The 55,929-nt window shown below is 63.7% G+C and carries 55 protein-coding genes, 1 tRNA gene and 3 pseudogenes (2 of these 59 running past the window's edge); 28 read left to right on the top strand and 31 right to left on the bottom strand.

Features of this window, described 5'->3' with window-relative positions:
• From AC0NIE_RS06130 to AC0NIE_RS06110, 5 genes are all read left to right on the top strand, one after another.
• Positions 1–440 carry the 3' portion of a DUF429 domain-containing protein gene (locus AC0NIE_RS06130; RefSeq protein WP_473486211.1) on the top strand. The gene continues 316 nt to the left of window position 1, outside the view, so 440 of the gene's 756 nt are visible here — the last part of the coding sequence; the start codon falls outside the window, past its left edge; it ends in the stop codon at positions 438–440.
• 222 nt (positions 441–662) lie between these two features.
• Positions 663–1,634 (top strand): IS110 family RNA-guided transposase, encoded by a 972-nt coding sequence (locus AC0NIE_RS06125; RefSeq protein ID WP_473490043.1) that lies wholly within the window; start codon positions 663–665, stop codon positions 1,632–1,634.
• A gap of 261 nt (positions 1,635–1,895) precedes the next feature.
• Positions 1,896–2,540 (top strand): carbonic anhydrase, encoded by a 645-nt coding sequence (locus AC0NIE_RS06120; RefSeq protein WP_473485831.1) that lies wholly within the window; start codon positions 1,896–1,898, stop codon positions 2,538–2,540.
• Positions 2,541–2,549: 9 nt separating this feature from the next.
• Positions 2,550–2,960: a nuclear transport factor 2 family protein gene (locus tag AC0NIE_RS06115; RefSeq protein ID WP_473485832.1), complete on the top strand. Its 411-nt coding sequence runs from the start codon at positions 2,550–2,552 to the stop codon at positions 2,958–2,960.
• Between the two features lie 124 nt (positions 2,961–3,084).
• The gene (locus AC0NIE_RS06110; RefSeq protein ID WP_473485833.1) at positions 3,085–5,139 is read left to right on the top strand and encodes a M3 family metallopeptidase; all 2,055 of its coding nucleotides are present in this window, start codon (positions 3,085–3,087) and stop codon (positions 5,137–5,139) included.
• Between the two features lie 310 nt (positions 5,140–5,449).
• Here AC0NIE_RS06110 and AC0NIE_RS06105 read toward each other — a convergent pair whose 3' ends face one another.
• Positions 5,450–5,764, bottom strand: a complete 315-nt coding sequence (locus AC0NIE_RS06105) for a DUF167 family protein (RefSeq protein ID WP_473485834.1) — start codon at positions 5,762–5,764, stop codon at positions 5,450–5,452.
• A gap of 10 nt (positions 5,765–5,774) precedes the next feature.
• Positions 5,775–6,062, bottom strand: coding sequence for a YggT family protein (locus AC0NIE_RS06100; protein WP_473485835.1), 288 nt, complete (start codon positions 6,060–6,062; stop codon positions 5,775–5,777).
• 159 nt (positions 6,063–6,221) lie between these two features.
• Between AC0NIE_RS06100 and AC0NIE_RS06095 the strand changes: the two genes are divergently transcribed.
• The 14 genes from AC0NIE_RS06095 (at position 6,222) to AC0NIE_RS06030 (ending at position 19,714) form a co-directional block, all read left to right on the top strand.
• A tRNA-Ala gene (locus tag AC0NIE_RS06095) sits at positions 6,222–6,297 on the top strand.
• Between the two features lie 131 nt (positions 6,298–6,428).
• Positions 6,429–6,809: a hypothetical protein gene (locus tag AC0NIE_RS06090; RefSeq protein ID WP_473485836.1), complete on the top strand. Its 381-nt coding sequence runs from the start codon at positions 6,429–6,431 to the stop codon at positions 6,807–6,809.
• Positions 6,810–6,830: 21 nt separating this feature from the next.
• Complete coding sequence (locus tag AC0NIE_RS06085; protein ID WP_473485837.1) at positions 6,831–7,613, top strand: SDR family oxidoreductase; 783 nt, start codon at positions 6,831–6,833, stop codon at positions 7,611–7,613.
• On the top strand, positions 7,610–7,792 hold the full coding sequence (locus AC0NIE_RS06080) for a hypothetical protein (RefSeq protein WP_473485838.1): 183 nt from the start codon (positions 7,610–7,612) through the stop codon (positions 7,790–7,792). Before AC0NIE_RS06085 ends, AC0NIE_RS06080 begins: the two co-directional genes overlap by 4 nt.
• A 166-nt stretch (positions 7,793–7,958) precedes the next feature.
• Positions 7,959–8,873, top strand: a complete 915-nt coding sequence (locus AC0NIE_RS06075) for a sugar phosphate isomerase/epimerase family protein (RefSeq protein WP_473485839.1) — start codon at positions 7,959–7,961, stop codon at positions 8,871–8,873.
• 45 nt (positions 8,874–8,918) lie between these two features.
• Complete coding sequence (locus AC0NIE_RS06070; RefSeq protein ID WP_473485840.1) at positions 8,919–9,953, top strand: ABC transporter substrate-binding protein; 1,035 nt, start codon at positions 8,919–8,921, stop codon at positions 9,951–9,953.
• 285 nt (positions 9,954–10,238) lie between these two features.
• Positions 10,239–11,777, top strand: a complete 1,539-nt coding sequence (locus AC0NIE_RS06065) for a sugar ABC transporter ATP-binding protein (RefSeq protein ID WP_473485841.1) — start codon at positions 10,239–10,241, stop codon at positions 11,775–11,777.
• The gene (locus AC0NIE_RS06060; protein WP_473485842.1) at positions 11,774–12,745 is read left to right on the top strand and encodes an ABC transporter permease; all 972 of its coding nucleotides are present in this window, start codon (positions 11,774–11,776) and stop codon (positions 12,743–12,745) included. Before AC0NIE_RS06065 ends, AC0NIE_RS06060 begins: the two co-directional genes overlap by 4 nt.
• 334 nt (positions 12,746–13,079) lie before the next feature.
• Positions 13,080–14,060, top strand: a complete 981-nt coding sequence (locus AC0NIE_RS06055; RefSeq protein ID WP_077380804.1) for an ABC transporter permease — start codon at positions 13,080–13,082, stop codon at positions 14,058–14,060.
• A gap of 153 nt (positions 14,061–14,213) precedes the next feature.
• Positions 14,214–14,468 (top strand): hypothetical protein, encoded by a 255-nt coding sequence (locus AC0NIE_RS06050; RefSeq protein ID WP_133254785.1) that lies wholly within the window; start codon positions 14,214–14,216, stop codon positions 14,466–14,468.
• A 177-nt stretch (positions 14,469–14,645) separates the two neighbouring features.
• Positions 14,646–15,251, top strand: a complete 606-nt coding sequence (locus tag AC0NIE_RS06045; RefSeq protein WP_473485843.1) for a helix-turn-helix transcriptional regulator — start codon at positions 14,646–14,648, stop codon at positions 15,249–15,251.
• Positions 15,252–15,279: 28 nt separating this feature from the next.
• Complete coding sequence (locus AC0NIE_RS06040) at positions 15,280–16,458, top strand: hypothetical protein (RefSeq protein ID WP_473485844.1); 1,179 nt, start codon at positions 15,280–15,282, stop codon at positions 16,456–16,458.
• A gap of 371 nt (positions 16,459–16,829) precedes the next feature.
• Entirely contained in the window at positions 16,830–18,851 is a 2,022-nt protein-coding gene (locus AC0NIE_RS06035; RefSeq protein ID WP_473485845.1) for a hypothetical protein, read from the top strand.
• A gap of 185 nt (positions 18,852–19,036) precedes the next feature.
• Positions 19,037–19,714 (top strand): methyltransferase family protein, encoded by a 678-nt coding sequence (locus AC0NIE_RS06030; RefSeq protein ID WP_244602857.1) that lies wholly within the window; start codon positions 19,037–19,039, stop codon positions 19,712–19,714.
• A gap of 43 nt (positions 19,715–19,757) precedes the next feature.
• Here the strand turns inward: AC0NIE_RS06030 and AC0NIE_RS06025 are convergent.
• The 18 genes and pseudogenes from AC0NIE_RS06025 to AC0NIE_RS05940 form a co-directional block, all read right to left on the bottom strand.
• Positions 19,758–20,192 (bottom strand): annotated as a pseudogene (locus AC0NIE_RS06025) (EamA family transporter).
• A gap of 411 nt (positions 20,193–20,603) precedes the next feature.
• Positions 20,604–20,889 (bottom strand): annotated as a pseudogene (locus tag AC0NIE_RS06020) (ATP-binding protein); the annotation flags it as partial.
• Positions 20,890–21,029: 140 nt separating this feature from the next.
• On the bottom strand, positions 21,030–22,160 hold the full coding sequence (gene ampH / locus AC0NIE_RS06015; RefSeq protein ID WP_473485846.1) for a D-alanyl-D-alanine-carboxypeptidase/endopeptidase AmpH: 1,131 nt from the start codon (positions 22,158–22,160) through the stop codon (positions 21,030–21,032).
• Between the two features lie 489 nt (positions 22,161–22,649).
• Positions 22,650–24,149, bottom strand: coding sequence for a helicase HerA domain-containing protein (locus AC0NIE_RS06010; protein WP_473485847.1), 1,500 nt, complete (start codon positions 24,147–24,149; stop codon positions 22,650–22,652).
• Positions 24,150–24,254: 105 nt separating this feature from the next.
• Positions 24,255–25,487, bottom strand: a complete 1,233-nt coding sequence (gene arsK, locus AC0NIE_RS06005) for an arsenite efflux MFS transporter ArsK (RefSeq protein ID WP_473485848.1) — start codon at positions 25,485–25,487, stop codon at positions 24,255–24,257.
• On the bottom strand, positions 25,484–26,917 hold the full coding sequence (locus AC0NIE_RS06000) for an NAD(P)-binding domain-containing protein (RefSeq protein ID WP_473485849.1): 1,434 nt from the start codon (positions 26,915–26,917) through the stop codon (positions 25,484–25,486). Before AC0NIE_RS06000 ends, arsK begins: the two co-directional genes overlap by 4 nt.
• Before the next feature lie 50 nt (positions 26,918–26,967).
• On the bottom strand, positions 26,968–27,288 hold the full coding sequence (locus AC0NIE_RS05995) for an ArsR/SmtB family transcription factor (RefSeq protein WP_123148885.1): 321 nt from the start codon (positions 27,286–27,288) through the stop codon (positions 26,968–26,970).
• Positions 27,289–27,363: 75 nt separating this feature from the next.
• A complete protein-coding gene (gene arsC / locus AC0NIE_RS05990; RefSeq protein WP_473485850.1) occupies positions 27,364–27,783 on the bottom strand; it encodes an arsenate reductase (glutaredoxin) in 420 nt (139 codons plus the stop codon).
• Positions 27,780–28,469 carry an aquaporin gene (locus AC0NIE_RS05985; RefSeq protein WP_473486004.1) on the bottom strand — a complete coding sequence of 230 codons (690 nt, stop codon included), beginning with the start codon at positions 28,467–28,469 and terminating at the stop codon, positions 27,780–27,782. The genes arsC and AC0NIE_RS05985 overlap by 4 nt, the downstream gene beginning before the upstream one ends.
• A gap of 4 nt (positions 28,470–28,473) precedes the next feature.
• Positions 28,474–28,980, bottom strand: coding sequence for an arsenate reductase ArsC (locus AC0NIE_RS05980; RefSeq protein WP_473485851.1), 507 nt, complete (start codon positions 28,978–28,980; stop codon positions 28,474–28,476).
• Between the two features lie 16 nt (positions 28,981–28,996).
• Positions 28,997–29,329: an ArsR/SmtB family transcription factor gene (locus tag AC0NIE_RS05975; protein WP_258121464.1), complete on the bottom strand. Its 333-nt coding sequence runs from the start codon at positions 29,327–29,329 to the stop codon at positions 28,997–28,999.
• Between the two features lie 156 nt (positions 29,330–29,485).
• Positions 29,486–30,475 (bottom strand): energy transducer TonB family protein, encoded by a 990-nt coding sequence (locus AC0NIE_RS05970; protein WP_473485852.1) that lies wholly within the window; start codon positions 30,473–30,475, stop codon positions 29,486–29,488.
• Positions 30,475–30,932, bottom strand: a pseudogene (gene exbD / locus AC0NIE_RS05965) (TonB system transport protein ExbD). The gene AC0NIE_RS05970 and the pseudogene exbD overlap by 1 nt, the downstream one beginning before the upstream one ends.
• Before the next feature lie 15 nt (positions 30,933–30,947).
• Positions 30,948–31,898 (bottom strand): tonB-system energizer ExbB, encoded by a 951-nt coding sequence (exbB, locus tag AC0NIE_RS05960; RefSeq protein ID WP_473485853.1) that lies wholly within the window; start codon positions 31,896–31,898, stop codon positions 30,948–30,950.
• 28 nt (positions 31,899–31,926) lie between these two features.
• Positions 31,927–32,661 (bottom strand): ATP-binding cassette domain-containing protein, encoded by a 735-nt coding sequence (locus tag AC0NIE_RS05955; protein ID WP_473485854.1) that lies wholly within the window; start codon positions 32,659–32,661, stop codon positions 31,927–31,929.
• A gap of 453 nt (positions 32,662–33,114) precedes the next feature.
• Positions 33,115–34,083, bottom strand: coding sequence for an LLM class flavin-dependent oxidoreductase (locus tag AC0NIE_RS05950; protein ID WP_473485855.1), 969 nt, complete (start codon positions 34,081–34,083; stop codon positions 33,115–33,117).
• Between the two features lie 136 nt (positions 34,084–34,219).
• On the bottom strand, positions 34,220–34,375 hold the full coding sequence (locus tag AC0NIE_RS05945; RefSeq protein ID WP_473485856.1) for a hypothetical protein: 156 nt from the start codon (positions 34,373–34,375) through the stop codon (positions 34,220–34,222).
• A gap of 203 nt (positions 34,376–34,578) precedes the next feature.
• A complete protein-coding gene (locus tag AC0NIE_RS05940) occupies positions 34,579–34,923 on the bottom strand; it encodes a hypothetical protein (RefSeq protein ID WP_473613645.1) in 345 nt (114 codons plus the stop codon).
• Between the two features lie 277 nt (positions 34,924–35,200).
• Between AC0NIE_RS05940 and AC0NIE_RS05935 the strand changes: the two genes are divergently transcribed.
• A complete protein-coding gene (locus tag AC0NIE_RS05935) occupies positions 35,201–37,330 on the top strand; it encodes a DUF294 nucleotidyltransferase-like domain-containing protein (protein WP_473485858.1) in 2,130 nt (709 codons plus the stop codon).
• 44 nt (positions 37,331–37,374) lie between these two features.
• On the opposite strand, the gene AC0NIE_RS05930 is transcribed toward AC0NIE_RS05935, so the two are convergent.
• On the bottom strand, positions 37,375–38,007 hold the full coding sequence (locus AC0NIE_RS05930; protein WP_473485859.1) for a hypothetical protein: 633 nt from the start codon (positions 38,005–38,007) through the stop codon (positions 37,375–37,377).
• A 302-nt stretch (positions 38,008–38,309) separates the two neighbouring features.
• On the opposite strand from AC0NIE_RS05930, the gene AC0NIE_RS05925 reads away from it, so the two are divergent.
• From AC0NIE_RS05925 to AC0NIE_RS05910, 4 genes are all read left to right on the top strand, one after another.
• Positions 38,310–38,564: a DUF4212 domain-containing protein gene (locus tag AC0NIE_RS05925; protein WP_192362171.1), complete on the top strand. Its 255-nt coding sequence runs from the start codon at positions 38,310–38,312 to the stop codon at positions 38,562–38,564.
• Between the two features lie 14 nt (positions 38,565–38,578).
• Positions 38,579–40,444 (top strand): sodium:solute symporter family protein, encoded by a 1,866-nt coding sequence (locus AC0NIE_RS05920; RefSeq protein ID WP_473485860.1) that lies wholly within the window; start codon positions 38,579–38,581, stop codon positions 40,442–40,444.
• A 107-nt stretch (positions 40,445–40,551) separates the two neighbouring features.
• Entirely contained in the window at positions 40,552–40,860 is a 309-nt protein-coding gene (locus AC0NIE_RS05915; RefSeq protein WP_473485861.1) for a YggT family protein, read from the top strand.
• 4 nt (positions 40,861–40,864) lie between these two features.
• Complete coding sequence (locus AC0NIE_RS05910) at positions 40,865–41,179, top strand: hypothetical protein (RefSeq protein ID WP_473485862.1); 315 nt, start codon at positions 40,865–40,867, stop codon at positions 41,177–41,179.
• 54 nt (positions 41,180–41,233) lie between these two features.
• Here the strand turns inward: AC0NIE_RS05910 and AC0NIE_RS05905 are convergent, their stop codons facing one another.
• Positions 41,234–42,211 (bottom strand): AraC family transcriptional regulator, encoded by a 978-nt coding sequence (locus AC0NIE_RS05905; protein WP_473485863.1) that lies wholly within the window; start codon positions 42,209–42,211, stop codon positions 41,234–41,236.
• A 242-nt stretch (positions 42,212–42,453) separates the two neighbouring features.
• Between AC0NIE_RS05905 and AC0NIE_RS05900 the strand changes: the two genes are divergently transcribed.
• The 4 genes from AC0NIE_RS05900 (at position 42,454) to AC0NIE_RS05885 (ending at position 46,516) form a co-directional block, all read left to right on the top strand.
• On the top strand, positions 42,454–42,906 hold the full coding sequence (locus AC0NIE_RS05900) for a (2Fe-2S)-binding protein (RefSeq protein ID WP_473485864.1): 453 nt from the start codon (positions 42,454–42,456) through the stop codon (positions 42,904–42,906).
• 3 nt (positions 42,907–42,909) lie between these two features.
• A complete protein-coding gene (locus tag AC0NIE_RS05895) occupies positions 42,910–45,129 on the top strand; it encodes a xanthine dehydrogenase family protein molybdopterin-binding subunit (protein WP_473485865.1) in 2,220 nt (739 codons plus the stop codon).
• A gap of 184 nt (positions 45,130–45,313) precedes the next feature.
• Positions 45,314–46,081, top strand: a complete 768-nt coding sequence (locus AC0NIE_RS05890; RefSeq protein WP_473485866.1) for an SDR family NAD(P)-dependent oxidoreductase — start codon at positions 45,314–45,316, stop codon at positions 46,079–46,081.
• Between the two features lie 141 nt (positions 46,082–46,222).
• Positions 46,223–46,516 carry a hypothetical protein gene (locus AC0NIE_RS05885; protein ID WP_473485867.1) on the top strand — a complete coding sequence of 98 codons (294 nt, stop codon included), beginning with the start codon at positions 46,223–46,225 and terminating at the stop codon, positions 46,514–46,516.
• 50 nt (positions 46,517–46,566) lie between these two features.
• Here AC0NIE_RS05885 and AC0NIE_RS05880 read toward each other — a convergent pair whose 3' ends face one another.
• From AC0NIE_RS05880 to AC0NIE_RS05840, 9 genes are all read right to left on the bottom strand, one after another.
• Positions 46,567–48,111, bottom strand: coding sequence for a winged helix-turn-helix domain-containing tetratricopeptide repeat protein (locus AC0NIE_RS05880; RefSeq protein WP_473485868.1), 1,545 nt, complete (start codon positions 48,109–48,111; stop codon positions 46,567–46,569).
• Positions 48,112–48,220: 109 nt separating this feature from the next.
• Positions 48,221–48,955 carry a class I SAM-dependent methyltransferase gene (locus tag AC0NIE_RS05875; RefSeq protein WP_473485869.1) on the bottom strand — a complete coding sequence of 245 codons (735 nt, stop codon included), beginning with the start codon at positions 48,953–48,955 and terminating at the stop codon, positions 48,221–48,223.
• Between the two features lie 50 nt (positions 48,956–49,005).
• Positions 49,006–49,335, bottom strand: coding sequence for a hypothetical protein (locus AC0NIE_RS05870; protein WP_473485870.1), 330 nt, complete (start codon positions 49,333–49,335; stop codon positions 49,006–49,008).
• A gap of 263 nt (positions 49,336–49,598) precedes the next feature.
• Positions 49,599–50,543 carry an ABC transporter permease gene (locus AC0NIE_RS05865; RefSeq protein ID WP_473485871.1) on the bottom strand — a complete coding sequence of 315 codons (945 nt, stop codon included), beginning with the start codon at positions 50,541–50,543 and terminating at the stop codon, positions 49,599–49,601.
• Positions 50,540–51,595: an ABC transporter permease gene (locus tag AC0NIE_RS05860; RefSeq protein WP_473485872.1), complete on the bottom strand. Its 1,056-nt coding sequence runs from the start codon at positions 51,593–51,595 to the stop codon at positions 50,540–50,542. Before AC0NIE_RS05860 ends, AC0NIE_RS05865 begins: the two co-directional genes overlap by 4 nt.
• A complete protein-coding gene (locus tag AC0NIE_RS05855) occupies positions 51,595–53,085 on the bottom strand; it encodes an ABC transporter ATP-binding protein (protein ID WP_473486005.1) in 1,491 nt (496 codons plus the stop codon). The genes AC0NIE_RS05860 and AC0NIE_RS05855 overlap by 1 nt, the downstream gene beginning before the upstream one ends.
• Positions 53,086–53,297: 212 nt before the next feature.
• The gene (locus tag AC0NIE_RS05850) at positions 53,298–54,329 is read right to left on the bottom strand and encodes a BMP family protein (RefSeq protein WP_473485873.1); all 1,032 of its coding nucleotides are present in this window, start codon (positions 54,327–54,329) and stop codon (positions 53,298–53,300) included.
• Between the two features lie 171 nt (positions 54,330–54,500).
• Positions 54,501–55,805 carry an NAD(P)/FAD-dependent oxidoreductase gene (locus AC0NIE_RS05845; RefSeq protein ID WP_473485874.1) on the bottom strand — a complete coding sequence of 435 codons (1,305 nt, stop codon included), beginning with the start codon at positions 55,803–55,805 and terminating at the stop codon, positions 54,501–54,503.
• Positions 55,805–55,929: the 3' portion of a glutamine synthetase family protein gene (locus tag AC0NIE_RS05840; RefSeq protein ID WP_473485875.1), read on the bottom strand. Its footprint extends 1,228 nt past the window's final position; only the last 125 of its 1,353 coding nucleotides appear in the window; its start codon lies off the right edge, out of view — the gene reads right to left on this strand; the stop codon is at positions 55,805–55,807. Before AC0NIE_RS05840 ends, AC0NIE_RS05845 begins: the two co-directional genes overlap by 1 nt.

Genomic DNA, 55,929 nt, shown 5'->3' with positions numbered 1-55,929 from the left:
GCCAGGCAAGCGAAGTGGCCAAGGCGACCTCCGATCCGCCGCGCGGCGTCTCGATCCAGGCTTTTGGCATCTTTGCCAAGATCCGCGAGGTCGATGCGGTGCTGATCGCGCGTCCCGAACTGCGCAGCCGCGTCTTCGAATCGCATCCGGAAGTCGCCTTCTGCCGCCTGAACGGCGATCAGGCAATGCGCCTGCCGAAGAAGATCAAGGGCGCCGTCAACCCGGCCGGCATGGCGGAACGCAAGGCGCTGCTTTGCCGGCACGGCTATATCAGTGGCTTTCTCGACCGGACGCCGCCGCGAGGCGCTGCTGCCGACGACTTTCTCGACGCCGCAGCGATGATGCTGATCGCCGGCCGCATCGCCAGCGGCGAGGCAAGGCCGTTTCCGGATCCGCCGCTCGCCGACCGATTTGGCATCTCTGTCGCGATCTGGGCATGAATTTCTTGGTCCCGTCTATCGGCGAGACAATCGCATTGGGCGAAGGCCCCTTGCATGTTCGGATTGCGGCTATTTGTGCAAGATAGCTGTACTCCCCGACGGATGGCCGTCCGCCGGGGAGTGGACGGATGGGACCGTACGCCCCTTGGTGTGAGCCGCGGATGAGCAAGGTCCATTCGTTCTCACATTGGTCCTGAACAGATGATGGGGAGCAAGTCCCGCATGCAAGGCAAGGTATTGTCCGAACCGAATGCGACGCCGCCAGTCTATGCCGGCATCGACGTGTGTAAAGAGTGGCTGGATGTCTACGTCCATCCGGCCGGCAAGAGCTTCCGCGTCGCCAATGACAGTGGCGGACTGCGGCGGCTGAAGCGCCTGCTCGGCGAGCTTGCGGTGAGGCGGGTGGTCCTGGAGGCGACGTCCAAATACCATCGGGCGGCGCAACGCTCGCTGCACGAGGCGGGATTGGCCGTGGCCGTCGTCAACCCGCTGCGCGCTCGGCTCTTTGCCGAAGCCTGCGGCCAGCTCGCCAAGACCGATAGGATCGACGCCAGGCTGCTGGCCTTGATGGGGGTCGCACTCGAACCGGCCGAGACGGTACCGGCTTCGCTTGCGATGGAAGCATTGCAGGAAATCGTCGGCGTGCGCGGTGCCGCCAGTGCCGAACGCACCGCGCTCATCAACCGCTTGGCGACACTCCAAAGCCCCTTTCTGCGCGCCGAACTCAAGCGCAGACTGCGGATGATCGAACGCCACCTCGTCCGTCTCGAAACCGAAACCGCTCGCCTGATCTCGGCCGACCCCGCCCTTGCCCGCCGCCACGCCATCTTGGTGTCGATCCCGGGCATTGGCCCGATCACGGCCACCGCGCTGCTGGTCGGTCTCGCCGAGATGGGCACGCTCAACGCCAAACAGGCGGCCATGCTGACCGGCCTCGCCCCCGTCGCCCACGACAGCGGGCCGCGTCAGGGCCGCCGTGCAATCAAAGGCGGACGCAAGGCTGTCAGAAACGTCCTCTACATGGCGGCGCTGTCGGCAAGCCGCTACAACAAGGACCTTGCCGCCTTCGCCGCACGCCTGCGCAACGCCGGAAAGGCCGCAAAGGTCATCCTCGTCGCCGTCATGCGAAAGCTCGTCGTCATGGCCAACGCACTCATCGCCCAAGACCGCTTCTGGAGCCCAATCGCCCCTTGACAACAAACACAGATGCTCATCCGACCCTTTCGGGCCACCTTCTCCCCGCTGGGGAGAAGAGGCTGGCACCGGCGCCTGCGACCTCTTCTTCCCTTGGGGAGAAGGTGGCCGTAGCGAAGCGGAGGCCGGATGAGGGGGCCTTCCAGCATGGCAATTGCAGCCATCTGCGATTCGGCATTGCTCGCGACCGGCTTTTGCCGTTAGAGCCTTCCTGACTTGAAAGAGCTGCCGTCTAACCCCGAAAGGCTCCAGACGCCGCCGATGCCTCACCTCCCTGACCATCTGCTCACCGGCTACCGCAATTTCATGAACGGCCGCTATCTCGCCGAAAGCGGACGCTATCGCTCGCTCGCTCGCGAGGGCCAGGCCCCCGAAACGATGATCATTGCTTGCTGCGACTCGCGCGCGGCTCCCGAGGCGATCTTTGACGCTCGCCCCGGCGAACTCTTCGTGCTGCGCAATGTCGGCAATCTGGTACCGCCCTATGCGCCCGACGACCAGTTCCACTCGACCTCGGCGGCGCTCGAGTTCGCCGTGCAGAGCCTCAAGGTGAAGAACATCGTGGTGATGGGCCATGGCCGCTGTGGCGGCATCCGCGCGGCACTCGACAGTACGGCAGCGCCCCTTTCACCCGGCGACTTCATCGGCAAATGGATGAGCCTGATTGCGCCGGCGGCCGAGACCGTGTCGTCAAGCACCTTCATGACGGCGACCGAGCGGCAGACCGCGCTCGAGCGCATTTCGATCCGCTATTCGATTGCCAATCTCAGGACCTTTCCCTGCGTCTCGATCCTGGAAGGCAAGGGACGGCTGTCGCTGCACGGCGCCTGGTTCGACATCTCGACCGGCGAGCTCTGGGTGATGAACAAGGACACCGGTGACTTCGAGCGGCCGGAGATGACGTAGGAGGCTTGCATGGTATGCCGTTCGATCGCCTTGGCCGCAGCGGCGCTGCTGATTTCACTCATGTCCGCCCACGCCGATGACGGCGCGCTCATCGACCGCTGGTACGCGGCGCTGCTGGTCGCCGATCGCACGGAATTGTCGGATCTGCTTGCCGACGACGTCCGGATAAAACTCGACGATCTCGGCGTCGTCCAGACCAAGCAGGAATTCATCGCCTCGATCGACGACTGGGAAGGCGCTGTCGCCGGGGCTGAAATCCGGCATCGGATCGAGAAGACCGAGGGTGGCGTCACCACGGTCATCGCCTGCTATGATTTCCCCAACAACGACATGCTGATGCAGGAAACCTTCGCGATCAGCGACAACCGCATCACCGCCAGTTCGCAGGCGGCGATCGCGGAAAACTGTGACGGCTACTGACCGGCCGCGATATTGCGTGCGGCAAGCCAGCGCCTTACATCGGTGGTGGTCCCGACCTGCCTCTACAGCCACTCAGCGAAAGCCCCTCACTTACGAAAGCCCCTCACTTAACGGAAGATTGTCCATGCCGTCCACGAATACCGTCGACCTCGCCGCCCATCCGCTGACCGCATGGCAAGGGCCGCTCGGCCTGCCCGATTTCACCCGCATCGGCGACGGCGATTTTTCTCCGGTGTTCGATGCGGCGTTAAAGGCGCATGAGGCCGAGATCGAGGCGATAGCGGGCAATGCCGAGACGCCGACCGTCGAGAATACGCTTGCAGCACTAGAGCTTGGCGGCGAGGCGCTCGACCATGTCTCGTCGATCTTCTGGTGCCGGGCCGGCGCCCACACCAACGAGGCGATCCAGGCGCTGGAGCGCGACATCTCGCCAAAGATGTCGCGGCATTTCTCGGCGATCTCGATGAACGAGAGGCTGTTTGCCCGCATCGACGATCTCTACCAGCGCCGCGAGGCCCTGAAGCTCGATGCAGAAACGCTGCGGGTGCTGGAAAAGACCTGGAAAAATTTCGTCCGCTCCGGCGCCAAGCTCGACGCCGAGGGCAAGAAGCGGCTGGCGACGATCAATGAGGAGCTGTCGTCGCTCGGCACGATTTTCGGCCAGAACCTGCTTGCCGACGAGCGCGACTGGGCGCTGTTTCTTGATCAGGCCGACCTTGCCGGCCTGCCGGAATTCCTGAAAAGCGCGATGGCGGAGGCCGCCGAGATGCGTGGCCAGAAGGGCCGCTATGCCGTCACCCTGTCGCGTTCGATCTACGAGCCGTTCTCGACCTTCTCCGAGCGCCGTAACCTGCGCGAGATTGCCTTCCGCGCCTTCACCATGCGCGGCCAGAACGGCGGCGCCACCGACAACACCGCCGTGGTGCGCGATATGCTGCGTCTCCGCGCCGAAAAGGCGAAGCTGCTCGGCTACGCTTCCTACGCCGCCCTGAAGCTCGACGACACCATGGCAAAGACGCCGGAGGCGGTGCATACGCTGCTCGACCCGGTCTGGGAAAAGGCGTTGGAAAAGGCCGCAAGCGACCAGATCGAATTGCAGCGGCTGGCGGCCGAGGCCGGCAGCAACGAAGAATTCGCCGCCTGGGACTGGCGCTTCTATCAGGAGAAGCTGCGCGCCGAGAAATTCGCCTTCGACGAGGCCGAGCTGAAGCCCTATCTGCAGCTCGACCGCATCATCGACGCCTGTTTCGAAGTGGCGACACGATTGTTCGGCATCACCTTCGAGGAGAAGAAAGGCATCGCCGCCTGGCATCCGGACGCACGCGTTTTCGTCGTCAGAAATGCCGACGGCAGCGAGCGCGGTCTATTCCTGGCCGACTATTTCGCGCGGCCCTCAAAGCGCTCCGGCGCCTGGATGAGCGCGCTGAAGTCCGGCTACAAGCTTGGCGATGGCTCGAAGCCGGTCATCTACAACATCATGAATTTCGCCAAGCCGCCGGAGGGCGAGGCAGCACTTTTGTCGGTCGATGAGGCCAAAACCCTGTTCCACGAATTCGGTCATGCGCTGCATGGCATGCTGACCGAAGTCACCTGGCCATCGGTCGCGGGCACCTCGGTCAGCCGCGATTTCGTCGAACTGCCCTCGCAGCTCTACGAGCACTGGCTAACGGTGCCGGCGGTGCTGGAAAAGCATGCGCTGCACGTGACGACCGGCAAGCCGATGCCGAAGGCGCTGGTCGACAAGATGCTGGCGGCGCGCACCTTCGGCGCCGGCTTCGCCACGGTCGAATTCACCGCCTCAGCACTGGTCGACATGGCCTACCACGCGCGGTCGGATGCGCCGGAGGAGCCGCTTCGTTTCGAAGCCGAAACGCTTGAGAAGCTCAACATGCCCGACACCATCGCCATGCGCCATCGCACCCCGCATTTCGGTCACATCTTTGCCGGCGACGGCTATTCGGCCGGCTACTATTCCTACATGTGGTCGGAGGTGCTCGACGCCGACGCCTTCGCCGCCTTCGAGGAGATGGGCGACCCGTTCAATCCGGCGCTGGCCGAGCGGCTCAGGAAGAACATCTACGCCGCCGGCGGCTCCAAGGACCCGGAAGAGCTCTACACCGCCTTCCGCGGCAAGATGCCGTCGCCCGAAGCGATGATGATCAAGCGCGGGCTGGTGTAAACGCCGAAGCTGCCAATCTCCCCCTTGCGGGCAGGGTAATCGCATTTGGATTCTTGCGAAGATGGACCCCCACCCTAACCCTCCCCACAAGGGGGAGGGAACGCTGCCGCGCGCCCTTACTTCCCCTTTGGCGCCGAAAGGCAGGCAATTTGCCGAGGTCAGCGCCAGCGGAAGTCTCCCTCCCCCTTGTGGGGAGGGGTTAGGGGTGGGGGTACATCGTAGAGCGAAAGCCTCGGCTTTCCACCTGCGATAGCCCTGCCCTTGTGGGGGAGATGCCAAGTATTGGCAAAGAGGGCAGGACTGAGACGGTTCAAGCGCTGCTAAGCGCCTCGATGGCTTTCGCCAGCGCAGCCGGATCGCCGAGGATGCGCAGCGTCTTCAGCCGGGCCGTGCCGCCGGCGACGACCGAGACGGCCGATCGCGACACTCCCAGCGCCTTGGCGACCAGCCGTACGAGCGCTTGGTTGGCGGCGCCGTTTTCCGGCACGGCGCGGACGCGCGCCTTCAGGTGGCTTCGCCCGTCTCCCGAGGTCTCGATGCCTTCGAGCCTGTCCATCGCCGCTTTCGGCGTCAGCCGGACGAACAGGTCGACACCGTCATTACGCAAGCGAAACGAGGTGCTCATAAACGCTTGGTCAGACCAGCGGTAACACCGTGGTGAGCAGGAACTGCCTGAGGAAGAACAGGATCAGAAGCAGGATGATCGGCGAAATATCGATGCCGCCGAGATCGGGCAGGAAGCGGCGGATCGGCCGCAGCGCCGGCTCGGTCAGCCGGAACAGCATGTTGCTGACGCTATCGACGAACTGGTTGCGCGAGTTGACGACGTTGAAGGCGTAGAGCCATGAGAAAATCGCCGAAGCGATGATGATCCACCAATAAATGTCAAGCGCCAGGACAATGGTCTGAATGAGGGCTATCATGCCGGTCTCCGATTGGTTGCCGACATGTAGCCATTACGGGCGAAAGCGGCAAGAGCTTCCGCGGCCACGCCAGGCCGGTGGCTGGCCGCGCGGCTTTTGGGCAAAACGCAGTCTTGACAGGAAACCGCCGCGCCCGATAAATGCGGCCATCCGCTGGACGGGGCTGTAGCTCAGCTGGGAGAGCGCGTCGTTCGCAATGACGAGGTCAGGAGTTCGATCCTCCTCAGCTCCACCAGCGGAAATTTACCCCAGTAAAATCAAGAAGATAGCTGTACCGGCGCACCCCGAAGGCGCTCTGGCGGAAGGCCGCTTTGAGCTTGGGGCTTAAACCTGCCCATCAAGCCATTCTCGCAGATCGCGGTCCTCGTGATCTTCAGCGATAGATGGTCTCGTCCTAACGTACCAGATCACGGCAAATCCACCGGCCGCCCACGCGCCAGCAAACACGTCTACGATGATGTCCGTCACTTCAAAACCCCTAAGCCCAACCCACATTTAGCTCGACCGAAATCGCTCCACAACAGCAAAATCAGGTCGTTGCCGGAGTGGGCTGGCGCCCCGCCTGGGGGAGTCATGCTGTTGTCAGATGCCCAATCAGCCGCATCTTTGCAGCGGCCCAACGCCAATCTGCATTTTCTCAATGGCATGGTCGGCGCCGCGCAGGCCTCGCTCGGCCGCATCGACAATGGCCTCGACATCGCTTCGAGCGCATGGTTGATCTGCTGGCTTCCATATCTGAAAAAATGAAACGTTGTTCCGGGAGGAGGAATGGAACTTCGGCTAGACAACAAGGTGGTGCTGGTCACCGGTGCGACGCAAGGCATTGGCCGGGCGATCGCCGAGACGCTCGCGCGTTCTGGTGCCGGCGGTCTGCTGGTCACCGGCCGCGAGCCCGTGCGCGGCAACGAAGTGGCGACGTCGCTCTCCCAGGCCGGCACGCCAACCGCGTTCGTCGCCGCCGATCTGGCGGATACCACGGCGCCGGCGCGGCTGGTGGACGAATGCGTCAGTCGTTTCGGCCGTATCGACGCGCTGGTCAACGCCGCCGGCCTGACCAACCGCGCCTCGTTTCTCGATGCCGACCTCGACGATTGGGCGGCGCTGTTCGCCGTCAATGCGCGGGCGCCGTTCTTCCTGATGCAGGCAGCCATCACGCAGATGCGCAAGCAAGGTCAAGGCGGCGCCATCGTCAACATCCTGTCGATCAACGCGCATTGCGGCTCGCCGGAACTCGCCGTCTATTCGGCCACCAAGGGCGCGTTAGCCACACTCACCCGCAATGCCGCCAATGCGCACCGATTCGACCGCATCCGCGTTAACGGCATCAATGTCGGCTGGACCGACACGCCGGCCGAACGCATCATGCAAGCCGAGACGCTGGGGCATGGCCCGGGCTGGATCGACGCCGCCAACGCGTCGCAGCCTTTCGGGCGCCTGCTGGCAGCCGACGAGGTGGCCAACCTCACTGTCTTCCTGCTCGCCGACGCCTCCGGGCCGATGACCGGCGCGCTGATCGACCAGGAGCAATGGGTCGTCGGGGCGAACCGGTGACGGCTTCCGCATCGCCCGAACCGCTGGGCCCGGCACTGCTTAGCCGGCTTCCTCCTTCCGTCCAAAAGCCGTCCTACGACCGGACAGCGCTGGCCCCGGGCATCGCCCATATCGGCGTCGGCGCCTTCCACCGCTGCTTTGCCGGGTGGCGCGGGAATGGCGGACTGGATCGCCGCTAACGATGATTTCCGCACGGCTGTCACGGCCAGTCACGACGGCTTGCTCTGCGACGATCCGATGGCGTTCGTCGGACAGGTTTGCGCATTGCCGGCGGCCACACGGTTGAAGCGGCCCGCACAATCGGCATAGTAGATCGGTCGTGGATCACGACCAGGGGAGGGCAATATGAAGCTCGGACTGCTCACCGCACCGTTTGCCGACACCTCGCTCGGCGAGGTCGCCGACTGGGCAAGTTCTGCCGGCTTCGAGGCGCTGGAGATCGCCTGCTGGCCGAAATCCTCAGGCGCTGCCCGGCGCTATGCCGGCACCAGCCATATCGACGCCGCCTCGACCTCGGCCACGCAGGCGAAGGAAATCGCCGCCGCACTGGCGGAAGAGAACCTGTCGATCTCCGGCCTCGGCTTTTATCCCAATCCGCTGCATCCCGATGCCGCCCGCCGCAAGGCCGTCATCGATCATTTGAAGAAGGTGATCGTGCTGGCGAGCCATATGGGCGTGCCGGTGGTCAACACCTTCTGCGGCGGCGACGCTTCAAAAACCATCGACGCCAACTGGCAAGAGGCACTCAAGGTCTGGCCCGCTATCATCGCCCATGCGCGCGACAACGGCGTCAAGCTGGCCTTTGAGAACTGCCCGATGATCTTCAGCTATGACGAATGGCCGGGCGGCCACAACATCGCCTATTCGCCCCATATCTGGCGCCGCATTCTCGAGGCGTGGGGCGGCGACGTCGGCATGAATTTCGACCCGTCGCATCTGGTCTGGCAGATGATCGACCAGGCCCGCTTCATCAGGGAATTCGGCCCGTACATGCTGCATGTTCATGCCAAGGACCTGATGATCGATCATGATGGACTTTACGAGCGCGGTATTCTCTCGGCCGGCATGGGCTGGCAGGTGCCGCGCATGCCGGGGCTTGGCGATGTCGACTGGAATGTGATCTTCTCCGGCCTCTACCGGGCCGGCTACGACGGGCCCATCATCATCGAGCACGAGGACCGGGGGTTTGAGGGGAGCGATGAAAAGGTCAAGCGCGGCTTTCTGCTGGCCCGCGACGTGCTGCGCCCCTTCGTGAAATGAGCCCCTTTTCGAACTGAACTGAGATCAATGTGGAGGAAGACTGAAATGAAAAAATATCTGGCAATGGTCCCGCTGCTTGCCGGCGCGGCATTTCTGGCTTCGGTGGGCGTCTCGTCCGCTGAAGCCAAATACACGATCGGCGTCTCCAACACGGTGCAGGGCAACGGCTGGCGCGAGGAGATGATCTGCGCCATCAAGGCGCAGGCGCTCGCCTCCGGCGAGGTGACCAAGCTCAACATTGCCCATCGCAACACCGACGCCGCCGGCCAGCTCGAGGACATCCGCAACCTGATCAGCGCCAAGGTCAACGCCATCGTCGTCAACCCGGCCGATCCCGCCGGCATCAAGTCAGCCCTCGAGGAAGCCACCAAGGCCGGCATCGTCGTCGTCGCCGTCGACCAGGCGGTCACCGAGCCCTCGGCCTACATCATCTCCAACAACCAGGAGCAGTACGCCTATCTCGGCGCCAAATGGCTGTTCCAGCAGATCGGCGGCAAGGGCGACGTCGTCTACATGCGCGGCGCGGCCGGCGCCTCGGCCGACAGCGACCGCGACAAGGGTTTCAAGAAGGCGCTTGCCGAATTCCCCGACGTGAAGGTCGTGCACGAGGTTTTCACCGGCTGGCAGCAGGACCAGGGCAAGCAGCAGATCCTCGATTTCATCGCCACCGGATCGCCGTTCAACGGCATCTGGACCTCGGGCATCGACAATGTGATCGTCGACGCGCTGGTCGAGTCGCAGACGCCGCTGGTGCCGGTGGTCGGCGCCGACAATGCCGGCTTCGTCGGCCAGCTGAACTCGGTCGAAGGCCTTGTCGGCGCGGCGGTGACCAATCCCGGTTCGATCGGCGGCGCCGGCGTGACGCTGGCTCTGCAGATCCTGAACGGCAAGAAGCCGGCGGAGCAGACCGTGCTGGTCGAACCGCAGCTCTGGGAGAACGCCACCGAAGAGGGCAAGGCCAAGCTGAAGGGCGCGGCCGATCCGTCGCTGAGCCCGGAATGGCCGGTCTCGATCTCCATCCCGGAGTGGACCACCTACACCAAGGACCAGATCATCGCCTGCAAGGGCCCGGGCGAGTAAAGATCGCTTCAGCCGTAGCGCGAGGGACGGCGAACTGCCGTCCTCGCGCTACAAAGAGTTGATAGACTGGCGCTCTACGGCGCCCGCCTCTGTCCTGCCGGACATCTCCCCCACAAGGGGGGAGATCAGCCGTCACCAAGGCTTTGGCCAATCTTCGGCGTTGCAAGAAGAGGGCCAGCGTCAAAGCTGCTAATCTCCCTCCTTGTGGGGGAGATGTCCGGCAGGACAGAGGGGGGCGCCGTAGAGCGCCAGCAATAGAGTTTCGGGAACGAGAGCAACGCGATTTTGACCACCAACCCCCTCCTGGACGCCACCGGCGTCGTGAAGACTTACGGCGCCGTGGTGGCGCTGCGCAACGCGTCGCTGTCGGTTGTGCCGGGCGAGGTTCACGCCCTGATGGGCGCCAATGGCGCCGGCAAATCGACGCTGGTAAAAATCCTGACCGGCGCCATCCGCGCCGATGCCGGGCATATCCTGATCCGCGGCGAAGCCCGCGACGTGCGCTCGCCCGCCGATGCGCGCCGCGCCGGCCTGCTTCCGGTTTACCAGGAACCATCGCTCATCCCCGATCTCGACGTCGCCTCCAATCTTCGCCTGACCGACACGCCGGTCGAGCCGTTCCGCGCCTGGGTGCGCGAACTCGGCATTCCCGACCTCGACATCCGCGACACCGCGCGCGACATCCCGCTTGCCGTGCTGCGCGTGCTCGATCTGGCGCGGGCGCTGGCGGTCGAGCCCGACGTTCTGCTGCTCGACGAAATGACCGCGGCACTGCCGGCAAACCTTGCCGAAAAGGTGCTCGAGGTCGTTCGCCGCCAGGGCGACAGCGGCCGTTCGGTGATCTTCATTTCCCACCGTTTTGTCGAGATATCGGCACTTTGCGACCGTGCCACCGTGCTTCGCGACGGCGAGACCGTCGGCGTCGTCGACATCGAACCAGGCGTCGAGGAGCGCATCGTCGAGATGATGCTCGGCGCCAAGGTCGAAAAGACGCAAGTGGCGGCGCGCCAGGCGGGCCAGGCCGCTTCGCCTAGGGATAGCCGTCCGCGCCTCGGCGTGGCGAACCTTCGTGTCGGCACCAAGCTCAACGACGTCTCGTTCGACCTGGCCAACGGCGAGGTTGCGGGCGTCGTCGCGCTTGAGGGACAAGGCCAGGACGAGCTCTTCGCCGCCCTCGCCGGCTCCATCCGCCCGTCCGGCGGCACGATCGAGGTGGACGGGAAGCCGATGAGATTCGTGCATCCGGCCGATGCGATCCGCGCCGGCATTGCCTATGTGCCCGGCGACCGCACCGAAGCTTTGACCATGCAGCGCTCCGTGCGCGAAAACATCGCGCTCCCGTTCAGCGCCGCGTTGCGCAACTGGGGGCCGATCAACATGGCGCAGGAACGCTCCAGCGTCGTCAGTGCGATCGAGCGTCTGCAGATCGACACGCGCGCCCAGCGCGAGGTGCAGCGCCTGTCCGGCGGCAACCAGCAGAAGGTGACGATCGCCCGCTGGATCGCCGCCGAAGCACAGACCATCCTCTGCTTCGACCCGACACGCGGCATCGATGTCGGCACCAAGCAGGAGATCTACAAGCTGCTGCGCGAACTCGCCGACCAGGGCAAGTCCGTGCTGTTCTATACATCCGAGCTCGAGGAGGTACAGCGTGTCTGCGATCGCGTCATCGTCATCTTTGGAGGGCGCGTCGTCGATGTCTTCCCCGTCGAACTCGCCGACGAGCCGGCGCTGATGCGCGCCGCCTATGGCTTGCCGCGCGGCGCCAAGGAGGATGTCGGCATTCTCGCCGATATCCACTCGAGCCCGGTGGCGAAACCTTGACCCGCCTCGTCCGCCGTCAGGGCTGGGTCGCAGGCCTGCTTGTCCTCTTCGTGGTCCTCTTCGTGATCACCAGGCTCATCCAGCCGGGCTATGGCAGCGGCGATTTCGGCTCGCTGGTGCGCGCCGTGCTGCCCTACGCCTTTGCCGTGGCCGCCCAGACGATTGTCGTCATCGCCGGCGGCATCGATCTTTCCGTCGGCGCCATGATGGCGCTGACCAGCGTCACCGCCGCCTCGATGATGGACGGCGCCAGCGAGGAATACGCGCTTTTCGTCGTGCCGTTCGTGCTGGCCATGGGACTGGTGCTGGGCGCCGTCAACGGCATGCTGATCGTCGTCACCCGCGTGCCCGACATCGTCGTCACGCTGGCCACCCTCTTCGTTCTGCAGGGCGCGGCGCTGCTGGTCCTCAGTGCGCCCGGCGGCGCGGTCGCCGAATGGCTGAGGGCGACCATCGTCGGGACGGTCGCGATCCCGGGGCTGCCCGGGATCTCCGCCTGGATACCGAAGGCGCTGGTGCTTTTGGTCGTCTGCCTCTGCATCATCTGGATACCGCTCAAGCGCTCAAAACTCGGCCTGTCGATCTACGCCATCGGCAGCAGCGAGCTCGCTGCGTTTCGCAGCGGCGTGCCTGTCGCGCGCACCAAGATCATCGCCTACGCCCTGTCGGGGCTTTTCGCTGCCATGGGCGGGCTGGCGCTGACCATGAGCACAGGCATCGGCGCCCCCATTCCCGGCCCCTATCTTCTTGCCAGCGTGGCGGCGGTCGTGCTCGGCGGCGTCGCACTTGGCGGCGGCAAGGGCGGGTTGCTCGGCCCGATCGTCGCGGTCTTCGTGCTGCGGCTGGTGCGCACCGACCTGACGCTGCTGGCCATCGATCCCAACGTCACCGCAATCATCGAGGGCGCGATCATGGTCGCCGTTGTCATGTTCGGCGCCTTCATCACCATGCGGAGCCGGCCATCATGAGAGGCGAGGTGATGCTGACGATCTCTCCCTTTAAGGCAAAGCAATCGCGTATGAGAGACCCCCTCATCCGGCCGCTTCGCGTCCACCTTCTCCCCGTTGGGGAGAAGAGGCTGGCGTCGACGCTGGCGACCTCCTCTCCCCTCGGGGAGAGGTCGGATTGCCCCGAATTGCCCTTCGCAATTCGGTTGGCAATCCGGGTGAGGGGGCACTTGCTCCTATGCGATCGCCCTGTCCCTCGTGGCGACCGGCAGGACAGAGGGGGGCGCCGTGGAACGCCATCCTCCCCCAACCGGAACAGCACCAACATCGGGCAAAACCAATCGCGAGCAACGTCATGAGCACAACCGCGATCCAACCGGTACCCTTCGGCCGCCGCCTCAAGCGCTTCATGGCCGACCGGCCGCTGATTCCCCTGATCATCCTGCTCGTCATCCTGGTGCTGGTGCTGCAGATCCTGCGCCCCGGCATCGTCAACGAGCGGTGGCTTGCCAACACCGTCAAATTCGCCATCCCGCTGGCAATTCTGGCCGGCTGCCAGACCATGACCATGCTGACCGGCGGCATCGATCTGTCGGTCGGAACCGTAGCGACGATGAGCGCCTTCATCATGGCGACGCAGGTCGTCAATCATGACCCGGCGGTGGCGATCCTCATCGCACTTGTGCCGGCGGTGCTCATTGGCCTGGTCAACGGCATCGGCGTCGGCGTGTTTCGCGTGCACCCGCTGATCATGACGCTCGGCACCAGCCTGATCGGCACCGGCTGCCTGCAGGTCTATCAGCGTACCGTCATCGCTTCGGGCGCCAAGATTCCGCCCTTCCTGGCCTGGCTCGGCACCGGCCTGACCTATGGCGTGCCCAATGCGCTGCTGTTGTTCGTGCCCATCGCCGTCCTCATTGTTTTCACCTTGAACCGCACCGGGTTCGGCCGCCTGCTTTACGCGGTCGGCGACAATGAAGGGGCAGCACGCCTGTCCGGCGTCCGCTACTGGCAGGTAATCACCGCGCTCTACGTCATCTCGAGCGTGCTCGCAGGGATTACCGGGCTGCTCTACATCGGCCTGATCAAGGCGCCGTCGCTGTCGCTGGCAGAGCCGCTGGTGCTGCCCTCGGTAGCAGCCGCCGTGATCGGCGGAACCTCGATCTTCGGCGGCCGCGGCGGCTACACCGGCACCATCATCGGGGCGCTGATCCTCACCGTGCTGACGACGCTGCTCACCATCCTGCAGATGCCAGAAGGCGCGCGGCGGATACTGTTCGGGCTGATCGTGCTGTTTGTGACGGCGGCTTATCTGCGGATTATTGAGGATCGGTAGGGGAGGATTGACGCGAGCAGCTGCTTTGACCCGAAGCAGACTCTCGCAAACGGAGCCGTGCATGACAGCTTTGCGCCCCGATGTCGTGCATCGAGATCAGAATTGCCGCTTCCTGAGAGCCGACATCCCAAGCGACCACGCTGAGGGTCGTGGTTGCCGGGAGCAGTCATTCGGTGGAAGCTGGATAAATGTCCGCTTTGCGCCGCCAATTACGGACTTCCGCTGACGCCGGCCCGCTGTCAGGACGACCTGCTCGTGGGCGGTGGCGTAGAAGGAACCAACACCTTCCGGTTTTCCGCCACGGCCGGAGAGGGCGATTTCCCTACGCTCGCAGATTTGGTGGCGCGCTTCGATGGCGTCGCGCTCGACACGAATAATGATTTTGGGTTCCGGGGCGACGCGGCATGACCGGGAGCGTGGAGATCACGCTGGCGGGATCGCGTTGCTCGGCGCCGATGACCTTTTCTTCATCACGTGACTGACGCCCTCGCCCATCTGTTGCACGTTGCGGCTGGCAGGCGCAAAATGGCGGCGACATGGCGAGCCAAGGGCGCGCAGCCGCTACTCGAGCTTCGGAGACAGACTATGGACTGGACCAAGGGACGCGGCCGGCAGATCCTGATTGCGGGTGCGGTGGGGGCCTTCGCCCTCCTGCTCGGCATGGAGGCGGTGAGGGAGGATGAGGTGGTGACCCTCACCGAGCTGTTGACGGAAGCGGCGGGCATTGCACTTCTCGTAGGCTGCTCGGCCTGCGTTGCGCTCCTGTCCTCGCGCCTGCGGGAGCAGGAAGCGGAAAGCTTCGACATGCGCGATGAGATTGCGCGAATCCGTGAGCGCGACACGCAGTGGCGGGCCGGCCTGGATGACCATTTCCAGGAACTCGGCGCCGCCATCCAGCGCCAGTTTGCGGCTTGGGGTTGCACCCAGACGGAGCAGGAGGTCGGGCTCCTGCTGCTCAAGGGCTTCAGCCACAAGGAGATCGCGCGAATCCGGGGAGCAAGCGAAGCGACCATTCGCCAGCAAGCGACTGCGCTCTACCACAAGGCTGAGCTCTCGGGCCGCGCGGCGCTCTCTGCCTATTTCCTCGAGGAGTTGCTTCTGCCGCCGGTGCCGTCGAACTCCTTGGAGGCTCGCAACGGCCTTGCTCGTCCCGAGATGTCGAGCCGGCCGGCCGCTTCGCGCCGGGCGTAGCGCGGAGCTAGCTCCAGGGTCACGGGCCGTGCGCTTTCTTGCCTCAGTTCTCACCGGCCTGGGGTTGCTTGTATTCTCAACTCCAGTACTGGCCGAAGATCCAGTAGCGGAGCTGGTCGAGGGCTGCGCGGCGCCCTGCGTCAGTTACGAACTATCTACGGAACTTCAAAACGACTGGATTTTTGCGGCCGATCCGTCATTCCTGACGTCCGACGTGCTTCAACCGACATTCACAGCCGATTTGCTTTTCGCGCCGACGGATTATCTGCAACTGGAGACTTCCATCATCACCGAGCCGGTGGTGGACTCGGCGCCCGGCGAGAATACGGTTCTTGAAGGAATTGGCACCTACGTAGCCGAACTGTATACCGTGATCGAGGCAGGTCCCGCTACCACGCGGGCCGGAAAATTCGATACGATCTTCAGTCTCGCCAGCGAAGTCGCGCCAGGGATCAATGCCACGGAACTGGTGTCGGATTTCGACGCGGACGAACGTCTAGGCGGGGAAATTGTTCTCCGCTTCGAAAACCTCGGGTTGAACCATGCTTTGGCAGCGACTGCATTCACAACCGATCGCACGATCCTCAGCGAGTCGCTCTTTACCAACCGGGGCCGGGCCAGCCTGTCGGATGGCGGCGCGGGCAACACAAAGGGCGTGTCGTCGTTCTCGGTAACTCTTGATGGCTGCGAAGGTTCGGAAACAGCCGATTGCTATTTGGACGGCGAATTTGGCTACAGGTTCGGCTTTCGGTATCAGAGGGCCGGGCATCCTACCGAGGAGGACATCGAAGACGACGTTAAGCTTGGTGACGAACTTGCCTACCTCGCCGCCGCGACCAAGAGTTTCGAACTGGACGAAATGACGCTCAGGCTGCTGGGCGAAACGTCGTATCTTCGGCATTTTGACGGCCGCCAGGACGATGCCCTGGTCGTCACGGGCTCCGCCGCGCTCGACGTAGACTCCTTAACCTATATCGCGACCTACACGGAGCAGACGAACCTGGTCGCCGGAGGTCCGGATACCCGCGATTACCTAGCTGATTTCGAGGTCATATATTCGTCCGACGACAATACGCCGTTCGTTGGATCAAAATGGCAACTCGCCGCCGCCTATACGTTCGCGCGGAATGCGGATCACGAAAACGCTCACATTCTCAGCGTGCGTGCGGTGTTCGATTTCAGCGGAGGTGTGGAGTTCGGCAGGTAGACTGCCGCACGTCGGCACGGAGATAAGGGCCCCAATTGCGTTCACGCATGATGGCCAAGGCGTCCCTTGAAGAAGCCCGTGAACGCCAAAATTGCCCTCCCTCGTTTTGGTCCGCCGCTGGCCAGCTTCAAGGCTTCACGCCCTCAGATACTCGACTGCAGTCCGTGACCGGGAAAGCTGTCATGCTAACTGCCGCCGGCAGGGCACTCACATCCGTAGGATGTGCCGTCTAGGGCTTTGAAAGGCTGAGTCTTTTTACCCGTCACGCCTGCCGGATTCCCGTGAGGCGGGAGCCAAGCCATGCTGGGGACTGCGGCGAGCGTCCGGCCGCGGACGCGCCCGCGACGCGATCCACCTCGGAGGACATTCCCATGGCCATTTTACCCGACTTCGCCGCCGCCACGTTCGGCAATTCCACGAATATCGACAACACGTTCTTTCCGCTGCCCGGCGGCACCATCAACAGCTACGGCGCCGCGCTCATCGATCCCGAGACCGGCGAGGAGGAGACGGAGCGCAACGATCACTTCGCCACGTTCGAAACGAAGATCATCGAGGGCGTCGAGACGATCGTCGTCCGCGATACGGCCTATGCTGACGGCGTTCTCGTCGAGGACACGCTCGACTGGTACGCGCAGGCCGATGACGGCAATGTCTGGTATCTGGGCGAGATCGCGACGAACTACAACTACAACGACGAGGGCGAGTTCATCGGGACCGACTTCGGCGGATCGTGGGAGGCAGGCGTCGACGGCGCCGCGCCGGGCTGGATCATGCGCGCAGCACCGATGCCGGGCGACAGCTATTTTCAGGAGTTCTACGCCGGAGTGGCGGAGGATGAAGGCAAGGTGATCGCGACAGGCCTCGACGTCGAGACCGACTTCGGCTCCTTTCACGGTGTCGTCAAGATCCTCGACACTTCGGGCCTGGAGCCCGGCGTGGGCGCCTACAAGTACTTCGCGCCCGGCATCGGCCTGGTGTTGGAGGAGGAGGTCGTGTTCCCGGAGGACGAGCCCGAGCTCGTCATCGAGATCACGAACAGGCGCGAGGTCGACGTTTCCGCCCCCGTCGATCCGACGGAGCTCGCCTTCGCGGGAGACGGCGCTGCCAAGACCATCACCTTCATCAGCGAGGACGCGAGCACCAACGGCGCGATCGGCGCCTACACTTTCGACACCGCGACGGGCGAAATTGGCGAGGCGCGCATCCTCTTCGCCGACACCGAGGACGTGAAGGCGGGCGCCCAGGCGACGATGGCAGTCGCGGCCGGGCAGTCGCTCGGCCTGTTCCTCATCCCGGATGTCGAGGAACTCGGCCTCGAGCTCGAGGACTACGCAGACGGCGGCCTCTTCTTCCGCAACTTCACCTCGGGCGATGTCGCCGACGTTTACGACGGCGACGACGCGACGACCTACACGCCTGGCCCGGCCACCATCTACGACCGGGTGGCGCCGGTCGTCACCGATGCCGACGGCAACCTGCTGCCGATCCGGGCGTTCCATTCGGTCGGCAACCGCGACGGCTTCAACTTCCTGAACCCGGTGGCCGGCGAGAACGCCCTTGCAAGCGATATCGACGACGGCCTCGCCGGGGTCGAGGTGGTGAGCTTCGAGGATGGCCTGGCCAGCACCGAGGACTTCGACGGCGATTTCGACGATGCTTTCGTTGCCGTTAGCGATGCGCCGCTCAGCGGCGAGACAGTCAATGCCCTGGTTGAAGCAACCGGCATCAGCCGGCGGGTCGGCACGGACGGCCCGGATCGGCTCGTCGGAACCGATGAGGACGATCAGCTCATCGCGCTCGACGGCAATGACGTGATCCGTGGTAGCGGCGGCGGCGACCAGATCGAGGCCGGCGACGGCAACGATCGTGCCTATGGCGGCGCCGGCGATGACGAGATCTCCGGCGAGGAGGGGCACGACCGGCTGTTCGGCGACGAGGGCGACGACGAGATCGATGGCGACGAGGGTCGCGACAGAATCCAGGGCGATGCGGGCGATGACGAACTCGCAGGTGGCGAGGGTAACGACCGGCTCTGCGGCGGCGATGGCTTCGACGAGCTCAAGGGCGGTGAAGGCGACGACCGGCTCCAGGCCGGCGGCGACGGTGCGCGGATGTCCGGCGGCGCGGACGACGATACCCTCTTTGGCGAGGCCGGCGCCGAGGATGTCTTTGTCTTCAACCTGATACCTTTCGGCAGTGACCTGATCCGGGGCTTCGAGAACGGCGCCGATCGCATCGAGATCGCGACCTATACGGGCGTCGAGAGCTTCGAGGACGTCGCCGTCACGCAGGACGGACATTCGACCGTGCTGAGCTTCGCGGAGGGAACCGTAGAGATCGCCAATTTCGACTCCGCGCTGATCAATGCCTCCGATTTCTTCTTCGTCTGACGCGCGGGCGGGGCGCGGTCTCCCTGGCCGCGCCCTTGCCCATCGGCTGGAAGGAGTCACCTGCAAGCGCTACAAGCGCAGCACGGCGCGTGAAGTTCTGATTAATAGTAAGGAATAGGGCCGCATGGGCCGGCGCCGCTTGCTCCGCGGTCATTGGCCCTAAACTTGCGGCGCCTCTCCCGAAAATGAACCGGATGCTTGGCGCGAGCGCCAAAAAGGCCTCTGTCAAAGGAACCATGATGTCCGCTTCAATTGCCCCGCAACCTTTCAATCAGCGAAAGAGACTTCTTGTCGTCCAGGGCTTGAGCATCGCGGCGATCGGATCGCTGTTGTTCTCTCGACCAGGCTGGGACGAAGCATCGACCCTTCATGAACTTATCGAGATGACAGGCTTTGTCCTGATCCTCGTCTGCATATTCGGAAGATTGTGGAGCATCCTATATGTCGGGGGCCGGAAGAACACCGAGTTGGCGGTAAACGGGCCATACTCGATCACTCGCAATCCCCTGTATCTGTTTTCGATGATTGGAGCATTCGGCATCGGCCTCATGTTCGGGTCGATCATCGTTGCCGTCGTTCTCGGAGTGTGCACCTACGCGGTTTTCGGGATGACCGCTAGAAAGGAAGAGGCGTTTCTTCTGGGAAAGTTTGGCCCGAAATACGAGGCGTATGCGGCCAGAACACCACGGTTCTGGCCCAAACTATGGCTTTATCACGACGAGCATCAGCACACGTTCTCCACGAAAGCGCTAAGAAGCACATTCTTCGATGCTCTCTATTTTCTCGCGGTCTTTCCAGCCATCGAAGGCATCGAATACCTCCAGGTGATTGGTTATCTGCCAACCTATTTCTGGCTATTCTAATCCCAAGGTCGAGGCAATCCGCCGTCGCCAACTTGCCTACCATTTAGCCTTTGTAACCCACTAGAACCGCGCCTGTTGCGATCAATATAACACCTACCCAATTCGACAACGACGAGTGCTCCTTGAGGAATGTCACTCCGAACATCGCCACGAGCACGACGCTCAGTTTGTCGATAGGGGCAACGCGTGCCGCATCTCCCAATTGAAGCGCACGGAAATAGCAAATCCACGACGCACCTGCAGCAAGCCCCGACAGGCCGAGGACAGGTAGGTCCTGCTCGAAATAGAGCTAAGCGGCTGGAACTGTTGGTGGCCGCAAAGATCGTCCCAAGGACTAACAGAATAACAATGGTACGGATGAAGGTGGCGAAGTCCGAGCTAACGTTCTCCACTCCGACCTTGGCGAAAATAGCGGTCAGAGCGGGGAAGCAGCCGAGAGCACCGCCCAGGACTGCCACGAGAGGAGAAGGTACTTCACACTTCTTACCCACAAATTGTACCGATCAGGAACGGCGGCGTCCAGCGCGACAAGCAAGTAAGCCGCTGTCGCGAGAGGTTGAAGACGCGCCCCATCATTACGGCTGTCACGTTCGCCCGCAAAGATGTTGCCGAGCGCAGCCCCGCTTTTTTTGGTGCAACTTGCTCGTTGGGTGGGACAGAAGGCAGCTTTCCACACTAAGCTGACCATCGTGCAGTCCGGCCGAGAGGTCCGGTTCGGTCAGGTTATGACGATGCTCACGCCGACATGAACGTCCGCTCTTGAAGATCCGCAGCCTGAAGCTGCCAGTCCGCTCGGCCCCAAACGCGACGTCTGAGTAGCACAATGACCGCTCTTGGCGCTTTTCTGATTTTTGAGCGACGTCAGCTTTCGCCCAAACTGCATCAGCCCTCACACAGCCAAGCTCCCCTGCGCCACCTCCTCCGCATTAGGATCCCCCGGCGCCGTCGCCCAGGCCAATTCCACCAGCGTCACTGTCCGCCTCCCGACCCCGTCAAGCTGGCATACGATCAGCCCCTGCTCCTAGATATAGGTCAGCAGGCGCCGGGCGCGGCGCAGCGAGTGCGAACCATAGGCGCGGGGCAATCGCCGCGTCGCTGGGGCAGGACCAGCCTTCCTTGGCCGCGCGGGCGATCATCATGAACACACCTTGCATATCCTCGGGCAGCAGCGAGGCGCAGGTCGTCCTCAGGAGGGATAGCTAAGCGGTCGGCCGGAAATAGCCGATGTCGCGCTTGCCTTGCCGCGAAACATGCCGTCCGTCAGGCCCCTCCACAGCATTAATCATCGCGCACGTTCCCCCGATCAGCGCGGAAATCAGCGTGGAGCGATCTCTGCGACGAGATCGTTCGTCGTCTTGACCCCAGCCATGAAGCCGGCGGCATTGAATTCGTTCATGACGAAGAAAGCGCCGACGCCGCGTGTCGGTGCAATCGCAACATAGAGAAACATCCCTTGCAGGCCGCCGCTCTTCTGGAGGATGAGCGGGCGATGCTCGTTGGGGAGCATGATGACCCATCCGAGACCCATGGCGTCCATCGGGCCGCCGTCATCCAGCCCCACCACCGACGCGAGCCCGTCCCGGTACAAAAAAGCCGCGTGGTTCACGAGGCGGAACTCGGCGTCGGCCGCGGAAGGCTTGTTGTCGACATGCCAGTTCATCCAGCGCAGCAGGTCGGCCGCGGTCGAGTACAATCCACCGGCGCATTCCATGGCTGTGCTCGTCGGCACGATTGGCATGGGGCTGCCGTCGAAGTTATGGCCCTGCATCAGGCGCGGCTCGTCGTCCGGCCTTGGGTTGAAAACCGTGTCTTTCATGCCGAGGGGATCGAGGACACGCTCCCGAAGGACCTCGGCATAAGGCTTTCCAGAGACATTCGCGAGCGCCGCTCCAAGGAGGTCGTATCCGAAGTTCGAATAGAGAACGGCGGTACCCGGCGTGAACAGCAGCGGATTGTCCTTGAGGGCGGCAATCTGCGCCTCTTTGGTGTTCGTAGAGAAGGGGTCGGAGGGGGGCGCCTCGGCCACTGGCACCTCCCGCGGAAGGCCGGAAGCTTGCGCGACGAGATCGATCAGGCGGAGGGCGTGGCCATCTTTCTCAGGGAGCGGGACGTCCCAGCCAAGGCGATCCTGCAGCCGGTCGGTGAGCTGTACCTTGCCGTCGATCGCCAGCGAGGAAAGCACACTGCCGCAGAACACTTTGCTCACGGACGCGATGCGGAACATTGTGTCGCCGTTGGGCACCTTTTCACTCCCGTCGGCAATCTTGCCGAAACCGGCCAAGGCCGTCTCGCCGTTGCGCACCGCGCCGAAGATCAGGCCAGGCACCTCGGTGGAGAGATACAGGATTGTACCGTTGAACTGCACCGCTTCCGTCAGCAGCTTGTCCTCGGCATGTCCATAAGAGGGAAGGGTGACGGCTGCGATTGCCGTCAAAGCGATGGCCATAAGTCGGCGCGATCGAGACAAACGCATTGCCAAATCCTTTGATGAAGCTGCAGAATAAATCTTCGGAAAACAGCCGCCGCGTAGTATCTTACCATCTCTCCAGAAGCAGGAGATGTCAACAGAACGAACCGAGGGGGTAATCGGCGGCGGTAGCCGTAGTTTCGGCGGCTATTTGCGCTACAGTCCTGCCGTATTTCTTATCCTTCGTCAGTTGATCGGGGCTGATCTCTTCATTGGCAAACCGACGCGCGGGTAATTTAGAAGATATGTAAAGCGCCGTCGGCAGGAGGGAGTGCTGTAGCGTCGAACAACTTACAATAGGCGGATCTGCGTCGCGCCAATCGTCGTCGTATGATGAAGACCGGGCAGAAGAGTTGTGGCGGGCCAGCGAGGCCCTATCTGCGCAAAAAAAGACTCGCCGCTGTACCTGCCGCTTAGCCATACCTCGACTTTATGCGTGGCATTCCCCTTGCGCGCTCGGCCGCCGCCTCACACAGCCAAACTGCCCTGCTCCGCCTCCTCGACGTTGGGGTCGCCGGGTGCCGTTGCCCAGGCCAATTCGACGAGCGTCACGACCCGCCGGCCGAGACCGTCAAGCTGACACACGATCAGGCCCTGCTCCTCGATATAGGTCAGCAGGCGCCGGGCGCGGCGCAGCGAGTGCGAGCCGTAGGCGCGGGCAATCGCCGCGTCGCTCGGGCAGGGCCAGCCTTCCTTGGCCGCGCGGGCGATCATCATGAACACGCCCTGCATATCCTCGGGCAGAAGGGAGGCGCGCACCGAGACATCCTGCCACGCGTCATCGCCTGCCATATCGGAGCCGAGGCCGGCGCGGGCGCGTGTCAGCATGCGGCGGAATTCGGGCAGATCCGGCACGACCGAGGCGAGGCCTTCTATGCGGCAGCGGACCACGAACTCCTGATAGAGCACGCCGATGACACGGAACCCCGCATCGGGCTGCGCCAGCACGGCGCGCAGCACGCGGTCGACGCGCTCACGCCGCTCCGCCAGATCCTCGGCACTGATCGGCGGCTCCACCGGTTCGGGGCGGATTTCCAGCGCCGCCGACTTCGCCGCCATCAGCTGATCGAGCAGGTCCGGCGACGACCGGCGCTGCGGCCGGACAGTTTCCGGCGGCGGGGCTGCCAGGATGATGGCGCGCGCGTCCTCCAGTGCCGCTTCCGGCAGCGGCATCAGCCGCGGCGTGCCATTGCGCGGACTTGTATCCGTCGGGCCGATGCGCAAGCCGAGCGGACGGCGCGACAGCGCCGGGCCCAGCGCCATGAATTGCCCACGCTCCAGGTCGCGAAAAGCCTCCGCCTGCCGCCGCTCCATGCCCAGAAGGTCGGCGGCGCGCGCCATGTCGATGTCGAGAAAAGTCCGGCCCATGAGGAAATTGGAGGCCTCGGCGGCAACGTTCTTGGCGAGCTTGGCCAGTCGCTGGGTGGCGATGATGCCGGCCAGGCCGCGTTTGCGGCCACGGCACATCAAATTGGTCATGGCGCCGAGCGAGAGCTTGCGCGCCTCGTCCGAGACCTCGCCCGCCACTGCCGGCGCGAACAGCTGCGCCTCGTCCACCACCACCAGCATCGGATACCAGTGGTCGCGGGCGACTTCGAAAAGCCCGCCGAGAAAGGCGGCGGCGCGCCGCATCTGGTTCTCGGCGTCGAGCCCCTCGAGATTGAGCACCGTGGAGACGCGATGGATGCGCGCCCGCTCGCCGGCGCTCTGCAGGCCGCGCTCGGTATGCTCCTCGGCATCGATCACCAGATGGCCGAAACAGTCGCCCAGCGACACGAAGTCGCCTTCGGGGTCGATGATGGTCTGCTGCACCCAGGGCGCACTCTGCTCCAGCAGCCGGCGCAGCAGATGGGATTTGCCGGAGCCCGAATTGCCCTGCACCAAAAGGCGGGTCGCCAGCAGCTCCTCAAGATCCAGTGCCGCCGGGGCGCCCGCGGTCGTGTGGCCCATCTCGATCGCAACGGTCATGTCTCGACTCTCCTTGAGGAGAGGGCTTATCAACCGCATTACAGCCCGTCGAGCGCCGATGGCCGGCGGCACGGGGTTGCGCACAGGTCGACGCTGCGCGCGGTGTCAGTTCGCTGACGTAAGCATCACGGGCGCAAGAGGCTGTCTTCTGATCAGGACGATTGCCGAGAAAGCCAGTATTCCGAGCATGCCGACCGCAGCAGTCAACCAGAGCGATGGCTGGACGCCGATGCCTGCCATCGCCATGGCTAGGGCAAACGGCGCAAGCGCTGAAGAAAACTGACGCGCGGCCGTCACCCAGCCGAGCCGGGCGCCGTAGCGCTCCCGTCCGAACAGTTCCAGGGGCAGCGTGCCGCCGACGATGCTGGCGAGGCCCGAGCCCAATCCAAACAGGATGACAAAGGCGATGGCGCCAGGCACCGATGGTGTGGTCCCCAGCAGGGCGACAAGGCCGAGCGGTAGCAATGTCGCGCCGATGACCGCGAGCCAGGTCTGTGCCAGCCGGCCGCCGAACAGCATGTTGATCAACCGGCTCGCCACCTGGGACGGGCCAAACAGCGTGGTTACGACAAGCCCGACGGAGCCAAGCCCGAGCGCCGTCGTCAGCGGGACCATGTGAACGAGGATCGAGGAGAGGACAAAACCCTCGACCGCGAAGCCGCCAAGCATGAGCAGAAACACTCTGCTGCGGTCGCGCGCGGTGAACGCAACCGGACCGCCTGCCGACCCGATGGCAGCAGCTGTCGCCGAAGCGTTTTTGTCCACCCGACGCGACAGCCGCGCCAGCCAGGCATGGATGGGCAGGCAGATGGCGACATTGATGCCGGCAAAGACCAAATAGACCTCGCGCCAGGTCAGGTATTCGTGCAGTGCCGCCGTCAGCGGCCAGAACAGGGTGGAGGCGAAGCCGGCGATCAGCGTCAGATGGGTGATGCTGCGCTGCGCCTTGGCGCCGCCGATCTGGACGATCGCGACGAAAGCGGCGCTGTAGAGCACGAAGGTGGACGCCAGCTCCATCACCATCAGCGCCGCCACGAAACTCACCCGGCCTGGTGCTATCGCGCAAGCGACAAGCGCTGCTGCGGCCGCAAGCGAGCCAAAGGTCATCACCCGGCCGGCGCCGAAACGATCGGCCCAGCGCCCGGCTGTCGGAGCAAACAGACCACCGACCAGCAGCGACGCCGACAAGGCGCCGAAAACCCATTGTTCCGGCCAGGCGAACTCTAGCGCGATCGACGGCACCAGGATGCTAAAACTGTAATAGAGCGTGCCGTAGCCGATGATCTGCGTCAGCCCCAACGCCCAGAGTGCGGCAGCCGGGATTTTCCGGTCGCTCATTGGGCGGCAATCTCGAGATCGCCGCTGCGCACTGCTGCGATCGCTTGCGTGCTGCCGCAGCCGCACCCAGACTTGCCGCTCGCCTTTGCCTTTGCATCGTCGGCACAACAGGCATCGACAGCAGCCGGCGCGGGTCCGCCGCAGCAACCCTGAGATGACGTGCCTGAAAGTGACGCCGGCACAGTGCAGACGCCGGTCTCGGGCAACACCAGTTGCACAGCATCGGCGGCAGCCATGTCGCCGGCGAGCGCCGCGGCGACCGAGCGGACCTGTTCATAGCCGGTCAGCAGCAGGAACGTTGGCGCCCGGCCATAGCTTTTGACGCCGACCGTATAGAAATCGGGCTCGGGGTGGCTGAGTTCGCGATGACCATGCGGTGGGACATCGCCGCAGGAGTGTTCATTTGGATCGATGAGCGGTCCGAGCGCCTTAACTCCTTCGAGCCACGGATCGAGGTCCAGCCGCAGCTCCCGGGTCAAGGCGAGATCGGGGCGCTGCCCCGTCGCGGCGATGATCCTGTCGACGGGGCCGAGCGTGCGCAACCCGTCCTTTGTCTGGCCTTCGACAATCAGCCGGCCGTCGACCTCGCGAATGGCAACCGTGGCAAAGCCGGTCACCAGCCGCACACGGCCGCTCTCGGCGAGCTGCCGGACATCGGAACCAAGCTCGCCCCGCGCCGGCAGGGCATCGGCATCGCCGCCGCCGTAGATGCGGACAAGATCGGTGCTGCGCGTCACCCATAGTGCCGAGGTGCCCGGTTCGGTTTGCGCGAGCCTGTCCAGTTCCAGCAAGGCGTTGGCGGCGGAATGGCCGGCGCCCACCACCAATGTCGTGCGGCCTGCATAGAGATGACGGTCGCGTCCCAGGACATCCGGGATGCCGTAGGCGATGCGGTCGCCAAATTCCCTCTCGCCTTCGGCCGGCAAGCCGCCCGCACCGAGCGGGTTCGGCGTCTGCCAAGTGCCGGACGCATCGATGACGGCACGAGCGCTGTCCCGGCGCGTGCCTTTCGCCGTTTCGACCAGAAGCATGAACGGCCGCGTCTGCCGCGCCTTGCTCAACACCTTGTCGGCCCCCCACCGGGAAATGGCGACAACACGGGCACTGGTCCCGATCGACGGCGCCAGTTCGGAAAGCTTTGCGAGCGGCGCGAGATACTGGTGGACGATCTCATTGGCGGTGGGGAATGCCTCCGGCTCCGGCATTTGCCAGCCGTGGCTCTCGAGAAGTTTTCGGGCGACCGCATCAACACAATAGCGCCACGGCGTGAAAACCCGCACATGGCCCCAGTCCAGAAGGTTCGACCCAACCGCGGAACCTGCCTCGTAAACTGTGACCGGAAGGCCGCGGCTGACAAGTTGGGCGGCGGCCGCCAGGCCGACAGGTCCGCCGCCGATGATGGCGACCGGGAGATCGTTTTCAGAAACCATGGCACACCTTCTATGTTTCTAGGATTATAGAAATATAGGCCAAAAAAGAGTTAAGCAGCCGCCTCGCCGACAGCCGGGCCGCATGCGGCATCGGCACAACATTCATCGGCAAGAAAGCCAAGGAGATCGTTCATCACAGGGTAATTGGCACGGCAAATCAGCGTCGTTGCCTGGCGTTCCTGGGTGACCAGGCCGGTCAGGATAAGCCGGTGGAGATGATGCGACAGGGTCGACGCAGCGATGCCGAGGGCTTCCTGCAGATAACCGACCGGTCGCCCGGCCTCACCTGCCCTCACCAGCGTACGATAAAGATTGAGCCGCGTCGGATTGCCGAGTGCCTCGAGCTGTTTTGCTGCTTGTTCGAGTTTCATGGAAATAAGCTAGCGCCCGCTGCCGGGTGTCGTCAAGCGCTATTTCCAAGGTTATCGAAGAACTACATTATACCTTCAGACGCGCCGCCCCGATGCGTCGATGACGACTTCGCCGTCTTCCTTGGTGAACGGCCCGATCTCCGGATTGGGCAGGATGTCGAGAACCGCTTCAGACGGCCGTGCAAGCATGGTGCCGAGCGGTGTGACGACAATCGGCCGGTTGATCAGGATCGGATGCGCCAGCATGAAATCGACGATCTCGTCGTCGGTCCATTTGGGGTCACCGAGATTGAGTTCGGCGTACGGCGTACCCTTCTCGCGCAGCAATTCGCGCGGTGTCATCCCCATCGCCTTGATCAGCTCGACCAGCCGTTCGCGCGACGGCGGGTTTTTCAGATACTCGATCACATCAGGCTCTTCGCCGGACTGCCTGATGATGGCGAGCGTGTTGCGCGAGGTGCCGCAGTCGGGATTGTGATAGATGGTGATGGTCATTTCGCGGCTCTCATCTGTCTGACTGGTTTGGGCTCGCTGAGCAGCCATCCTGCCAAGGCCATGGCAAGCAGCGCCCCCAGGAGCTCGGCGAGGATGAACGCCGGCAGGTCCATCGGCCGGATGCCCGCGAAGGTGTTGGAAAGAGCGCGGGCGACCGCGACCGCTGGATTGGCGAAGGACGTCGAAGCCGTGAACCAATAGGCCGCGGTGATGTAGAGGCCGACCAGCCATGGAATCGCATCCGAACGGAAGCGAAGGCCGGCGAGAATGGTGAAGACCAGGCCGAAGGCCGCCACCAACTCCGCAATCCATTGTCCGTTTCCGGTCCGCACGGTTTGCGAGATCTGGAGAATCGGCAGTTCGAACATGGCGTGCGCCATCAGCGTCCCGGCGACGCCGCCGACAATCTGGGCGATCACATAGGCCAGTGCAGCGTTCGCTTCGATTTCCCGCCTGAGGGCAAAAACCAGCGTCACCGCCGGATTGAAATGCGCCCCGGAAATCGGACCGAGTATGGTGATCAGCACCACCAAAATCGCTCCAGTCGGCAACGTGTTGCCGAGCAGGGAGAGACCCACGTCGTCCGTCAGACGATCTGCCATGATGCCGGACCCGACGACCGTCGCGACGAGCATTGCCGTGCCGAGCGCTTCGGCGACGATGCGACGGGGAATGTCTGCCGCCATGAGGTCAGCCGGCCTTCGGTAGATCGCGGCCGATTTCATCCAGCCGTTTCTGCAGGGCGAGCTTGTCGATCGTGTTCATCGGCAGGCTGACGAAGATCGAGATCCGATTGTTGAGCATGCGGTAGGCTTCGGCAAAGGCCAGGTGCTTTTCGGCGTTCGTGCCGTCCACGGCGGCCGGGTCGGGCACGCCCCAATGCGCCGTCATCGGCTGTCCCGGCCAGACCGGGCAGGATTCATTGGCCGCGTTGTCGCACACGGTGAAAACGAAATTCATCTCCGGGGCGCCGGCAGCCGCGAATTCCTGCCAGTCCTTCGAACGGGCGAAGGACGTGTCGTGGTTGAGGGTTTTCAAAAGCTGGAGTGCGTAGGGATGGACTTCTCCCTTCGGGTGCGATCCGGCCGAATAGGCCCTGAACTTGCCGGCACCGACACGGTTGAGGATCGCTTCGGCAAGGATCGACCGTGCCGAATTGCCGGTGCAGAGAAAAAGCACGTTGTATGGGTCATTCATGGGGTGGTCCTCCCTTCTAACAGTTGCAAGTCACGGCCTGAATGACCGGCTGGCAGAGTTCCGGCGCGCCGTTGCAGCAATCCTCCATGAGATAGGCAAGCAGATCGCGAAAACCGGTCATGTCGGCGACGTAGCGGATCGTCCGGCCGTCGCGCTCGGCGCGGACGAGACCGGCATGATCGAGAACCTTCAGATGCGCCGACATGGTGTTCTGCACCGTACCGAGGCGCGCGGCGATCTCGCCGGCAGGCACACCGTCTGCGCCCGCCCGCACCAGCAGGCGAAACACCTCGAGCCTGGTGTCCTGGCCAAGCGCTGCCAATGCGAGAAGAGCGGTGTTCTTATCCATGCATCCTAGAATCCGGAATTATGGATGTATATGGCCGGCATATGACAGACAGATGACGACGGATAGTCGAGATTATCGCTGGATGCTGGCTGCAATGGTCCGCGCCCTGCAAAGGCGACTACGAAATCGGAAGGACCTGGTCCTCGGTCGCGTCGCCTAATTACGCAGGGCGAACGTGAACGGCGCGGTGCGGGTTATGCGGGAGCCGAGTTCCGGCGGCGGCTTGGGCACTGAGGCACCCTGCAATGTGCTAAGCGCCGCGCTATCGAGGTCTGGATCGCCGGAGGAACGAGCCAGCCGGGCGGATAGGACCCGGCCGGACGCGTCGACGGTGAAGGTCACGCTCGGACTACCTTCCACGCGCCGGGCCTTCGCGGCCCTCGGATAGTCGGTGTGCCGCCTTATCCACGCACGCAATTGAGAGTCCCATCTGGGCGAGTTGCCGCGTTTTGCAGCCGCCGCTTTGGCCGATTTCGGCGCGGCCGCCCTGGCTGCGGGATTCGCAGCGACACTGGCGGTGACTGTCTTCTTCGGCGGAGGTGCGGCTTTCTCCTTTTTCGGACGCTTTTTGGCCTCTTCGACCGGCTCCTTGGCTTTGACCTCAGCCGGCTCCTTCACCTTGGCCTTTGCCTGCTTCTTTGGCTTGGCCTCGACGGGTATCTCGACCGGTTTCGGCTGCGGCAGCAGGATGACCACTTCCGGCGTGACGGCCTCGGCAACATCGGGCACGACCTCCTCGAGCGGCGGCTGGTCGACCCGTTCCGCCACGGTCGGCGGGGTGGGCTCGACTGTGTCGGCCGGAGCGGCTTCCGACGGCTCGGTGACCGGCTCTGCCCGCTCGACGGACGGTTCGGGCGGAGGCTCCGTTTCGACTGTCTCGGGCTCCTCGACCGGATCCGGCTGATCGGGCGCTATCTCCTCCGTCAGCGGGGCCGGCATGGCCGGCGTGAACGCCATTGGCGCCAACTCGATCACCTGCGCCTGCGGCGGCCCGCCATCGGGCTCGGCCGGGCGCCAGCTCTGCATCGCATAGCCGATCGCGGCATGCGCCACGAGAACCAGTGCAGCCGGGCCCGCCCACCAGGCAATCTCGCGCACGCCGAAACGCCGCTGATCGGCCATCGGCAGGGCGGCCGACGGCGACATTATTGGCCCGTTCCGACTTGCGGTGCCGCGGCATCGCCGGGCGCGGTCTCGAGGCCGACCAGCGCGATCTTCAGATAGCCGGCGCCCCGCAAAAGGTTCATCACCTCCATCAGCTCGCCATAGCCGACCGCCTTGTCGGCGCGCAGGAAGATGCGCGTCTGCCTGTCGCCTTTTGTCCTGCCGACCAGCGCGGCGGCGAAGGCTTCGCGCGGCACGGTGTCGTTGCCGATTGCCAGGCCGAGATCATCTTTCAGCGTCAGGAACACGGCGTCTCCGGCCGGGGAGCCGGCGTTGCGGTCGAGCCCGGCAGGTCGACATTGACGTCCACCGTCGCCAGCGGCGCCGCGACCATGAAGATGATCAGCAGGACCAAGATCACATCAATGAACGGCGCGACGTTGATCTCGTGGTTTTCCTCGAGATCGCCGTCGATGTTCTCTCGAATTCTAGCCGCCATGGCGTCGCTCCGTGTTCATTCCGCGGCCATCTGCTTTGCCGGCGCGACCGTGCGGAAATCCAGATCCCGGCTGACCAGCCGTTCGACCCCTGCCGACGCGTCGGCGAGGATCTGCCTGTAGCCGGCTATCGATCGCGCGAAGACATTGTAGATGACCACCGCCGGGATCGCCGCGACAAGGCCCATCGCGGTGGCCAGCAAGGCTTCCGCAATGCCCGGGGCAACGACGGCGAGATTGGTGGTCTGCGCCTGCGAGATGCCGATGAAGGCGTTCATGATGCCCCAGACGGTGCCGAAAAGGCCGACGAAGGGCGCGGTCGAACCGATCGTCGCCAAGACGCCAGTGCCGCGCGACATGCGCCGCGCCGCCGCCGCCTCGATGCGCGACAGGCGCGAGGTGACCCGTTCCTTCAGCCCGTCGCCGGACACATGGTCGAGCGAGCCGGCCGAAAGCGCTGTCTCTTCTTCGGCTGCGCGCACCAGCAGGGCGCCAGGACCGTTATTATGGCCAAGCGCGCGGCCGGCCTGGTTCAACGTCGCGGCATTGCCGATCGCTTGTGCCGCGCGGCGGGCACGCAGCTTGCCGCCAAGGATCTCCAGCGATTTGGCCAGCCATATCGTCCAGGTGACGAAGGACGCAAAGGCCAGCCCGATCATCACCGCTTTCACGACGATGTCGGCCGCCATGAACATGCCCCATGGCGACAGGTCGCGCGGCAGGGTCAGGGAGGTTGCCGTCGAAGGCCCCGTTTCGACAGGCGTGGTCACGGTAGGCGTGGCCTCTGGGGGCGCGGGCACGCCGGGCTGGGTCGCCGGTGGCACGGCGGCGTCTGGCGCAGCCTGCCCAGGCGCCGGAGCCGGCGCCTCGATCGCCGGGGCCGCGGCCGATTGCTCCTGGGCGGCAGTGCCGCCGGCCGACAGGATGACGGATGCGAGCAACGCCGCGAACAAACCATGTCTGGACAAGGGCTTCTTCCTTATTCTCACAGTGGCCTCATTGCACATAGCCGATGGGCTGGCCGGTGACGGGGTGCGCAAACACGCCCATCTCGACACCGAAAATTCCTCTAAGCACCTCGCCCTGCATGATCTGGTCCGGCGTGCCGCGCGTCAGCAGCCTGCCGTCCTTCAGTGCGATCAATTCGTCGCAGTAGCGCGCCGCCATGTTGGGATCGTGCAGCACGACGACGACGCACAGGTCGCGTTTGCGGCTAAGATCCCTCACCAGTCCCAGCACCTCGACCTGATGGGCGATGTCGAGCGCCGAGATCGGCTCGTCGAGCAGCATGACGCCGGCATTCTGCGCCACCAGCATGGCCAGCCATGCGCGCTGGCGCTCGCCGCCGGACAATTCGTCGACCAGCCGGTCGGTGAAGTCAGCCATATCGGTCAGGACAAGCGCCTCGTCGACATGGCGCCTGTCCTCGTGCCCGAAACGGCCGAGCGCGCGGGCGAGTTCGCGTGCGCCCCACTGCGCCTGCGGCCGCCGCGCGAAGGTGATGCCTCCCGAGCTTGCCGGCTGCTCGCGCGCCAGGAGCTTGATCAGCGTCGACTTGCCCGAGCCGTTGTGCACGATCAGCCCGTAGATGCGCGAGCGTTGCAGCTCGAGCGTAACAGGACCGAGCAGGTTCCGCTCGCCGACGGCGAACCGCACCGCTTCGACCTGGAAGGCAGTCTGGGCATGAGTTCCTGCCACGGTCTCGGCCTCTTTCCAGCTTCGCGCGCGCATTTCGAAATCCGGATTTCGGCAATACGATTTGCGGCTCCGACGCCCGGTTGACTATGAAACATGAGTTTACGAGTCAACAATGAAGATGGCTGTTTGAGTCAACAAAATGTCGTGACGCCGGATTTACCTCGAAATTCGAAAGGGGAGCGCGCCGAGATGGTGACTGGTTTTGGTCGCGGAAGAATTCGAGACGAAACGACTGCGCGCCGAAACCTGCTGATCGCGGCACTGTCGCTGCCGGTGCTGCTTGGCGGCCACGCGTCGTGCAGGAGGCGACCACCACTCTCGACCCGACCAACATTCAGGAACGGGTCGAAAGCGTCCTTTGGGACGGTCGACGGCGATGTCGCCACCCAGGGCTCTACCGCCCGACCGAGGAGACCCTCCGCGAGATCGAGCTCGGCGCCGGAAGTTTCGACCGCTATGAAGGAAAGTTCGACTTCAGCGGGGCTGTCAACGCTGACAAGTCGCTGCCGTTCCGCCGGCGCGTGCTTCCCGGATCGCGCGGGACGCAAACGCCCCGGGCTGGGGGACATCGGCCTCGCGGCGCGTCAGCGAATTGCGCAGCAGCGCGATCGTTTCGCGGCCCGCCGCCGCGATCTCGCGCGGCCTGTCGACACCGACGATCATGAATTCCTCGATTCCCAGCGCCGCATAAGGGAGCAGCGACAACGCGACCTGTGCCGGCGGTCCGGCAATTTCGACCGCCTTCTGGCAGGGGTCGTTGTGCTCCGAACGGATCCGGACGGGAAGCGCAAAACGCAGCTTGCCGGCCCGGCCGTGCTCGGCGGCGGCACTGCGCACCCGCCCTATCAGCTGCCGGATCTCGTCGGGCGAACCCGGCGCCAGTTCGAAGACATCGGCATGCCGCCCGGCGACCCTGAGGGCCGTTCCGGACTGTCCGCCCATGCGGATGGTCATGTCGGCGCCATGCGGGCCCTTGCGCGGCACGTAGCCGCCCTTGACGCTGTAGAAGGCACCTTCATGATCGAACGGCCTATCGTTCGACCACAGCCGCTTCAGCAGCACCAGATATTCGTCGATCCGCTGCCAGACGATCGTATGGCCGACCGGCCGTGCCTCGGCATCGTCGTCGTTCAGCGGCTCGCTGAGCATCCTGAGCGACAGCCGCCCGCCGCTTTCTGCGTCGAGCGCCGCCAATTGCCGTGCCGCCACCGTCGGCTCGATCACACCGGCCCAATGCGTGAGAACGACCTCGAGTGAGGACGTGCGGTCCAGCGCCCGGGCGGCAATATCCATATTGGTCAGCAGCCCGGCCGGATCGTCGACGACGATCTTCTGAAAACCGATGTCCTCGATCAGCAACAGCTTTGTCGCGGTTTCCGCGAAATCGTAGAAAAACGGCACGGTTGAATCGGCAGGGTGAGTTTTGCCGGGAACATGCGTGAACTCGATCGGCATTGCCATCTCCTCCATCACGTTGGGTCAGGGGCACGCGCGAAAGCGCACCGGCACTGGGTTCATTCAACTCCGATATTGCGCAACGGCAGATCGCTATCCCTGTAAGTCAGGACCCGATGACTCGGGCGCTCCATGATCAGGGGATAAGGCCCAGGACGACTGCCCCGGTGAACACGAACGCAAGGGCAAAGACGAGATAGGCAAAGGCGCCCTCATAGGCCGGCCGCCAAGTCTGGTCAGAACCGAGTCTTTGGTCTTTGCGGGCGGTCCGGGCGTTCTGGAAATAGGACATATCGATCTCCGTCTCGGCAGTTACTCTATAAAATCAGTAGACTTTGTCGAGTGCTATTTTCCAGCGATCCTTGGAATGTTTTTCTCAAATCAGAAGGCAATTTGGTTTGTTTGCTGCTTAGCGCGGCGCTCCCGAGCCCGATCGGCCCGATGGCAAAAACGCCGGGCCCATGCAGGCGCAGGGACACGGGCCGGGGCGGCGTGCTATTTGCTGGGCGGCCTGTAAGCTTCCAGACCGAACAGCATCAGCACCAGCGACACCAGGAAGAATCCAACCGCTACGCCGAGCGCGATCCGGGCGTAGAGTTTGTAAACATCGCAGATGATGGTGCCAAACACCCGTCGCGCCGGGCCATCGGCTGGGCGCGATTTCTCATCGAGGTAGAGCCAGACTTCGGTGTGTTTGGGATTCTTGCTGCCTACGGTCGTGGCTTTCCACATCAGTGCCAAAACCATAGTCAGCGTGAGGAACGCGCCGGAACGGAATGCTGACACCGGGTTGAAGGAGAAGCCGACCATGACACAGCCGATGGCAAGCGATCCGAACATTACGGCGCGCCCGATGCATCCCACAGCAACCCGTCTGATCTCATCCATCGGCCGCCTCGGCAACAAACTCGCCGACAATGTGCGAGCGCTTCGACCGTATCAAATCACTTTAAGGCGAATGTGCCGCCTGGACGGGTGTGCCATCGCCTGAATTCGGCCATCGACGCGGCCCGGCGGCGCGCTCTATGCTGCAGGGCAAGCAGGATCGAACCTTTCCGGCATCGACAGAGCGCTGTTTCGGCAAGCCGGGACATCCGGCAGAGGAAGCCTATCAGCTATGTCAAAAGGGACGAAATTGAAGCCGGCGACCGGCGCGACACCGCTGATAGCGATTGCGGCTGCCGCCGTCGACACCGAAACAACCGGGCCAGACGCCACAAGGGCACGCGTGGTCCAGATTGGTGCGATCGGCATCGCGCATGGCAAGGTCGTCCGGAAACCTCAGCTCGATCTCCTCATCGATCCTGGCGAAGCAATCTCGTCCGAGGCCTCGCTTGTCCACGGCATCACCGATACCGATGTTGACGGAGCCGGGAGCTTCCCTGATGCATGGGGGCAATTCCAGGAGTTCGTCGGCGACCGCATCCTCGTCGGACACTCGATCGGCTTCGACCTGGCGGTCTTGGAGCGCGAATGCCGACGCGCCCGCTTGCCCTGGAAAAAGCCTCGGGCGCTGTGCGTCCGGCTTCTTGCAACCATAGCAAATCCCAATCTGGCAGATCATTCGCTGGAAACGATCGCCGCCTGGCTTCGCCTGGAGATAGCTGGCCGCCATTCGGCCCTGGGCGATGCGATCGCGGCGGGAGACATCTTTGCCGCGTTGATTCCGGAATTGCGCAAGCGCAACATCCGAACACTCGGAGAGGCCGAGGTCGCCTGCCTTGCTCTTTCGGACGCTCTCGAAGCCGGCCATCGCGCCGGCTGGGCCGAGCCGGTGTCGCGACCCCAGGCTCCCGCGTTTCAGCCGGTTGATCCCTATGCCTATCGCCATCGCGTCGGCAGCCTCATGAGCGGCCCGCCAGTCGTGGTCAAGTCGACCAAACCGACCAGGCAGGTCATCGACCTCATGGTGAAGCGCAAGATCAGCTCGGTCCTGGTGTCCGACCGTGGAACGCCGGATCAACCGATCGAGGAGTATGGCATCGTTACCGAGCGTGACCTGATGCGCCGCATATCGTCCGACGCCGAGCGGGCTTTTGACATGCCGGTCGGAAGCATCGCAACGCGACCGCTGATAAGCATCCGCGCCGCCGCCTTCGCCTATCGGGCGATCGGCCGCATGGATCGACTGAAAGTCCGCCACCTCGCCGTTCGCGATGACGGGGGCATGCTGGTCGGCGTGCTTTCGGCGCGTGACCTGCTGAGGCTTCGCGCCGCCGCGGCCATCGATCTCGACGACACGATCGAACATGCCAAGGACGCCGCCGAACTGGCGGCCACCTGGTCGATGCTGCCGGGCGTAGTGCGTTCGCTCATCGGCGAGGAAATCGACCCGCGTGTGGTGGCGGAAATCATCAGTGACGAACTTTGCTCGCTTACCCGCCGCGCCGCCGTGCTTGCGGAACAACAGATGCAGATCGAAGGTCACGGCCCGCCGCCCTGCGCCTATGCCGTGCTCGTACTCGGCTCGGGCGGCCGTGGCGAAAGCCTGATGGCCCCGGACCAGGACAATGCAATCGTCTTCGCAGACGGCGAGCCGGATAGGCCCGAGGACAGCTGGTTCAAAATTCTCGGCGCCAAGCTCGCCGACATGCTCGACATCTCCGGCGTACCATATTGCAAAGGCGGGGTGATGGCCGCGAACGCCGCATTCCGCGGAAGCCTCGATACCTGGAAGGGGCGCGTCGAAGATTGGGTTCGCCGCCACCGGCCGGAGGATCTGCTCAACGTCGATATCGTCTACGATCTGAGGCCGGTTCACGGCGACACGACGCTGGCCGCGCAGTTTATCGAATATGCCTACGACCGTGGCCATGCCGAGCCGGTGTTCGCGAAGGTTCTCGGCGAGCAGATGACAACCGGCAATCCCTTCACCGTTTTTGGCGGCTTTCAGCTTGAAAATGGCCGGCTGGACATCAAGATGCATGGCCTTTTTCCGATCGTCGCGACCGCACGCACGCTTGCAATTCGCCACGGCATCCGCGAGCGGAGCACACGGGCCCGGCTTGAGAAACTGATCGCGCTGGATATTGGCGGCGAGCCCGACATGAAGGCGATGCTGGCCGGCCACGCCATGCTGGTCGGCCTGCTGCTCGCTCAGCAGACGCACGACATCTACGCCGGTATACCGGTATCCAACCGCATCGAGATCAATGCCCTGACGCGCGGGCAGCAGGCAGAGCTCAAGAGCCTCATCAAGCGCCTCCAGTCGGCACCCGACCTGGTGCGGGACCTGATGTTCGCATAGCCGGCGACGCTCGGACGGTGCAAGGCCGACGCGCCGAAACAAACTCAGTTGCGCGCGGCACCAAGCAGTTCGTCGACGAGGGCGCTGCGGTCAGCCTGCGCAAGGAAATCCTCATGCGCGCGCAACAGATTCATTCTCAAAAAATTGAAGATGTAGTCGTAGTCGTTGGTCAGGAGATTGGGGTGGATCGGGACCATCTCGAAAACCGTTCGCGCCAGCGGCTCGGGGATTTCGCGCACCGGCCGCGGCGGACCGATCTGCGTGGCGGCGAGGCGCTGACGGGTGAGCTCGGCGGCGTCCTCCCAGAAAGTGGGGGGCGAGCCCTCCGGAACGGCATATTTGGAGAAGCTTGCCAGGGCCACTTTTTCCAGCGCCGCTGGCAGGCCTCGCTGGCGCAAGCCGGCGGGTTCGCGCAGCGCACCCTCCACCATTTCCGCCACGATGGCGTAGCACGCAGGGTAGGCGCGCCAGCGTGAATGGTTCAGCGCCGCCTGGAATTCCTTCTCGCTGAACAGCTTCTGCCAGTAGACCCCTGCCCTGACCCGGCAGAACTCGACGATGCTCTTCTGTGCCAGGAAGGCGGCGCGCGAATCCATGAAGTCACCCAGGTCGTCGACGCTGACGATCGGCTGCGGCTTGCGCAGGAACTCGGGCAACAGGTCGTTCAGCAGGCCCATGGCGCTCTCCCTTCGGTTTTGTTTCCAACCGATGTTGACCGTGTAGCCCCCGCGACGCCGCACCGCCAGCCCTCTTGCCGATTCAAGTCCTCTCACTGATTCTCCAGTCCTGTCACCGATTCTAAAGTCGTATGAACAGCAGCGACAAGAAGTGATACTCATACAAAGTTGCGGTCGGATGATTCTATACCTGGCCGCGACATATGCCGGAGGGCTTCCGCGTTAGCGGAAGAGGCAAGCTTTAAATGGCGCCTTGCGGTCGAGACGGTTCGCAAGCTGCCAACCAAGGGAGGGTTCAAGCTATGGCGACGCCAGACCGCGTAAGTTACTGGAACAAGACCAAGGGCCTCATGTTCACCATGCTGGGCCTGTGGGTATTCTTCGGTTACGTCATCCACATGTTCGTGGAGCAACTCAACACCATCGTCATTTTTGGCTTTCCGCTCGGCTTCTACATGGCCGCTCAGGGTTCGCTCATCGCCTTCGTCGTCATGCTGTTCTGGTTCGCACGGCGCCAGAACGCGATCGACGAAGAGCATGGCGTCCATGAAGATTGATCGGGGGAACGTCAATGGCTAACACGACATCTACCACCGCAGGCGGAGGCGACTTCACCTCCAATCTCGGCCGCATCTACGGCATCTACACCGGCGGCTTCATAGCCTTCATCATCTTGATGGCTATCTTGAGCGCCATGGGCGTCGAAAATGTTGTAATCGGCTACCTGTTCATGGGCTTTACCATCGTCATCTACGCGGTGATCGGCGTCCTGAGCCGTACCATGCACGTCGGCGAATATTACGTCGCCGGGCGTCGCGTACCGGCGCTCTACAACGGCATGGCGACCGGCGCCGACTGGATGTCAGCGGCCTCCTTCATCGGCATGGCCGGCTCGCTCTATCTGCTCGGCTATGATGGTCTCGGATTCGTGCTCGGCTGGACCGGCGGCTACGTGCTCGTGGCCATCCTCGTTGCGCCTTATCTGCGCAAGTTCGGCGCCTACACCGTTCCCGACTTCCTGTCGGCGCGCTACGGCGGCAATCTTGCCCGCTTCATCGGCGTGATCGTTCTGTTCTCCTGCTCGTTTACCTATGTGGTCGCGCAGATTTTCGGCACTGGCCTGATCTCGGCTCGCTTCCTTGGTATCGACTTCAACGTAGCAGTCTATGTCGGCCTCGCCGGCATTCTCGTCTGCTCGATGCTCGGCGGCATGCGCGCCGTCACCTGGACGCAGGTCGCCCAGTACATCGTGCTGATCATCGCCTATCTCATCCCTGTCATCTGGATGTCGACGGTGAAAACCGGCGTGCCGATCCCACAATTGATGCAAGGCCAGGCGCTGGCGAACATCACCGCGCTTGAGACGGCGCAGGGCATCACGTTGCATCACATCACCCCATTCGCGCATGGCGGCTATGATGCCAAGAACTACTTCCTGCTCATCCTCTGCCTGATGGTCGGAACGGCGTCATTGCCGCACGTCCTGATGCGATACTTCACCACCCCGTCGGTGCGTGAAGCGCGCGTCTCGGTCGCCTGGTCGCTGCTGTTCATCTTCATCCTCTACTTCACCGCGCCCGCCTATGCGGCATTCGCCAAGTGGACGATGCTCGACCTGGTGGCGTCGGGCCTGACGCCCGAAAACATCGCCGAGAAAGCCGGATGGATGATGCGCTGGGCCGCAGCCGACAATACGCTCGTGCAGATCTGCGGCAAGGCGGCGACAGATACCGCGGCGATCGTCGCGGCCTGCGCCGAAAAGGGCGTGACGGCACTTTCGTTTGCCGACATCAACCTCAACGCCGACATGATCGTGCTGGCGACGCCGGAAATGGCCGGCATGCCTTACGTCATCTCGGGCCTCGTCGCCGCCGGCGGTCTTGCCGCCGCACTATCGACGGCGGACGGTCTGCTGCTGGCCATCGCCAACGCGCTCAGCCACGACATCTACTACAAGATGATCGACCAGAATGCGCCGACGTCGCGGCGCCTGATCGTGTCCCGCATCTTGCTGGTTATGGTCGCGGTGCTGGCCGCCTACGTCGCATCGACCAAGCCGTCGGACATCCTGTCGATGGTGTCATGGGCCTTCTCTCTTGCCGCCGGCGGGCTCTTCCCGGCGCTGGTGCTTGGCGTTTGGTGGAAGCGGGCCAACTCGGCGGGCGCTGTCGCCGGCATGATCGCGGGCTTCGGCATCACCATCTTCTACCTTGTCATGACGCAGTATGGCGCCGACTTCGACAAGGCGACGCCCAATATGGAACTGTGGTGGGGCGTGAAGAACATCTCGTCGGCGGCCTTCGGACTACCGGTGGGCTTCGCCGTGATGATCATCGTCAGCCTTCTCACCAGGGCGCCGTCCCAGGCTATGCAGGATTTCATCGAGGAAATCCGTGTGCCGCGCGGCAAGCAGATGATGGAAGAAAAGATTGCCTGATCGCGCAAAGTGATCGGCGCATGAGGCGGGGTCCGGCGACGGACCCCGCTTTCATTTGCGGGGCGTCGCTGGCATAACGCGGCGCGCCGCTCCTTGGAAAATCCCACATGAACGATTTCTGGGCCTACTGGTATTTCCACATACCGAATTTCATCCTTGCCGCAGTGATGTACACGCTGATGGGGCGTCTCCTGCTCGGCCTCTTCGTGCCCGAAAGCTGGGACAACTACATCTGGCGATTCTTCAAGACCGTCACGGACCCGTTCCTGCGGATCGTGCGGACCATCACGCCGTCGATCCTGACCCAGCCGGTGGTGATCGTCTTCAGCGTGCTCTGGCTCATGGCCCTGCGCATCGGCTATCTCGTCTTGCTGATCAATTTCGGTATTGCGCCGATGGCTTCACAGGGGGGTTGAGGCGATGGACAGAAACGCTCTTGTGCCGGTCATGGCGATCGCCATCGTCAACGGTATCTTTTCGCCGTGGGTGCTGATGGTGTTCCTGCTCTATCCGATCTGGTATCCGGGCTGGGCGCCTCCCTTGAGCCAGATCGTTTACATGGCAAGTGCGCTGATCCTGTCGACGGTGACCATCATGCTCGCCGGCGTGCCGGCCGCGCTTTATGAGCGCTGGTCGGCGCAGCCCAGGAGCATCGTCGTCTCGTCCATCTGGCTTGCCGGCACGGTTTTGTTGACGCTGCCGGCGCTGCCGAATGTGATGCGGGTGCTCAGCTGAGAATTCCCTTCGGCTCGGGCTGGATCGACTTCGCAGCGCCGCCACTCGCGCATATCAACCTGCGATGGATTCGAACCGACTGGGGCGGACGGCTTCCCCCTCGCTATTTGAAGGGGAAGCGGGATTCCGGCCACGGCCATATTGCCGTGGTGTACAGTCCATCACCCTCTTGAAGGCCGTGCTGAAGGCGCTTTCGGATTCGTAGCCGAGCGACAGGGCGATAATGGAAATTGGATCGCTGGAATTCGCCAGCCTGTCCCCGGCCAGCAGCATTCGCCAGTTCGTCAGGTACTCCATCGGTGACGTCCCAACCATCTCCTTGAATTTCAGGGCAAAGGTCGATCGCGACATGCCGGCACGCTCCGCCAGCTCCTGTAATGTCCAGCGATGCGCCGGATCGTCATGCATGGCGTTGATCGCAGCAGCCATCTGTCTATCTGCCAGGGCGAAGAACCATCCAACGCCACGTCCCAGCCCTTCCGCCAGATGCAGGCGCAGGGCCTGAACCAACATCATGTGGGCGAGGTGTTGCGCGACCAGAAAACCGCCAGGCTGCGGCTCGTGCAGTTCCTGCATCATCCGCTCCACCGACCAGCGCAGCGCCGCCTGATCCGTTTCTTTCCGGATATGGACGATGGGCGGCAGCATGCCCAACAGGATGCCGGCATGATTGCCGCTGACGGCAAAGCGGCTGCCGACAAGAAAGAAATCACCGCCGCCATTATACATCACGACGCCGCCAGCGCGCGCGGGGGGAAAAATCGTGCCGGCTTCGACAGGCGTCAAAGTCATGTCGCTTGCGAGGCGGAAAGGCCGCCCACTCGGCAGCACGAAGCAGTCCCCCTTCTCCAGGCGCACCGCGTCGGCAACGCCTTCTACGGAGAGCCAGCACCCGCCGGAAACCACAGCGTAGCATTTGATGCGTTCGTGCTGGTCGGAGAACTGGATCGACCAGTTTCCACCGGCATCGAAGCCAGCGGACACATGACTGCGTGGCTTCAGCAGCGACAGCACATCTGAGAGCGGATCCATGGGTGTTCCGGACGATTGCGAAGATAATGCGGACTTTACAGCATAGACCGCATTTCCTCAATTGATTATTTATCAACAACGGCTTCACCAATGTGGCAACCGGCGAAGTAATAATCAGAATTCTTGAAACATTTAGATGCTCTCGCGTGGATAACGGAGAAAAGTTCTATCGATAAAGCGATTAAGTCGCCATCATCACTGGACGATACCAGATGATTGCGCGAGATAAAGGAACAAGATTCATGACAGCGTTCACGATCAATGGACGGGCGGTGGATCTCGCCGCCGCGCCAGATACGCCGCTTCTATGGGTGATACGGGAGCATCTGAAACTCACCGGCACCAAATTCGGCTGCGGCATCGCGCAGTGTGGCGCCTGCACCGTTCACGTCGACGGCGAGCCGACGCGCTCCTGCATAACCCTGCTTCAGGACGTGGCCGGAATGGAGGTGACAACGATCGAAGGCCTGTCGCCGGACGCCGGCCATCCGCTGCAGCAGGCCTGGATCGCCGAGCAGGTGCCGCAATGCGGCTATTGCCAGTCCGGGCAGATCATGCAGGCGGCGGCGCTCCTCAAGAGCAACCCCATCCCGACCCGCGATCAGATCGTCGAATACATGGACGGCAACATCTGCCGCTGCGGGACCTATGTGCGAATCATCAGCGCCATTCAGCGCGCCGCACGGGAGGCCTGAGCCATGACCGAGACATTGCAGCTTCACACCAGAGCGCTCTCGCGGCGCAGCTTCCTCATCACCGTCGGCGCCACCGGCATCGCGGTTGCGTTCGGCGGTTTGCTCCAGGACGCCTCGGGCGCCAGCGTGGCGCCGGCGGTCGAGGGCGGTTACCGGCCGAACGCCTGGCTGACCATCGCGGCCGACGGCACCGTGACGATCATGTCACCCGCCTCCGAGATGGGTCAGGGCATCATGACGACGCTGCCGCTGCTCATCGCCGAGGACATGGACGCCGATTGGGACAAGGTCCGCGTCGTCCAGGCTCCGTCCGACGCGGAAAAGTACGGCAACCCCGGCTTTTACGGCGTACAGCTCACCGGCGGCAGCGAATCCACGCGGGGCTATTACAATATGCTGCGTCTGGTCGGCGCCCAGACCCGCAAGATCATCCTGGCGAGTGCTGCCGCCATGCTCAACGTTCCGGTGAGCGAACTCACCACCGAGCCCAACCGGGTCGTGCACGCGCGGTCGGGCCGCTCACTCGACTACGGCGAGGTCGCCGCGGTCGGCACGCTTCCGGATCCGCTGCCGCAGGCGACCGATGCCGATCTGAGGCCGAGCGATCAGTGGCGCTATATCGGGAATCTGACGGTACAGCGTGTCGATATACCCTCGAAGGTCGACGGCACCGCGGTCTTCGGCATCGACGTGCAGCTTCCGGACATGCTGTACGGAGCGGTGCTGCGGGCGCCGGTACAGGGCGAGCAGCCGGAAACCATCGACGATGCCGAAGCCAGCGCCGTGGCCGGCATCACCCACATTGTGCCGCTTCCCTACGGCGTCGGCATCATCGGCGAAACGGTCGAGGCGACGAGGCGGGCCAAGGATCTGCTCAAAATTGTGTGGACCACGTCGTCGCGGATCCGCAGCTACACCAGCGATCGGCTGTTGGAAGAGTATCGGCGCATTGGCCGCGACCTCGCCCAAACCGGCGTCAGCGCTGCCACGCAAGGCGACGCACAGGCCGTGATCTCGACGGCCGCAACGGTCATCGAGGTCGATTACATGAGCGACCATGTACACCATGCGACCATGGAGCCGATGAACGCCACGGCGCTCGTGACGGGCGATACGGTTGAAGTCTGGGCGCCGACGCAAGGCCCAACGGGCACCCAGGGCTTTGCCGCGGAGGTGGCCGGCACCACCCCTGACAAGGTCAAGGTGAACACCACCCTGCTCGGTGGCGGCTTTGGCCGCAAAGCCGAGGCCGACTTCATCATCGATGCCGTGTCGCTCGCCAAGACGGTGCAAGGCCGCCCGGTCAAGGTCATCTGGAGCCGAGAAGACGACGTCCAGCATGGCAAGTACCGACCGCTCGAGGCGCAGCATGTGCAGGTCGGGCTCGATGCCGACGGCAACATCGTCGGGTGGCGGCACCGCATCGTGGCGGATTCGATTTTTGCCCGCACGATGCCGCAGCTGTTCGAGAGCGAAGGCGGCCACGACAGTGTGGTGACCGAGGGTGCGCATTTCAACTATGCCGTCCCTGCGCATCAGATCGAATATATCCGCCAGGATAACGGCCTGGACATAGGCTTCTGGTTCGGTGTCGGGGTCGGCTATACCAGGTTCGGCATCGAATGTGTCATCGACGAAATCGCCACCGCCAAGGGCGTCGATCCTGTGGCGCTTCGGCTGGGGCTCCTGAAGGACCAGCCGCGGGCGCGCAAGGTCATCGAGACCGTCGCCGAAATGGCGGAATGGGATCGCCAACGCGACGGGCGGGCGCTGGGCATCGCCTATTCCGATGCCTTTGGCTCCCATTGCGCTGAGATCGCCGAGGTCTCGCTTGACCGGCAAACCGGCGAGATCCGGGTGCACACCGTGTGGTGCGCTGTCGATCCGGGGATAGCGGTACAGCCGCGCAACATCGAAGCGCTGATGATTACCGGGATCACAAACGGTGCCAGCCACGCGCTGTTCGAGCAGATCAACATCGTCAATGGTGAGGTACAGGAATCGAACTTCGACACCTATCGGGTGATACGCATGTCCGAGGCGCCTGATATCCAGGTCGCCGTGATTCCAACGCCCGAGAACCCGATCGGGGGCGTCGGCCAGGTCGGCCTGCCGCCGATCGGTCCGGCGATCGCCAACGCGGTGGCGCGGCTCACCGGCGGCGTGCGGCTGCGGCATTATCCGTTCCTGCCGGAGCGGGTGCTGGCGGCGCTCAACGCCTGAATTGGAGGTGCTGCTCCTCCTCGGTCTCGTCCCGGTGACTCAGCGACCGCCATCGGCCGGGAACGCGAGATGTGCTTGCGGCCAGCGTCGGCAAGGCACGGCTTGGCCAGCCGATCCATAAGGAATAGCATTGCTGCTCGAGCGGAGGCCGCGACCTCACAACAAGTAGCGCAGGGAGCAACCCATGGGCACAAGGCTGGCTGGCAAGATCGCCATCGTCTCAGGCGGCGCAACGGGAATGGGCGGTGCGGCCTCGGAGCTTTTTGCGGCGGAGGGCGCCAAGGTGGCGATCATCGACCGCAACGGCGAGGCGGCCGCCGCCACCGCAGCCGCGATCCGAGCGCGCGGCCATGTCGCCGAGCACTGGGTGGCCGACGTATCGGACGAGGCGCAGGTCGAGGCTGCGGTGAAGGGCGTGACGGAAAAATTCGGCCCGGTCACCACGCTGTTCAATCATGCCGGCACCATTGTCATCAAACCCTTCCTGGAGACCACGCTGCAGGAGTGGGACTGGCTGCATGCCGTCAACGTGCGCTCGATGTTCCTGATGACGCGCGCCGTGCTGCCCGGCATGATCGCCGCTGGCGGTGGTTCCATCGTCTGCACCTCGTCGATCTCGGCAGTGGCGGCGACGCCGATGGAGGTGCTTTACGACACCACCAAGGGCGCCTGCCACATGTTCGCGCGCGCCATCGCCGTCGAGTTCCGCGACCGCAACATCCGCTGCAATGCGGTCTGCCCCGGCTTCATCAGGACACCGCATGGCCTGCGCGAGGTCGCCGATCTCGACAAGCTCGGTGTCGACGTCTCCGACGCGGCACTGGCGGCACAGCAGGGGCGGATCGGCGAGCCGGAAGAGGTGGCCAAGGCAGCACTTTACCTCGCCAGCGACGAGGCCAGCTTCGTCAACGGGGCGCATCTGTTCGTCGACAACGGCTTTACCGCGGTGTGAGGCCTTCCGACGAGTGATCTTGCGGGCAAGTTTCGCCGCAATTTCCCACAACTTTCGCAGCGGTTTCACGACGTCCGACACGTGCCTGGCTATCCTCGTCCTTGCTGTCACCGACGACAGTTTCAGACGGAGACAAACGCCATGACGACGATCGATCATTTCATCAGCGCCGAAACCGGCTACGGATCGCACGCTTCCTTCTCCCCGCTTTTCCGGCTGTATACGGCGGCGAAATGGATGCTGCTGTGGCTGCCACGCTTCTGGAAAGCACGCAGCGAGCTCGCATGTCTGGCAGCCATGAGCGAATGCGAGCGCCGCGATATCGGCCTCACAGGCTGCGATATCGAGAACGCTTTTACCTGGCCAATCGACCGCGACCCGACGGAGGTTCTGGCACGAGTGGTGGAAGACCGCCGCTTTCGCCGCGAACTCTGATTGGCGTGGCATGCGATAACGGTACTGAGGATCGTGAAGGCTGTGCCGGCTCAGTTCGGCAGGCCTGCCTCGCGAAGGCCAGAGACGATCCGTTCCATAGTGCTCGACCCGAAAGGCAGCGCATCGCAGACCTTGGCGATGGTCAGCCCCGGGTAGCTTTCAAGCAACTTACGGCACTCGCGCCGCGCATCATCCCGGCGGTCGGCATGAACCAGCGCCGTCACCAGCTGGCGCAGCGCCCATGTCGCGTCGGGCTGTTGGCTCAAACCACGCTGCGTCAGAGTCACAGCCTCGTCGTAGCGCGAAGCGACGAAATGGGCGGCACCGATACCGATCTGCGCCATGTAGCCCATCGAGTCGAGCGGGCTCAGCCGCTCGAAACGCTCGAACTGCTCGATCGCCGCCGAAGGCCGTTCGCGATAGACATCGAGCCAGGCACTGCGCATCCACACCCAAGCCGAATTCGGGTCGAGAGCGCGAGCCCGCTGCAGATGGGCGTCGGCGACATCGTAGTCGCGCGCGAAGGAGTGCGCCGCGCCGAGCACGGCAAGCACCATCGGGTCGTCACTGGAGAGCGCCGCCGCCTTCTGCGCCAGGCGCAGGCCTTCGTTTCGGGAGGCGACCGGGGTCTCGGTCCAGTTGTAGACAGCGCGCTGCTCATGACACCAGGCCAGAAGTGAGAGCGCCAGCGGATAGGTCGGCTCGATTGCGATCGCTCGGTCGAGCAGTGCGCCGGCGGTCTCGTTCTGGGTCCTGTCCAGCGACCAGACCAGCGGAAAGGCGCGCAGCACATAGTCGTAGGCGGCGAGGCTTTCAGGTCGCTTGCGCCGCGAGCGCTCGATCTCGGCAGAGAGAATGGATGGTTGGATGGCGCCGACGACGCTTTCTGTGATGCGGTCCTGCAGGTCGAAAATGTCGGCCATCGTGCCGTCGTAGCGATTGGCCCAGATCGTCTTTCCCGAAGGCGAGTCGATGAGCTGCCCCGTGAGACGGATGTGATCGCCGGCCTTGCGCACGCTGCCGGTCAGAACGTAGCGCACGCCGAGTTCGCGGCTTGCCCGCTTCACGTCGTCGGGATGGCCTTTGTAGGCGAAGCTCGAATTACGGGCGATGACGAACAGCCAGCGCATGCGCGACAGGGCCGTGGTGATTTCGTCCACCATGCCGTCAGCGAAATAGTCCTGCGTCGGGTCGCCGCTCAGATTCTCGAAAGGCAGGACCGCAATTGATGGCGTGTCCGCAAGCGTATGGTCCTCGACTTCGGCCGGAGCCTTGCCGCGATCCTCGATACGCCGGACATGGTCTTCATCGATCACATAGCCCCGCCGCATCATGGTGCGGATTAGGCCATCCGCATCCGGCCCGAGCGCCTTGCGGATGTCCTTCATGCATTGCGTGAGGGAATCGTCGGAGACGGCGATATTGGGCCAGACCGCGTTGACCAATTCGTCCTTGCCGATGACACGGCCGGCATTCTCCAGAAGATAGACCAGCAGCGAAAGCGATTTCGGGCGAAGGTCGATATCGACGCCGGCCTTCTGCAGTCTGCCGCGTCGCAGATCGAGTATGTAGCCGGAAAATTCGAACGTTGTCATGTCGCCCTTCAAGAAGACGTCAAACCACTTCGACCCGAACGCGACGGCTATCTGTCAGTATCGAGAACCACCCTCGCACATTCGAAAACACCATGCCTGCGCCAGGACATCAAGGCTTGCGCCCACTGAAGATGGCATGGCCCGCGAACAGCCAGGCGCAATCGACGCCGACGAGGCCGACCTCGGAGAACCACGCCAGCTGTTCGGCCAGCGAAGACGGCTTGTCGATCGGCTCGCCGTCGGGATTGCGGAAATAGTTCCAGCCGAGACGGTTGAACTCGGCGAAGGCCGCCAAGTCGCCGTCGATCGCCAAGGCTCGCGAGCGCACAGCCTCGTCCCACTGCCGCGCCGCGATCCCGAGACCGCTTTCGCTTGGCGGGCGCACGATGTCGGCCACGACGAGAACACCGCCGGGGCGCAGCGCCGACGCCAGGTCGGCGAACAGCGTTCGCTTCTGGCCGCCGTCGAGATGATGGATGGCGAGTGAGGAGACGATGGCATGCGGCGGTTCGGAAAAATCGCGCCAGTCGCGATGCTCCAGTTCGAACGTTGCCGTGGTCAGACGATCGGCGTAGTCGCGGCAGGTTTCCAGCGTTTGCACGCGCATGTCTCCCGAGCCGTCGAGCGCCAGCACGCGGCACGCCGGAAAGCGGGTGAGCAGCGCGCGACTGAGCAAGCCCTCACCCGAGCACAGCTCGACCAGCAGGTCGCCGCTGCGCGACAGCGGGATCAGGTCGGCGACGATCTCGATCTGGCGTTCGCGCTCGGGAACGAAATAGCGGCCGTAATTCAGGAAACTGCGGGAATGATTTTCATCCCAGTGATTGATGTGCGCGTCTGGCATGATGGTTTTCTTCCCATTTCAAGTCGGTCTGTGGTTCTGCGTCTTGCTTCCTACAGCGGTGCCAAAGAGGGGCCGGGCGCCGACGATGTCCATTCGCGATCCCGATGACGCGCCCGTTTCCACGCGGTGAGGAGGAGGATGGCGAGACAGCAAAGCGTGTGCACGGCGTTCACGGCGGCAAGCCAAATGTCCCATATGTTGACGAGCAGATATGCCGTGGTCGCAGCACTGCCGGCGAGCCAGATGATCCAGGTCGAGTAGGCGATGGCCGAGGCACCGTGGCGATCGCGTACGACGCAGACGATCTGCGGGATGTAAGATACAATCTGCAGTGCGTTGAAAACCGTGAAAGCAGCAAAGACAATCTCGGCGGATGTCATGGCGTAATCCTTTAGACGCCCGGAATGCACCCATGGTGCCTCGCCCCCGGCCAACCGTCCTGACCGAAGGCTGAAATTCGGCTGAAATTGGCATGAGAGCCATCCGCGCTTACGCTCCTAGAGAGCCTGCTCGCCAAGTTCAAGCGCATCGACGACCCGGGTACGCGCCAAAGGACTCCATTCAGTGGCCCGCTCTGGGGCGTCGAGCATGATTTCGCGATCGCCGCAGCCGCAGGGTAGCTTGCCTTGCGCCTAGCCAGTGGTTACCGCTCTTCCCTGCGAAACGGCTTGAGCAAGGCTGATGGCGCCACCGCATTGCGCGACATGATAGCCATCGCAACGATGGTGAAGATGAAGGGCAGCATAAGGAACGCCTCATAGGGAATGTGGCCGAGCCCGCTCGCCTGCATGCGCAGTTGCAAGGCATCGACGAAGGCGAACAGCAGGGCGGCCCCTGCCGAACGCCAGGGATCCCAGCGGCCGAAGACAACCAGCGCGATCGCCACCCAGCCACGCCCTGAAACGAGGCCGAAGGTGAATGCGTTGAACTGCACCATCGACAGGAAAGCCCCGGCCAGCCCCATCAAGGCACCGCCGAGGATCACCGCTTGGAAGCGCGTGGCGATGACGCTGACGCCGGCCGAGTCGGCGGCGCGTGGATTTTCGCCGACCATGCGCACCGACAGGCCCCACGGCGTCCGATAGAGCACGAAGGCGGCCAGGGGAACGGCTGCCATCGCCATGTAGACCAGCGAAAACTGGTTGAATACCGCCGGTCCGAGCACCGGGATGTCGGAGAGAACAGGGATCGGCAGCGTTTCGAAACTCTTGATGCTGGGCGGCACCGATTGCTGGCCGAAGATCAGCCGGTAGAGGAAATAGGCCAGGCCCGACGAGAACAGCGTGACGCCGATGCCGCAGACATGCTGACTGAGGCCGAGCGCCACCGTAAACAGCGCATGCACGGCACCCATCAGCGCACCGGTCAGCATCGCCGCAAGCACGCCGAGCCACAGGCTGCCGCTGAGGCTGGTCGCGGTGAAGCCGGTCATCGCCGACAACAGCATGATGCCTTCGATGCCGAGATTGAGCACGCCGGCCCGCTCGGAGAACATCTCGCCCAGCGTTGCGAAAGCCAAAGGCGTGGCAATGCGGATGATCGCGGCGAGGAAGCCGACCTGAAAAATCTGTTCGAGCACCACGCTCATCTGGCTGTCCCCACGCGGCGGACGCGGTAGACGGTGAACAGCAGCGCCACCAGCATGGCGAGCAGCGCGGTTCCCTGGATGACATCACTGAGGAAGGCGGGAACGCCGGTCGCCCGCGACATCGCCTCGGCGCCGGTCATGACGGCGGCGAGGAAGAGCGCCGCCGGCACCACGCCGAGCGGATTGAGCCTCGCCAGCATGGCGACGACGATGCCGGAATAGCCATAGCCCGGCGAGATGTCGCTCATCACCTGGAAATGCACGCCGCCGACCTCGCCGACCCCGGCAAGGCCAGCCAGCGCGCCGGACAGCAGCGCCGTCGAGATCAGCACCCGCTCGACATGGATACCGCCATAGCGCGCGGCCTCGGGATTCTCGCCGATGACCCTGATCCTGAAGCCGAGCGTCGTGCGCGCAATCAGGAACCAGATCACCGGCGCAGCAAGGAAAGCCGCCACGACGCCGAGATGCAGCCGCGTGCCTTCAAGCAGCACCGGGAAATTCGCGGAATCCTCGATCGGCGGCGAGATCGGGTAGCCGCTGAAACTGTCTTTCCACGGGCCTTCGATCAGCGCCATCAGGGCATAGAAGATGACCGAGTTGAGCAGCAGCGAGCTGACCACGTCATCAACCCTGAAGTTTACGCGCAGCGTCGCCGGCACCAAAGCGACTGCCGCACCGGCGGCAGCGCCCGCCACCGCCATCAGAAGCATGGCGAGCGGCCCCGGCATCGGGATGGCGCCGACGGCGCAGCTCGCTACCGCACCGGCAAGCAACTGCCCCTCGGCGCCGATGTTCCAGAATTTGGCGCGGAAGGCGACGGCGACGGCAAGCCCGGTAAAGATCATCGGGGTCGCGCGCACCAGCGTTTCGGTGATGGCGTAGCTGTCGCCCAGCGACGCCGAGAACATCACGCCATAGGCCTCGATCACCCCGGCGCCGGCCAGCGCGATGAGGCCGCTGCACAGCACCAATGTCGCGCCGATCGCCAGCAGCGGCAGGGCGAGATTGAACCAGCCGGGCGTGCTGGTGCGGGCTTCGAGACGGAACATCAACTATGGCCCTCCGCCCCGGTCATCATCAGGCCGAGCCGCGCGATGGTGGCATCGGCGCTGTCGAGCGTACCGACGATACGTCCCTCATACATCACCGCAATGCGGTCGCAGAGCATGAGCAGCTCTTCGAGATCCTCGCCGATGACGATGATGCCGCAGCCCTTGGCACGCATGTCGAGGAACTTCTCGTGGATGAAGCGCGCCGCACCAATGTCGAGACCGCGCGTCGGCTGCGACACGACCAGCACCTTTGGGTCGAAGGCGAGCTCGCGCGCCAGCAGCGCCTTCTGCAGATTGCCGCCGGAAAGCGCCCCGGCCCGCGTCATCGGTCCCGGGCAGCGTATGTCGTAGGCCTTGATCTGTTCCTCGGCGAAGGCGCGGATCGCGTCGGGCCTGAGCAGGCCGTTGCGGCTGAACGCCCCCGTGCCGATGCGCGGCAGAACCATCGAATCGGCGAGCGGCAGGTTGGTGACCAGCCCGGTCGTCATCCGGTCTTCCGGAATGCGCCCGAGGCCGAGCGCCTGCACCTCGCGCGGCGAGAACCGCGAGACAATTTTGCCGGCTATCGTCATCCGGCCGGCATCGGGCGCGCGAATGCCGGAGATCACCTCGGCCAGCGCCCGCTGGCCATTGCCCGAGACACCGGCAATGCCGAGGATCTCGCCGGCACGCACAGAGAGTGAGGCGTCGCGCAGCGCCATGCCGGAATGGCGCGAGGTCGAGATACCGTCAAGGGTCAGCACAGCCTCACCCGGCGTGGACGGTCCCCTGGCCGGCGGAACGATCTCGTGGCCGCACATCAGCCGCGCCATTTCCGACGACGTCGTGCTGGCAGGGGCATCGACGCGCCCAGTCACGCGGCCATGCCGCAGCACCACGCAGCGATGGGTCAGCGCGCGCACCTCGTTGAGCTTATGCGAGATGAAGATGATGCCGAGACCCTGGGCCGCCATCGACCGCAACGCCGAAAATAGCCCGTCGACCTCTGTCGGCGCCAGCACCGCCGTCGGCTCGTCGAGGATCAGCAGCCTTGCACCGCGAAACAGCGCCTTGACGATTTCGAGCCGCTGCTGCTCGCCGATCGACAGCGCCGAGACGGGAAGGTCCGGATCGAGCGTAAGCCCATGCTGCCGGCCGATCTCGTTGAGCCGCGCCCGCCCACCGGCGCGATCGATCCGGCCCGATTTGCCGGGAATGCCGATCAGCAGGTTTTCCAGCACCGAAAGCCGCGGCGCCAGATGAAAATGCTGGTGCACCATGCCGATGCCGGCGACGAGCGCATCGGCCGAGCTGTTGATCGTCACCGGCCGGCCCTGAACCAGGATCTCACCGGCGTCCGGCGCATAGGCGCCGAACAGCACGTTCATCAGCGTCGTCTTGCCGGCGCCGTTTTCACCCAGCAGCCCGAGAATTTCGCCCGGCACGACGCTCAGATCGACGGCTTCGTTCGCCTTGACGGCGCCGAAGCTCTTGGAGATGCCGCGCATTTCGATGAGAGGGGCGGGCGTTGACAAGGGTGCTCCTGGTGAGAGATGGCGCTGACACCCCTCCCCCTTGAGGGGAGGGTGCCGAGCGAAGCGAGGCGGGAGGGGTCACCTCAGCTGCCTCGACCTTTAGACCGATAAAGATGGAGCGCGTCACAGCGGACCCCACCCGGCCCTTCGGGCCACCCTCCCCTCAAAGGGGAGGGCTGCGCCGCTCAATCCGAAACCGGCGTTTCCTCGTCGACGTTGACGCGGAAATTGCCGTCGAGGATTTCTGCCTTTTTCGTTTCGACCAGCTCCTTGACGTCGGCGGGCAGCGTCTTCTCGAATTTGTGATACGGCGCCAGAAAGGAGCCGCCCTTGGCCATGCGCGAGAAATCGCCGTAGTCCTGCGCGGTGAAGACGCCGGCCTTGACCAGCTTGATCGCGTGCTCGACCGTCGGATACATGTCCCAGACCGGGCCGGTGATCACTGAGTCCGGGCCGAGGTTGGACTGGTCGGACATGTTGGAGATGGCGAGGATCTTCCTCTCGACCGCCGCTTCGATGACGCCGAAACGTTCGGCATAGATCACGTCGACACCGGCGTCGATCTGGGCGATCGCCGCTTCCTTCGCCTTTGGCGGGTCGAAGAAGGAGCCGATGAAAGCGACCTTCCTCTTGATTTCAGGATTGACCTCCCGGGCGCCGGCAAAGAAGGCATTGACCAGCCGATTCACTTCCGGAATGCCCATCGCCGCGACGGCGCCGATCGTGCCTGATTTCGACATCTTTCCGGCGATCAGGCCGGAGAGATAGGCCGGCTCGTGAATCCAGTTATCGAAGACTGCGAAATTCGGCTCGGCCGGCCCGGCGCCGGAGCCGAACAGGAAGGCGACCTTCGGAAACTGCTTGGCCGTGCGGCGGGATTCGCGCTCGGCCGCGAAAGCATCGCCCAACACCAGCTCATAGCCGCCCTGCGCATATTCGCGCATGACACGGCTGAAGTCGGCCGTCTGCACTTTCTCCGACCATTTGTATTCGATGCCGAGTTCCTTCTCGGCCCTCTGCAGGGCGACATGGATCTGGTGGACCCATGGCTCCTCGGTCGGCGTGGCGAAGATCGCCGCCACCTTCAGCTTCTTGTCCTGCGCCAAGGCACTGCCCGGCAGCATGGCTGCCGCCAGGCCAAGCGCGCCGAGTTCCAGCACATTGCGTCGCGAAAATCCTTCGCGTTTCGATTGCATTTTGCTCTTCCCATTTTCCATTGCATGCCCCTCTGATTGGCGCCGCGTCGAGCCGGCTTTGTTCTCTGGAGTATCAGCCAGAGAACTATGGAACGGAGCCCCACCTTTGTCCACATGGTCAAATTTGCCGGCGGAAAAGCTGCAACCTGGCCGCCCTCCATCGCAACCACGGCGGCAGTGGATCGCTTGCGCTCAATGCTTGATGCGGTCGCGCATGGCGTACCAGAGCATGCCGAGCACATAGAGCGGGCCGCGCAGCGCGGTGCCGCCGGGAAACGGCATTGGCCTCAGCGTCGAAATCAGATCGAGCCGCGAAGCATCGCCGGTGATCGCCTCGGCAAGCAGCTTTCCCGACAGCGTCGACAGGATCACGCCCTTGCCGGAATAGCCATGCGCAAAATAGACCTCGCCATAGTGGCCGACATCCGGCAGGCGCGATGTTGTCACCGAGACCAGCCCGCCCCAGGCATGATCGATGCGGCGGCTGCGCAATTGCGGAAAGGTCTTTTCCATATGCGGCCGCACGAAGCCGGCAATGTCGGCGGGCGGCGACGGCGTGTAGCGCTCGCCGCCGCCGAACAGCAGGCGTCCGTCCGCCGACAGCCGGTAGTAGTTGACCACGAAGCGGGTGTCGGAAACGGCGACATTGCTTGGGATGACGTCGCTCGGGTCGTCCAGCGGCTCGGTGGCGACGATGTAGTTGCCGACCGGCATGATGCGGCTGTTGACGCGCTGCTCGAGCCCCTGGAGCAGCGCGTCGCCCGCCAGCACGACATGCTTGGCCCGGACCGAACCCTTGGCCGTCGCAACCCTGATGGCAGGTTCCCGCTCCAGCCGCAGCGCCACCGAATTCTCATGGATACTGACGCCCGCCGCTGCCGCCGCGCGGGCAAGACCCAGCGTGTAGTTCAGCGGATGCATGTGACCGCCGAGCTTCTCGTACATCGCGCCGTGATAGGGCGTGTTCACCATTCCACGCGCCTGCGCTGCCGACAGCATCTCGACATCATGAAAATTCATCACGGTGGCAAGGCACTCGACCTCTTCTTCGAGGTCGCGCAGGTCGGAGCTGTTGACCGCACCGGCCAGATGGCCGGTGAGCCGGAGGTCGCAACCGATGGCATGGCGCTCGATCAGGTCGAGCACCAGCCCGCGCGCCTCGAAGGCGAGCTCGAACAGCGCCCGCGCCCGTTCGGGCCCATAAAGCTTGACCAGACCCTTGGCGCCCTTGCGCAGGCCGGGGATGATCTGGCCGCCATTGCGCCCCGATGCCCCCCAGCCGATCTTGCCGCCTTCCAAGAGCACGACCTTCAGCCCGCGCTCGGCCGCATGAAGGGCTGCGGACAGGCCGGTACAGCCGCCGCCGACCACCACCAAGTCGGCGTCGACGTCGCCCTGCAACGCCGGATGATCCGGAGCCGGATTGGCCGTCGCGACATAATAGGACTTGCCGATATCCAGGCCGGAGTTGAAGCCCCCAGATTCGAAGCCCATCATCAAACCTTGAGCAGCAGGTGATCGCGTTCCCAGCTCGTGACGACGCTCTGGAACAGGTCGAGCTCGACGCTCTTGACGCGCAGATAGGTCTGGAAGAAATCCTCGCCGAGCAACTCCCGAACTG

The sequence above is a fragment of the Mesorhizobium sp. WSM4842 genome, assembly GCF_055901575.1.
This window is presented reverse-complemented; position numbering and strand designations above follow the sequence as displayed.

Excerpts from the sequence above, each read along its gene's own strand:
- AC0NIE_RS06125 (WP_473490043.1), top strand. The coding sequence starts at position 663 with ATGCAAGGCAAGGTATTGTCCGAACCGAATGCGACGCCGCCAGTCTAT.
- AC0NIE_RS06120 (WP_473485831.1), top strand. The coding sequence starts at position 1,896 with ATGCCTCACCTCCCTGACCATCTGCTCACCGGCTACCGCAATTTCATG.
- AC0NIE_RS06115 (WP_473485832.1), top strand. The coding sequence starts at position 2,550 with ATGGTATGCCGTTCGATCGCCTTGGCCGCAGCGGCGCTGCTGATTTCA.
- AC0NIE_RS06110 (WP_473485833.1), top strand. The coding sequence starts at position 3,085 with ATGCCGTCCACGAATACCGTCGACCTCGCCGCCCATCCGCTGACCGCA.
- AC0NIE_RS06105 (WP_473485834.1), bottom strand. The coding sequence starts at position 5,764 with ATGAGCACCTCGTTTCGCTTGCGTAATGACGGTGTCGACCTGTTCGTC.
- AC0NIE_RS06100 (WP_473485835.1), bottom strand. The coding sequence starts at position 6,062 with ATGATAGCCCTCATTCAGACCATTGTCCTGGCGCTTGACATTTATTGG.
- AC0NIE_RS06085 (WP_473485837.1), top strand. The coding sequence starts at position 6,831 with ATGGAACTTCGGCTAGACAACAAGGTGGTGCTGGTCACCGGTGCGACG.
- AC0NIE_RS06075 (WP_473485839.1), top strand. The coding sequence starts at position 7,959 with ATGAAGCTCGGACTGCTCACCGCACCGTTTGCCGACACCTCGCTCGGC.
- AC0NIE_RS06070 (WP_473485840.1), top strand. The coding sequence starts at position 8,919 with ATGAAAAAATATCTGGCAATGGTCCCGCTGCTTGCCGGCGCGGCATTT.
- AC0NIE_RS06055 (WP_077380804.1), top strand. The coding sequence starts at position 13,080 with ATGAGCACAACCGCGATCCAACCGGTACCCTTCGGCCGCCGCCTCAAG.
- AC0NIE_RS06045 (WP_473485843.1), top strand. The coding sequence starts at position 14,646 with ATGGACTGGACCAAGGGACGCGGCCGGCAGATCCTGATTGCGGGTGCG.
- AC0NIE_RS06035 (WP_473485845.1), top strand. The coding sequence starts at position 16,830 with ATGGCCATTTTACCCGACTTCGCCGCCGCCACGTTCGGCAATTCCACG.
- AC0NIE_RS06030 (WP_244602857.1), top strand. The coding sequence starts at position 19,037 with ATGAACCGGATGCTTGGCGCGAGCGCCAAAAAGGCCTCTGTCAAAGGA.
- ampH (WP_473485846.1), bottom strand. The coding sequence starts at position 22,160 with ATGGCCATCGCTTTGACGGCAATCGCAGCCGTCACCCTTCCCTCTTAT.
- AC0NIE_RS06010 (WP_473485847.1), bottom strand. The coding sequence starts at position 24,149 with ATGACCGTTGCGATCGAGATGGGCCACACGACCGCGGGCGCCCCGGCG.
- arsK (WP_473485848.1), bottom strand. The coding sequence starts at position 25,487 with ATGAGCGACCGGAAAATCCCGGCTGCCGCACTCTGGGCGTTGGGGCTG.
- AC0NIE_RS06000 (WP_473485849.1), bottom strand. The coding sequence starts at position 26,917 with ATGGTTTCTGAAAACGATCTCCCGGTCGCCATCATCGGCGGCGGACCT.
- AC0NIE_RS05995 (WP_123148885.1), bottom strand. The coding sequence starts at position 27,288 with ATGAAACTCGAACAAGCAGCAAAACAGCTCGAGGCACTCGGCAATCCG.
- arsC (WP_473485850.1), bottom strand. The coding sequence starts at position 27,783 with ATGACCATCACCATCTATCACAATCCCGACTGCGGCACCTCGCGCAAC.
- AC0NIE_RS05985 (WP_473486004.1), bottom strand. The coding sequence starts at position 28,469 with ATGGCGGCAGACATTCCCCGTCGCATCGTCGCCGAAGCGCTCGGCACG.
- AC0NIE_RS05980 (WP_473485851.1), bottom strand. The coding sequence starts at position 28,980 with ATGAATGACCCATACAACGTGCTTTTTCTCTGCACCGGCAATTCGGCA.
- AC0NIE_RS05975 (WP_258121464.1), bottom strand. The coding sequence starts at position 29,329 with ATGGATAAGAACACCGCTCTTCTCGCATTGGCAGCGCTTGGCCAGGAC.
- AC0NIE_RS05970 (WP_473485852.1), bottom strand. The coding sequence starts at position 30,475 with ATGTCGCCGTCGGCCGCCCTGCCGATGGCCGATCAGCGGCGTTTCGGC.
- AC0NIE_RS05955 (WP_473485854.1), bottom strand. The coding sequence starts at position 32,661 with ATGCGCGCGCGAAGCTGGAAAGAGGCCGAGACCGTGGCAGGAACTCAT.
- AC0NIE_RS05950 (WP_473485855.1), bottom strand. The coding sequence starts at position 34,083 with ATGCCGATCGAGTTCACGCATGTTCCCGGCAAAACTCACCCTGCCGAT.
- AC0NIE_RS05945 (WP_473485856.1), bottom strand. The coding sequence starts at position 34,375 with ATGTCCTATTTCCAGAACGCCCGGACCGCCCGCAAAGACCAAAGACTC.
- AC0NIE_RS05940 (WP_473613645.1), bottom strand. The coding sequence starts at position 34,923 with ATGTTCGGATCGCTTGCCATCGGCTGTGTCATGGTCGGCTTCTCCTTC.
- AC0NIE_RS05935 (WP_473485858.1), top strand. The coding sequence starts at position 35,201 with ATGTCAAAAGGGACGAAATTGAAGCCGGCGACCGGCGCGACACCGCTG.
- AC0NIE_RS05930 (WP_473485859.1), bottom strand. The coding sequence starts at position 38,007 with ATGGGCCTGCTGAACGACCTGTTGCCCGAGTTCCTGCGCAAGCCGCAG.
- AC0NIE_RS05925 (WP_192362171.1), top strand. The coding sequence starts at position 38,310 with ATGGCGACGCCAGACCGCGTAAGTTACTGGAACAAGACCAAGGGCCTC.
- AC0NIE_RS05920 (WP_473485860.1), top strand. The coding sequence starts at position 38,579 with ATGGCTAACACGACATCTACCACCGCAGGCGGAGGCGACTTCACCTCC.
- AC0NIE_RS05915 (WP_473485861.1), top strand. The coding sequence starts at position 40,552 with ATGAACGATTTCTGGGCCTACTGGTATTTCCACATACCGAATTTCATC.
- AC0NIE_RS05910 (WP_473485862.1), top strand. The coding sequence starts at position 40,865 with ATGGACAGAAACGCTCTTGTGCCGGTCATGGCGATCGCCATCGTCAAC.
- AC0NIE_RS05905 (WP_473485863.1), bottom strand. The coding sequence starts at position 42,211 with ATGGATCCGCTCTCAGATGTGCTGTCGCTGCTGAAGCCACGCAGTCAT.
- AC0NIE_RS05900 (WP_473485864.1), top strand. The coding sequence starts at position 42,454 with ATGACAGCGTTCACGATCAATGGACGGGCGGTGGATCTCGCCGCCGCG.
- AC0NIE_RS05895 (WP_473485865.1), top strand. The coding sequence starts at position 42,910 with ATGACCGAGACATTGCAGCTTCACACCAGAGCGCTCTCGCGGCGCAGC.
- AC0NIE_RS05890 (WP_473485866.1), top strand. The coding sequence starts at position 45,314 with ATGGGCACAAGGCTGGCTGGCAAGATCGCCATCGTCTCAGGCGGCGCA.
- AC0NIE_RS05885 (WP_473485867.1), top strand. The coding sequence starts at position 46,223 with ATGACGACGATCGATCATTTCATCAGCGCCGAAACCGGCTACGGATCG.
- AC0NIE_RS05880 (WP_473485868.1), bottom strand. The coding sequence starts at position 48,111 with ATGACAACGTTCGAATTTTCCGGCTACATACTCGATCTGCGACGCGGC.
- AC0NIE_RS05875 (WP_473485869.1), bottom strand. The coding sequence starts at position 48,955 with ATGCCAGACGCGCACATCAATCACTGGGATGAAAATCATTCCCGCAGT.
- AC0NIE_RS05870 (WP_473485870.1), bottom strand. The coding sequence starts at position 49,335 with ATGACATCCGCCGAGATTGTCTTTGCTGCTTTCACGGTTTTCAACGCA.
- AC0NIE_RS05865 (WP_473485871.1), bottom strand. The coding sequence starts at position 50,543 with ATGAGCGTGGTGCTCGAACAGATTTTTCAGGTCGGCTTCCTCGCCGCG.
- AC0NIE_RS05860 (WP_473485872.1), bottom strand. The coding sequence starts at position 51,595 with ATGTTCCGTCTCGAAGCCCGCACCAGCACGCCCGGCTGGTTCAATCTC.
- AC0NIE_RS05855 (WP_473486005.1), bottom strand. The coding sequence starts at position 53,085 with ATGCGCGGCATCTCCAAGAGCTTCGGCGCCGTCAAGGCGAACGAAGCC.
- AC0NIE_RS05850 (WP_473485873.1), bottom strand. The coding sequence starts at position 54,329 with ATGGAAAATGGGAAGAGCAAAATGCAATCGAAACGCGAAGGATTTTCG.
- AC0NIE_RS05845 (WP_473485874.1), bottom strand. The coding sequence starts at position 55,805 with ATGATGGGCTTCGAATCTGGGGGCTTCAACTCCGGCCTGGATATCGGC.